This window comes from Acinetobacter sp. F9, assembly GCF_019195275.1.
Lineage (GTDB): Bacteria > Pseudomonadota > Gammaproteobacteria > Pseudomonadales > Moraxellaceae > Acinetobacter > Acinetobacter pseudolwoffii.
The window spans coordinates 420814-478064 of record NZ_CP078068.1; the positions used below are offsets into that span (position 1 = coordinate 420814).

General features: G+C 43.1%; 51 protein-coding genes and 1 pseudogene. 25 read left to right on the forward strand and 27 right to left on the reverse strand.

Annotated elements, in window-relative coordinates; all coding sequences use genetic code 11:
• Positions 1–17: 17 nt before the first annotated feature.
• The 6 genes from gltS to KT990_RS01940 form a co-directional block, all read right to left on the reverse strand.
• A complete protein-coding gene (gene gltS, locus KT990_RS01915) occupies positions 18–1247 on the reverse strand; it encodes a sodium/glutamate symporter (RefSeq protein WP_218209037.1) in 1230 nt (409 codons plus the stop codon).
• Between the two features lie 184 nt (positions 1248–1431).
• Positions 1432–1650 (reverse strand): hypothetical protein, encoded by a 219-nt coding sequence (locus KT990_RS01920; protein WP_218209038.1) that lies wholly within the window; start codon positions 1648–1650, stop codon positions 1432–1434.
• Positions 1651–2112: 462 nt separating this feature from the next.
• Positions 2113–4752 (reverse strand): bifunctional aconitate hydratase 2/2-methylisocitrate dehydratase, encoded by a 2640-nt coding sequence (locus tag KT990_RS01925; RefSeq protein WP_159138306.1) that lies wholly within the window; start codon positions 4750–4752, stop codon positions 2113–2115.
• 297 nt (positions 4753–5049) lie between these two features.
• A complete protein-coding gene (locus KT990_RS01930; RefSeq protein WP_005097192.1) occupies positions 5050–5319 on the reverse strand; it encodes a hypothetical protein in 270 nt (89 codons plus the stop codon).
• A gap of 216 nt (positions 5320–5535) precedes the next feature.
• Complete coding sequence (locus tag KT990_RS01935) at positions 5536–5895, reverse strand: hypothetical protein (protein ID WP_005097193.1); 360 nt, start codon at positions 5893–5895, stop codon at positions 5536–5538.
• A gap of 114 nt (positions 5896–6009) precedes the next feature.
• Complete coding sequence (locus KT990_RS01940) at positions 6010–6444, reverse strand: I78 family peptidase inhibitor (protein ID WP_074383210.1); 435 nt, start codon at positions 6442–6444, stop codon at positions 6010–6012.
• Positions 6445–6794: 350 nt separating this feature from the next.
• Between KT990_RS01940 and xseA the strand changes: the two are divergent.
• A pseudogene (xseA, locus tag KT990_RS01945) lies at positions 6795–8074 on the forward strand (exodeoxyribonuclease VII large subunit).
• A complete protein-coding gene (gene xseB / locus KT990_RS01950; RefSeq protein ID WP_005170556.1) occupies positions 8064–8258 on the forward strand; it encodes an exodeoxyribonuclease VII small subunit in 195 nt (64 codons plus the stop codon). The pseudogene xseA and the gene xseB overlap by 11 nt, the downstream one beginning before the upstream one ends.
• An 88-nt stretch (positions 8259–8346) precedes the next feature.
• Here the strand turns inward: xseB and KT990_RS01955 are convergent, their stop codons facing one another.
• From KT990_RS01955 to KT990_RS01970, 4 genes are all read right to left on the reverse strand, one after another.
• Entirely contained in the window at positions 8347–8550 is a 204-nt protein-coding gene (locus KT990_RS01955) for a hypothetical protein (protein ID WP_005097198.1), read from the reverse strand.
• A 313-nt stretch (positions 8551–8863) separates the two neighbouring features.
• Positions 8864–9064 carry a hypothetical protein gene (locus KT990_RS01960; RefSeq protein WP_005097200.1) on the reverse strand — a complete coding sequence of 67 codons (201 nt, stop codon included), beginning with the start codon at positions 9062–9064 and terminating at the stop codon, positions 8864–8866.
• Positions 9065–9399: 335 nt separating this feature from the next.
• Positions 9400–13923, reverse strand: coding sequence for a translocation/assembly module TamB domain-containing protein (locus KT990_RS01965; RefSeq protein WP_218209039.1), 4524 nt, complete (start codon positions 13921–13923; stop codon positions 9400–9402).
• A gap of 36 nt (positions 13924–13959) precedes the next feature.
• Positions 13960–16716, reverse strand: coding sequence for an autotransporter assembly complex protein TamA (locus tag KT990_RS01970; RefSeq protein ID WP_218209040.1), 2757 nt, complete (start codon positions 16714–16716; stop codon positions 13960–13962).
• 174 nt (positions 16717–16890) lie between these two features.
• Here KT990_RS01970 and KT990_RS01975 point away from each other — a divergent pair, with 174 nt between their 5' ends.
• Positions 16891–18210 carry an MFS transporter gene (locus KT990_RS01975; RefSeq protein ID WP_218209041.1) on the forward strand — a complete coding sequence of 440 codons (1320 nt, stop codon included), beginning with the start codon at positions 16891–16893 and terminating at the stop codon, positions 18208–18210.
• Between the two features lie 3 nt (positions 18211–18213).
• Complete coding sequence (gene coq7 / locus KT990_RS01980) at positions 18214–18849, forward strand: 2-polyprenyl-3-methyl-6-methoxy-1,4-benzoquinone monooxygenase (protein WP_218209042.1); 636 nt, start codon at positions 18214–18216, stop codon at positions 18847–18849.
• Between the two features lie 143 nt (positions 18850–18992).
• Here the strand turns inward: coq7 and KT990_RS01985 are convergent, their stop codons facing one another.
• A complete protein-coding gene (locus KT990_RS01985) occupies positions 18993–19694 on the reverse strand; it encodes a DUF1003 domain-containing protein (RefSeq protein WP_218209043.1) in 702 nt (233 codons plus the stop codon).
• A 278-nt stretch (positions 19695–19972) separates the two neighbouring features.
• Between KT990_RS01985 and KT990_RS01990 the strand changes: the two genes are divergently transcribed.
• Positions 19973–20674 (forward strand): VIT1/CCC1 transporter family protein, encoded by a 702-nt coding sequence (locus KT990_RS01990; RefSeq protein WP_218209044.1) that lies wholly within the window; start codon positions 19973–19975, stop codon positions 20672–20674.
• Positions 20675–21440: 766 nt separating this feature from the next.
• Here the strand turns inward: KT990_RS01990 and KT990_RS01995 are convergent.
• From KT990_RS01995 to KT990_RS02015, 5 genes are all read right to left on the reverse strand, one after another.
• The gene (locus tag KT990_RS01995) at positions 21441–21878 is read right to left on the reverse strand and encodes a 2-amino-4-hydroxy-6-hydroxymethyldihydropteridine diphosphokinase (RefSeq protein ID WP_218209045.1); all 438 of its coding nucleotides are present in this window, start codon (positions 21876–21878) and stop codon (positions 21441–21443) included.
• A complete protein-coding gene (folB, locus tag KT990_RS02000; RefSeq protein ID WP_100357046.1) occupies positions 21835–22215 on the reverse strand; it encodes a dihydroneopterin aldolase in 381 nt (126 codons plus the stop codon). Before folB ends, KT990_RS01995 begins: the two co-directional genes overlap by 44 nt.
• A 144-nt stretch (positions 22216–22359) precedes the next feature.
• Complete coding sequence (locus KT990_RS02005; protein WP_218209046.1) at positions 22360–23658, reverse strand: ABC1 kinase family protein; 1299 nt, start codon at positions 23656–23658, stop codon at positions 22360–22362.
• Positions 23659–23716: 58 nt separating this feature from the next.
• A complete protein-coding gene (locus KT990_RS02010) occupies positions 23717–24487 on the reverse strand; it encodes a HesA/MoeB/ThiF family protein (RefSeq protein WP_218209368.1) in 771 nt (256 codons plus the stop codon).
• A gap of 224 nt (positions 24488–24711) precedes the next feature.
• Complete coding sequence (locus KT990_RS02015; protein ID WP_218209047.1) at positions 24712–24909, reverse strand: hypothetical protein; 198 nt, start codon at positions 24907–24909, stop codon at positions 24712–24714.
• Positions 24910–25142: 233 nt separating this feature from the next.
• Here KT990_RS02015 and KT990_RS02020 point away from each other — a divergent pair, with 233 nt between their 5' ends.
• A complete protein-coding gene (locus KT990_RS02020) occupies positions 25143–25673 on the forward strand; it encodes a pyridoxamine 5'-phosphate oxidase family protein (protein WP_218209048.1) in 531 nt (176 codons plus the stop codon).
• A 242-nt stretch (positions 25674–25915) separates the two neighbouring features.
• On the opposite strand, the gene KT990_RS02025 is transcribed toward KT990_RS02020, so the two are convergent.
• The 3 genes from KT990_RS02025 to KT990_RS02035 form a co-directional block, all read right to left on the reverse strand.
• Complete coding sequence (locus tag KT990_RS02025) at positions 25916–27562, reverse strand: AMP-binding protein (RefSeq protein WP_218209049.1); 1647 nt, start codon at positions 27560–27562, stop codon at positions 25916–25918.
• Between the two features lie 267 nt (positions 27563–27829).
• Positions 27830–28966, reverse strand: a complete 1137-nt coding sequence (locus tag KT990_RS02030; RefSeq protein ID WP_100355343.1) for an acyl-CoA dehydrogenase family protein — start codon at positions 28964–28966, stop codon at positions 27830–27832.
• A 247-nt stretch (positions 28967–29213) separates the two neighbouring features.
• On the reverse strand, positions 29214–29984 hold the full coding sequence (locus KT990_RS02035) for a 3-hydroxyacyl-CoA dehydrogenase (RefSeq protein ID WP_005097220.1): 771 nt from the start codon (positions 29982–29984) through the stop codon (positions 29214–29216).
• Between the two features lie 137 nt (positions 29985–30121).
• Here KT990_RS02035 and KT990_RS02040 point away from each other — a divergent pair, with 137 nt between their 5' ends.
• Both KT990_RS02040 and KT990_RS02045 read left to right on the forward strand, forming a co-directional pair.
• Positions 30122–31144 carry an AraC family transcriptional regulator gene (locus KT990_RS02040; RefSeq protein ID WP_180085866.1) on the forward strand — a complete coding sequence of 341 codons (1023 nt, stop codon included), beginning with the start codon at positions 30122–30124 and terminating at the stop codon, positions 31142–31144.
• A 227-nt stretch (positions 31145–31371) separates the two neighbouring features.
• Positions 31372–31725, forward strand: coding sequence for a hypothetical protein (locus KT990_RS02045; protein ID WP_005170516.1), 354 nt, complete (start codon positions 31372–31374; stop codon positions 31723–31725).
• Positions 31726–31897: 172 nt separating this feature from the next.
• Here KT990_RS02045 and prmC read toward each other — a convergent pair whose 3' ends face one another.
• On the reverse strand, positions 31898–32716 hold the full coding sequence (gene prmC, locus KT990_RS02050; RefSeq protein WP_005097223.1) for a peptide chain release factor N(5)-glutamine methyltransferase: 819 nt from the start codon (positions 32714–32716) through the stop codon (positions 31898–31900).
• Positions 32716–33804 (reverse strand): peptide chain release factor 1, encoded by a 1089-nt coding sequence (gene prfA, locus KT990_RS02055; protein ID WP_005097224.1) that lies wholly within the window; start codon positions 33802–33804, stop codon positions 32716–32718. The genes prmC and prfA overlap by 1 nt, the downstream gene beginning before the upstream one ends.
• A gap of 346 nt (positions 33805–34150) precedes the next feature.
• Between prfA and KT990_RS02060 the strand changes: the two genes are divergently transcribed.
• The 4 genes from KT990_RS02060 (at position 34151) to KT990_RS02075 (ending at position 37289) form a co-directional block, all read left to right on the forward strand.
• Positions 34151–34582, forward strand: coding sequence for a glycine zipper 2TM domain-containing protein (locus KT990_RS02060; RefSeq protein ID WP_005097225.1), 432 nt, complete (start codon positions 34151–34153; stop codon positions 34580–34582).
• Positions 34583–34815: 233 nt separating this feature from the next.
• A complete protein-coding gene (locus KT990_RS02065; RefSeq protein ID WP_005097226.1) occupies positions 34816–35268 on the forward strand; it encodes a hypothetical protein in 453 nt (150 codons plus the stop codon).
• 155 nt (positions 35269–35423) lie between these two features.
• Positions 35424–36428 carry an LLM class flavin-dependent oxidoreductase gene (locus KT990_RS02070; protein WP_005097228.1) on the forward strand — a complete coding sequence of 335 codons (1005 nt, stop codon included), beginning with the start codon at positions 35424–35426 and terminating at the stop codon, positions 36426–36428.
• Between the two features lie 297 nt (positions 36429–36725).
• A complete protein-coding gene (locus tag KT990_RS02075) occupies positions 36726–37289 on the forward strand; it encodes a hypothetical protein (RefSeq protein WP_005170508.1) in 564 nt (187 codons plus the stop codon).
• 233 nt (positions 37290–37522) lie between these two features.
• On the opposite strand, the gene KT990_RS02080 is transcribed toward KT990_RS02075, so the two are convergent.
• Positions 37523–38359, reverse strand: coding sequence for a pyruvate, water dikinase regulatory protein (locus KT990_RS02080; protein WP_005097231.1), 837 nt, complete (start codon positions 38357–38359; stop codon positions 37523–37525).
• Positions 38360–38513: 154 nt separating this feature from the next.
• Between KT990_RS02080 and ppsA the strand changes: the two genes are divergently transcribed.
• The 12 genes from ppsA to alr all read left to right on the forward strand — a co-directional run bounded on the left by ppsA (position 38514) and on the right by alr (position 51614).
• Positions 38514–40892 (forward strand): phosphoenolpyruvate synthase, encoded by a 2379-nt coding sequence (ppsA, locus tag KT990_RS02085; protein WP_005097232.1) that lies wholly within the window; start codon positions 38514–38516, stop codon positions 40890–40892.
• A gap of 400 nt (positions 40893–41292) precedes the next feature.
• Positions 41293–42087, forward strand: coding sequence for an RDD family protein (locus tag KT990_RS02090; protein ID WP_218209050.1), 795 nt, complete (start codon positions 41293–41295; stop codon positions 42085–42087).
• A 300-nt stretch (positions 42088–42387) separates the two neighbouring features.
• The gene (cyoA, locus tag KT990_RS02095) at positions 42388–43491 is read left to right on the forward strand and encodes a ubiquinol oxidase subunit II (protein ID WP_005097235.1); all 1104 of its coding nucleotides are present in this window, start codon (positions 42388–42390) and stop codon (positions 43489–43491) included.
• A gap of 3 nt (positions 43492–43494) precedes the next feature.
• Positions 43495–45483, forward strand: a complete 1989-nt coding sequence (gene cyoB, locus KT990_RS02100; RefSeq protein WP_005097237.1) for a cytochrome o ubiquinol oxidase subunit I — start codon at positions 43495–43497, stop codon at positions 45481–45483.
• A gap of 4 nt (positions 45484–45487) precedes the next feature.
• Entirely contained in the window at positions 45488–46105 is a 618-nt protein-coding gene (gene cyoC, locus KT990_RS02105) for a cytochrome o ubiquinol oxidase subunit III (protein ID WP_005097238.1), read from the forward strand.
• Positions 46105–46431, forward strand: coding sequence for a cytochrome o ubiquinol oxidase subunit IV (locus tag KT990_RS02110; RefSeq protein ID WP_005097239.1), 327 nt, complete (start codon positions 46105–46107; stop codon positions 46429–46431). Before cyoC ends, KT990_RS02110 begins: the two co-directional genes overlap by 1 nt.
• A gap of 10 nt (positions 46432–46441) precedes the next feature.
• The gene (cyoE, locus tag KT990_RS02115; RefSeq protein ID WP_218209051.1) at positions 46442–47320 is read left to right on the forward strand and encodes a heme o synthase; all 879 of its coding nucleotides are present in this window, start codon (positions 46442–46444) and stop codon (positions 47318–47320) included.
• A 433-nt stretch (positions 47321–47753) separates the two neighbouring features.
• Positions 47754–48140, forward strand: a complete 387-nt coding sequence (rpsF, locus tag KT990_RS02120; RefSeq protein WP_004278789.1) for a 30S ribosomal protein S6 — start codon at positions 47754–47756, stop codon at positions 48138–48140.
• A 12-nt stretch (positions 48141–48152) separates the two neighbouring features.
• A complete protein-coding gene (gene rpsR / locus KT990_RS02125; RefSeq protein WP_005097242.1) occupies positions 48153–48380 on the forward strand; it encodes a 30S ribosomal protein S18 in 228 nt (75 codons plus the stop codon).
• A 9-nt stretch (positions 48381–48389) separates the two neighbouring features.
• A complete protein-coding gene (gene rplI / locus KT990_RS02130; protein ID WP_004645413.1) occupies positions 48390–48836 on the forward strand; it encodes a 50S ribosomal protein L9 in 447 nt (148 codons plus the stop codon).
• Between the two features lie 216 nt (positions 48837–49052).
• The gene (dnaB, locus tag KT990_RS02135) at positions 49053–50495 is read left to right on the forward strand and encodes a replicative DNA helicase (protein WP_100329595.1); all 1443 of its coding nucleotides are present in this window, start codon (positions 49053–49055) and stop codon (positions 50493–50495) included.
• A 48-nt stretch (positions 50496–50543) separates the two neighbouring features.
• Complete coding sequence (alr, locus tag KT990_RS02140; protein WP_218209052.1) at positions 50544–51614, forward strand: alanine racemase; 1071 nt, start codon at positions 50544–50546, stop codon at positions 51612–51614.
• 45 nt (positions 51615–51659) lie between these two features.
• Here the strand turns inward: alr and KT990_RS02145 are convergent, their stop codons facing one another.
• The 5 genes from KT990_RS02145 to KT990_RS02165 form a co-directional block, all read right to left on the reverse strand.
• Positions 51660–52091, reverse strand: a complete 432-nt coding sequence (locus KT990_RS02145; RefSeq protein ID WP_218209053.1) for a BLUF domain-containing protein — start codon at positions 52089–52091, stop codon at positions 51660–51662.
• A gap of 78 nt (positions 52092–52169) precedes the next feature.
• Entirely contained in the window at positions 52170–52904 is a 735-nt protein-coding gene (locus KT990_RS02150; protein ID WP_218209054.1) for a proteasome-type protease, read from the reverse strand.
• A 13-nt stretch (positions 52905–52917) separates the two neighbouring features.
• The gene (locus tag KT990_RS02155) at positions 52918–53697 is read right to left on the reverse strand and encodes a transglutaminase family protein (protein WP_218209055.1); all 780 of its coding nucleotides are present in this window, start codon (positions 53695–53697) and stop codon (positions 52918–52920) included.
• Entirely contained in the window at positions 53694–54296 is a 603-nt protein-coding gene (locus KT990_RS02160) for an alpha-E domain-containing protein (RefSeq protein ID WP_005097250.1), read from the reverse strand. Before KT990_RS02160 ends, KT990_RS02155 begins: the two co-directional genes overlap by 4 nt.
• Before the next feature lie 22 nt (positions 54297–54318).
• Positions 54319–55878 (reverse strand): circularly permuted type 2 ATP-grasp protein, encoded by a 1560-nt coding sequence (locus tag KT990_RS02165; RefSeq protein ID WP_100535296.1) that lies wholly within the window; start codon positions 55876–55878, stop codon positions 54319–54321.
• Between the two features lie 239 nt (positions 55879–56117).
• Between KT990_RS02165 and KT990_RS02170 the strand changes: the two genes are divergently transcribed.
• Positions 56118–57125 carry a helix-turn-helix transcriptional regulator gene (locus tag KT990_RS02170; RefSeq protein WP_005097252.1) on the forward strand — a complete coding sequence of 336 codons (1008 nt, stop codon included), beginning with the start codon at positions 56118–56120 and terminating at the stop codon, positions 57123–57125.
• Positions 57126–57251: the final 126 nt, after the last annotated feature.

Below are 57251 nucleotides of genomic sequence, written 5' to 3' on the forward strand. Positions count from 1 at the left end.
CAGTTTTACTGCAATGATTATCCAAAGAATCCTAGCATCCCTTGAATCACCACGGCATTGACAATATCAACAAAGAAAGCCCCTGTCAGAGGAATAATCAGGAAAGCTTTATGCGATGGCCCGTAAGTATTGGTTACTGCCTGAATATTCGCAATTGCGGTGGGTGTTGCGCCTAAGTTCACGCCACACTGACCCGCGCATAATACTGCGGCATCGTAGCTTTTACCCATAATTCTAAACGTCACAAAGTATAAATAAAGCGCCAATACCAGCGTTTGTACCAATAAAATAATCACTAAAGGACCTGCCAAATCAGCCAGTAACCAGAGTTGTAGAGACATCAGTGCCATGGATAAAAACAGTGCCAATGACGCATTACCAAAGACATCGATACAACGGTCGAATAATTCAACTTTGAAAATCAGTTCCAGGCTATTACGCAGCACCACGCCACATCCGAGTGCCCATACAAAGGTAGGTAACTCAAACCATTGGCCTCGTGCAAATTCAGTCATGAAATAGGCAAAGCTGATACAGATCGCAAACATACCCGTGGTTTTTACAGCATCATCAGCAGTAATCAATCGGGTTTTTTCTGGATATTCGAATGGCGCTGTTTCAGATGAAGGCGGCGCTTCATTACGACCTGAGCGTGAAGTAGGTGCCAATTCTTCTGCCAGCTGAAAACGACGGATCAGAAACTTGGCCACTGGCCCGCCCATCATCCCACCAATGACCAAACCAAAAGTCGCACTGGCCATCCCTAAAACAATCGCGCCTTGAATACCGTGATTTTGTTCAAATACTGTTCCCCACGCAGCTGCCGTACCATGTCCACCTGTGAGCGTCACTGAGCCGGTAATAAGACCGATAAGCGGATCGAGCCCTAAAGCTTTAGCCAGACTGATGCCGACCACGTTTTGAAGTAATACAAAGACGATGACACAGCCCAGGAATAGAATGAGCGATTTTCCACCTTCTTTGAGTTTACCCAAACTCGCGCTCAGGCCCACTGAGGTAAAGAACATCAACATAAAAATTTGCTGAATATTGGTGTCAAAATTTACGGTAATGTTTGAGCTTTTAAATAGAATAAAGGTGACAATGGCAGCCACTAAACCACCTGCCACAGGCTCTGGAATATTGTATTTTTTTAAAATGGAAATTTTGTTCACCACAAAGTAACCAATAAATAAGACAAGTACCGCGATGACAATCGTCAAAAAAGCATCTAGCTCATAATTCATTCAATCTATATCCCCTTTATTTTGTTCATTTTTTAACAAAAATAGGGGGAATTTTCAGCTATAAAAATGTAATTCTGTTCAACTTTGACTTTACTTAACTCTTCATTTTTCTGAAGTTTAAAATAAAAAACGAATAACCCACTTTGAAATGAATTATTCGATTTTTAAAATTAAAGCCATAAAATTAGTGCTTTATATCATATACCCAGTTTTTTGCCTGCTGATCCGTGGTCGTCTCACACACATAATAATCATGATCCCATGCGTCTTGATGGAAGATTTCTTTCTTCGCATAAATGACTTTCTTTGAGTTTTCGACACACTCAAAGTTGTCACCTTGGTCTTTGACTTGAGTTCCATTAAGAAAACCGCCAATACAGAGGAATCGGGATTGTTTAGGCATGTTTTAGGTCAACTTGCTAAATCATTTTTCAATGTGGGGATTAAACGATTTATTGGATAAAGTGTAAAGCATTACCAATAAAAGTTTTTCAATATTGGACATACTCAAAAATTTAATTCTGAAGTTGTGAAAAGATACAGAATTTCATGCTGCAAAATTTAAATTAGATGTCAACTCCCACCCTTTCTGTGTCAATTCAAATATTTCCCCCTTATTACCAATATCACGTATTAATTTTTTATTTATTAATGACTCTAAGGCCTCATCATATTTAAAAAATTCTCTATTATTTTCCATACCTAATTTTTGAGTTCTAATTTTAATTTCTTATTTTCATAAAAAAAATAAGGGCTGACAAATCAGCCCTTATTTTATACCGCTTATTACTTAATTAACAAAGCAAATCATAGATTTGCTCTTGGGCTAGGGAAAAGCCTTTCGGCTTTTCTTAATCCTAGCTCATTAAGTCAATTGAGCAGCAGCAATTTTCTTCGTATCAACATTCGCAGCAGCGTTAGTATATTCGCTCATCTTGTCGAAGCTTAAGTATTGATAGATGTCAGCTGACATGCTGTCAATTTGAGCTGCGTACTGTTGGTATTCTTCTGGAGAAGGTAATTTACCCAATACAGCAGCAACAGAAGCAAGTTCAGCAGAAGCCAAGTAAACGTTAGCACCCTGACCTAGACGGTTCGGGAAGTTACGTGTAGACGTCGATACACAAGTTGTGTTCGGAGCTACACGTGCCTGGTTACCCATACATAATGAACAACCTGGCATTTCAGTACGCGCGCCAGCTTTACCATAAATGTTATAGAAACCTTCTTCCATCAACTGATGTTCGTCCATACGCGTTGGCGGAGCAATCCACAAACGAGTTGACAATGCACCACCTGGAACTTTCTCTAACAATTTACCAGTCGCACGGAAGTGACCGATGTTTGTCATACAAGAACCAACGAATACTTCGTCAATTTTCACGCCTTGAACGTCAGAAAGAAGTTTTGCATCATCTGGATCGTTCGGGCAGCAAAGAACAGGTTCTTTAATGTCAGCTAGATCGATTTCATACACTTTCGTGTATTCAGCATCCGCATCAGCTTTAAGAAGTGATGGATTCGCTAACCATTTTTCCATGTTCTCAACACGACGAGCCATTGTACGCGCATCGCCATAACCTTCAGAAATCATCCACTTAAGCATAGTGATGTTTGAACGAAGGTATTCAGCAACTTTCTCTTCAGAAAGCGTGATCGAACAACCAGCAGCTGAACGTTCAGCAGAAGCATCAGACAATTCGAATGCTTGCTCAACAGTCAGGTCAGTTTCCATTTCTGTCAAATCGATCTCAAGGATACGACCAGAGAAGATGTTTTTCTTACCTTTCTTCTCTACAGTTAAGTCACCCGCTTGAATTGCGTAGTAAGGAATTGCATGTACCAGGTCACGTAGTGTGATACCAGGCTGCATTTTACCTTTGAACTTCACAAGTACAGATTCAGGCATATCAAGTGGCATAACACCAGTTGCTGCAGCAAAAGCTACTAGACCAGAACCCGCCGGGAACGAAATACCGATTGGGAAACGAGTATGCGAGTCACCACCAGTACCCACAGTATCCGGAAGAAGCATACGGTTTAACCAAGAGTGGATAATACCGTCACCTGGACGTAAAGACACACCACCACGGTTCATGATGAAATCAGGAAGCGAGTGTTGCATTTGAACGTCAACTGGCTTTGGATACGCAGCGGTATGACAGAAAGACTGCATAACAAGGTCAGCAGAGAAACCTAGGCAAGCCAAGTCTTTCAATTCGTCACGCGTCATTGGACCAGTGGTATCTTGCGAACCAACAGTGGTCATCTTAGGTTCACAGTAAGTACCTGGAAGTACGCCTTGACCTTCAGGAAGACCACAAGCGCGACCAACCATTTTCTGTGCTTGAGTGAAGCCTTTGCCAGTTGCAGCAGGTTGAACCGGAGTACGGAACAACGTAGATACTGGAAGACCTAAAGCTTCACGTGCTTTAGTGGTCAAACCACGACCAACGATCAGGTTAATACGACCGCCAGCACGAACTTCGTCTAGAAGTACAGGTGTTTTAAGATCAGCTTCAGCAATTACAGCACCGTCTTTAGATGCAGAAACTTTCGCAGCAGCATGATCGATTTTAAGAACGATTTCATCGCCCATGTTCATGTTGCCAACATCGATCTCGATCGGTAATGCACCCGCATCTTCCATCGTGTTGAAGAAAATTGGCGCAATTTTAGAACCTAGGCAGTAACCACCGTCTTTTTTGTTCGGGATATGAGCAATGTCATCACCAAAGAACCAAAGCACAGAGTTGGTTGCAGATTTACGAGATGAACCTGTACCAACAACGTCACCTACGTAAGCAACTTGGTTGCCTTTCGCGATCAATTCTTTGATTTGGTTTAATGGACCAACTTCACCAGGAACTTCCGGGTTGATTCCGTCACGTACGTTTTTCAACATTGCATTTGCGTGCAATGGAATGTCCGGGCGGCTCCAAGCATCTTGTGCAGGTGACAAGTCATCAGTGTTGGTTTCGCCAGTGACTTTGAAAACTGTCAGTTTGATTTCTTCAGGAACGTCTGGACGTGAAGTAAACCATTCAGCATCAGCCCAAGACTGCATAACAGCTTGTGCATTTGCATTACCCGCTTTTGCTTTATCAGCGACATCGTGGAATGCATCAAATACAAGAAGCGTTTTCTTAAGCGCTTCAGCAGCAAGCTCAGAAAGTTCAGCGTTGTCTAAAAGTTCAACTAAAGGCGCTACGTTATAACCACCAAGCATAGTACCTAGCAAGTAAACCGCACGTTCTTTAGAAATAAGTGGAGAGGTTGCTTCGCCTTTTGCCAATGCAGCCAAGAACGCAGCTTTTACATATGCAGCTTGGTCAACACCTGCTGGTACACGGTTTTCAAGCAAATCTACCAAGTATGCTTCTTCACCAGCTGGCGGGTTAACTAGTAGTTCAACTAATGCAGCGGTTTGGGCATCGTCAAGTGGCTTCGGTGGGACTCCGAGTGCGGCACGTTCTTCAACGTGTTGGCGGTAAGCTTCTAGCACAGTGTTATTCCTCTTTTTTAAAAAATTACTTATGAATTCCTGCTTATTCCAAGCTTCACAAATAATATGGACTCCGAAATTTTACTAAATTTCCAGTTAAAAGTTAATGCAACTCAAGTGTTTCTTTGTGATGCTCGTTATTTTATAACTAAATGATGCTCTTAATGATTATTCAATAATCACTTTTAGATCAGATCTCAAGAAACAAGCCTATGAGCAGGCCCTTTTAACTGAATTTAATGCATAAAAAAGGCAACCATGATGTTGCCTGATTTGAAGTTAAAAAGATACTCCACCTTAGTGTACAGTGGTCGAGTTTAAATATTGCTGATATGAATCCCGGCAGCCTTTGAATTTCACCACGCATTCATCTTCACACATCGTGCTGTGATTATTGCTGGCAAAGGAAATATCCACCTGATACAGCTTTTTTTCTTGTTCTAGCACCTTCTTTAAAAATACTTTGTCGCCTACGCTCAGGACATAGCGACTACCAGCAATAATGACTACACCATGTTCATCTTCTAAGAGCAGATCAGAATGATGTAAATATCTGACGACTTGCATATTGTGTTACTCCTCGGGTAATTGGAGTTAAATTCATTATTCAATATAAAGATAAGTATTTCTATATTTTAGATTTAGAAATTGTCACAAAGTGTACATTTCGCTTAGGCTATTTTTATTATTCATTAGATGTTTTTTTGTCTTTTATTCGGGTTGATAGTTTTTTTTAAAGAGATGCTGCATTATGCCCGATTCAGCCATTAAAAAAACCGTTCCCTAGAACGGTTTGTAATCTGGTAATTCATCATGCGGCGTGGCAATACATTTTTCAGTAAACTCAGCGCGGACTTTTTCACGGGCTGCTTTTACATCTGCCTTAATCTCTTCGGCTGGAAGTGCGTAGACTTCATCAATAATGTTCAGAATAAAACCTTTGGTGGTTTCATCATCGATCTTGAGGGCATGCTCGATTGCTTTCTCTTTCTCAATCGCATTCTGACGATCCAGCATAATGGTCCGCGCGGCATTCCCCACACTTCGACAATAACCTTGCCACTGCTCTTCAGGGGTTAAGGGTTTCTTCTCGGCACAACCGGCCAGAGCCAGCATAAACGATAAAGCCAATAACTTTTTCATGAGTTTCTCCTTCCGAGGGGCAATATAAAAGATCGGGGAAGATTTGTCATTTAAAATGCCAGTATGACTCTAAATTTAAAAAAGCCCATCAATGGGCTTTTGTTTTTTAAATACTTAACCGCATGAAGCCTGAATAATTTTTTTGCTGGCAGGATCTACGGTTACTGTCACACGCTCTTCACGATAATCCATGGTGACTGCTTGACCCGGCTCGACCATACGTACAATCTGCGCCTGGGTTTTCTGTTTGATTTGCGCTTCAGTCAGGTTGGACTGACCAACCAATGTCATCGCCTGATCGGCAATACATTTAGGCTGGTTCATATGCAGCAACTCCCACTCTTCTACCACCTGTCCATTCTTTAAATGACAATATCCAACCTGGCCATTACTTTCATTACGTATTTCAAGCTTGCCACCCTGATTGACACAATAAGTGCTCGCCGGATTTGGCATACCTATTTTGGGCGCTTCCGTTTCTGATTGTGGTGTAGTGGTACAGGCGCTTAAAGCAACCGCCAGCAAACCGAACAGCATTGTTTTTTTCATGAGCGTGTATTCTTCTTCAATAATTCTGCACTAATTTAGCATATTTCCATACCTTTTCTAGGCACAAGTCTGTGTACATTGTTAATCAAATACCTTCAATAAGGTTTAATAATAAAAGTATTGCTAAATTCAGTATTGCTATCTTGCCAACTATTTGATTGATGAAGATAGAGATGCAGGGAATCTGTTTAAATTGAAACGAATACGAATTTAACGTTCTCAATGAAGTGATTCTTCATTCCATCATCAACACAATGTCATTACATAAAGTTTAAGTGACTGCATTTTTAGATTTGTGATCTTTGCCAGATTGATTTACTATTTGATTGAATTTTAAACTTTATACTGGCATGACAGACGATCTCCAACTCTCCCTCAAGGAATATCTTGCGACAGTTCAGGAAGCGGTCAAACTCACTTTCGATACGCCGGTATGGGTCAAAGCTGAGATTCGCAACCTTAGTACCAAAGCAGGTCATTATTATCTGGAACTGGCAGAAAAAGAGGCTGATAGCGATCAGGTCATTGCCAGTTGCCGAGCCACCATCTGGAAATTTAGCGCCCAGAAAATTGTCACTCAATTTGAACGTGAAAGCGGGATTGAATTAAGTCGTGATCTCAAAGTTCTGATTAAAGTCAAAGCCAATTTTGATCCACAATATGGTTTTTCTTTAAATATCGTCGAGATTGACTCGGGTTATACCTTGGGTGATATTGCCCGGCGTTATCAGCAGATTATTGACAGGCTAAGCGCTGAAGGGCTGAAGGGCTGATTCAGCGTAATAGAAACCTGCCCAGCCCTTTTGATTTGAACCGAATTTTAGTGATTGCTCCCGAAAACGCAGCAGGTCTCGGAGATTTCAGAAAAGATGCCGATGCACTACATCGTGCGCAAGTTTGCGAGTTTATCTATCACACTGCGACTTTTCAGGGAAATTCTGCCCCGCAAAGCATTATGCAGAGTCTGGCACAAGCTCTGAAACAATGGGCGAAAACCTATGACACTGCGCCAGATTTAATCGTCATTATTCGGGGTGGCGGAGCAGTCAATGATCTGGCTTATTTAAATGATTATGATCTGGCTGCCCTGCTCTGTAAACGCTCGGTTCCGATTTGGGTGGGCATCGGACATGAAAAAGACCACACCATTCTGGATGAGGTTGCGCATCGCTCCTTTGATACTCCGAGTAAAGTCATCGCCGGAATTCGCAATCATATAGTCGAACTCACACAAGATGTCTTGAATTATTTACAGCGGATTCAGCGTTTATCTCAACAGCAAATTCAGGCCTACCAAAATCAGAATGATCAATTCTTAAAACTCATTCAAAGTCTGGCCAACAGCCAAATTATGGATGCCCTGCAACGTCTGCAACAGATCAAGGCCAATACCTCCAGTCTGGCTCAGCAACATACCCAACTAATCAATCAGCAGCTAGATGCCCTGATGCGGGAAACGCTATTGCAAAACCCACGACATGTTTTATCGAAAGGTTATGCCATCGTACGTCAGCAAGAACATGTGGTGGGTTCTATCAACCAGATTCAGCCCAGCGATCCGGTTCAGGTAGAACTGCAGGATGGCATTTTTTCAGCACAACTTATACAGGTACTTCCCCATGACTCATGATACTTTAAGCTTCCAGCAAGGCTATGACATCTTGAAAAAGAATGCGGAATTGCTCGAATCTCAGCAAGAACCGGACATTGATAATCTGATGAAAATCGTGGAAGAATCCATGAGCGCCTATAAAGCCTGCAAGGCACGTGTTGAAGCGGTGCAAAGTGCGCTAAATGACACATTTAAAGATTAGTGATTGAATGACTCTAGTTGAGTAGCTTAGGCTATTTAAGCATCTTTATATCATAAAAAACCCTCAAAAAATGAGGGCTTTTTTCAATTTAATTTACGCTATGAATATCCAGTTCCTCATTACTTGCCAATACGACAGAGGCTAAAATTGGCACCCCCAGAATAAAGGGTACAGCGAAGATCCATAAAACCACAGTCACTTCTGGATCAAAGAAAAATTGAATCGAAAGCGCAGTCAAAATAAGTACAGCGAATAGAATCATTGCAAAACGGATTATAAATTTAGTCGCCATGCGAACATACTCTGATGAGTGAAATTGTACTTTCAATATACACCTAATTTTATTAAGGCTTTATTGATTTTCAATTTATTATGATCTGATTTGATTGATTTTTTATATTTTAGCGCTGATTTATTGCTTCATTCATTTTTCTTAAGGATGTAACAGAAACATAATTTCAGCCATATTTCACAACTTTTTTGCAGCCCATTGCGCTTAAATTCTGATATTCATTGCTTCTACAGGTGTATACCCAAAGCACTGTACTTCATGACAAAGAAAATCACGAACATAAAAAGCCCAATATTGAATTGGACTTTTTTCTTTACTCTTCAACTTCTATGGGATTACCATCTTCAGGGCGAATATGCCGCGTGCCATCATCTGCAGGATCAACACTTGAACCATCTTTGGTAATCGTGTTGTACAGCTCATCCTCTTTCTTATCATCGATAAACTCTTCATCTTCGAAATCTTGAGGCTCATTGTCATCATCGAAGTTTAACGGCTTTTCTTCATCTATCATGGCGATCCATCACTTCTATAACCCAGAAAATATCATGCTCAAACATTTGATCGTTTCATTCAAGGGTCAAGCATGATCATTTGTGTAACCGGGTCTATATTGCGGTTTTCAAGCCAGATACATATCAATAGATACTAGCGTTCTTTGATAAGTCATTTTTTAATCATTATAAATAAAATACCCTCATCCTCTTGCGAAGCAGTGCTTCTCATCCCAGAAGGATGAGGGTATTTTCAGCATCTATTTAAATATGAATAAATTGAACATTTTTTGATCAATTAAAGATATCTAATGAAATCTAGCAATCATTTAAAAATATTTATCTGTCCTTATGATTAGAAACGCCAGTTATAGAACAAGTCAATTGCACGTTCTAAGGACTGACTCGCTTCCAAGTAAAGACGCTGATTCACCTGATAACGTAAAGTCAGCTTGTTCACCGGGGTAAACACCCCAACACCATAACGAAGATATAAATCAGGGGTAATATAGCCGGTCACCGACACCTGGGTATCATCCCCTGTCCCTTGTGCATCTAGTGCCAAACCACTCAAGCCAAAAGTCCGTCCAATCTGGTTGGTGAGCGCGCGGGTTCCACCCAGGCCCAGACTGATACCTGCTGCGGCAATGGTATTATTCACATCAGATCTGAATCCTTCAGCCTGACTTAAACCGGATGCACCTTCGTTGATACGACCAGTAATCAAGGCATTTAAAGCTTCCTGCTCTGACAAGCCAGCATCATTATAAATCTGAATATTTGGACTTGAAGCAGTGCCCGTCACCCGTACCCCGACCGTACTTCCCTGAACCGACTTATTGGCATCAACATCCAGCGTCGGATTGGTCAACTCACCATTAAAACGGGCAATGGCACGGTTCAGATCCAGACTCTGACCATAAGCTTCGATTTTCACCCGCTGTGATACCCCGATCGCACCATTGGCACGCATCGCAGTTTCCAGACCCCGCTGTGACAGATTGACCCGGCCCAATAGCGGAATACGGCTATCAAAGCCCTGGAATATCACTTGATTACCCAGAGAAACCGCCACATCAGCCCGAATATCCCAAGGACGGGCCGATTTGAGAATAGCCAGCTGGTCATCACCTTCACGCACCACACGTACATCTGAAGAAAGTCCAACCACAGGTTCTGAGGCTTCAGGCATAGAAATTAGTGCACGTGGCACATCAACCGTACCACTTAGACTCAGCTTTTTATTGAATGGATACATGTCCAAAGTTAAATCGGGCGTAACCACGGCAGTAATTAAAGGTGCCTGACGAATCAGCAGATTTTCACCTTGCAGTTTTAACTGCACTCGCGGATCACCTTTCCAGTCGACTGAACCGGTCAATTTACCCACGCCACGACCACTGTTAAATGCACCATTAATACTGGCAGAATTCTGACGTATCGATGAATACAACTGCACATTGGTCAGATTCACCGGCAAGGAGATCATGCTGATCGAAGCATCTTTGACTCGAACCTCACCTTCCAGCAAAGGATCAGTTAAGGTTCCACTCACTTTTCCGGCATAGGACAAGGTGCCATCCAGATTACGGATGTCCTGAATAAAGGGTTTAAAGACTTTAAGCTGTACCTGATTAAAGGCAATTTCGCCACGCATCGGTTTACTGTCCCGATATGGATCAATAATGACATTGGCATACCCTGTCCCGATATCCGGAGTTTTTACATCCAGTCGAACTTGTAAGCCTTCTGCGACACTTTTTGCCACCAGACCCACTTCATCATATTTTAGGGTAGAACCTAAATAATCCGGGTCTTCCGAAGATAAGCCGACCACACCACTTCGGGTGACCAGACGCGCATCGATTTTTGGTTTAGCACCTTGCGCCCAGGCTGCCTTGGCATAACCGTTCACTTTACCGGTCAATGCCAGCCCTTCAGGCAGGAATGCACTGAAATCATCCAGATCCAGGTTTTGGGTCACAAAGGATACGCTGCCACGGGTTTTATTGACCCGAATCGGTTGATCAAAACACAACTGGCTTTGCTGACTCATCCAGCAATGTGCACCGACAAACAGATCAGACTGGGCCGCATTATAAATCACTGCCGCATTTTGACGCTGTACTAAATGAGCACGCAAAGAGTCAAAATCACCTTTTTGAATCTGACCCAGCCAGTTATTTTGTGCATTAAAGCCACCGGCCAGCTGCACAAAGAATTTTGACAGTTTATTTTCTGCCTGAACTTTAAGGATATGCGCCGCACGAGTACCGGCAAGTGATATTTCCCCGCGTACAATTTCCCGTGAACCGCTACGCAAGCGATCCATTGTGGCAGTTAATAAGGTTGCTGTGGTCTGCGAGGTCGGCAACTGCCCGCGGACACGAATTTTTTGCACACTCATCAGGTTTTTAAAGGCAAAATTATCAATCGAAAGATTTGCCGAAGCCTGCAAACGTGGCTGCGCCTGCATATTGATATAGCCCTGCGCACGACCTCTTAAGCCCGGATATAACTCATACAATACTGGTGCGTTGACTTTGAGTTGCAGATTCTGCGCATTGCCGGTGGCCTGAATCTGGTTGCTGGCATAAGACAGGAACAGGTTATTGGCTTCAAACTGCTCTGGAACAAAACCACGCTGATTTGAATTAATAATGACTGATAAATTACCTGTGCCTCGTACCGGCTTGTTATTTAACATACCGGCCAGATTCAAACGCTGGATCTGAATGCGTTTTAAGGCATCTGACCAAACCCCTTGGGTTTTTACATTGCCCGACAACTCGCCTTTCAGGTTGGCATTAAAATATTGCGGCTTAAAGCGGATTAATGAAGCGTTAATATCCCAGTCAATACCATTTGCCAGATTCACCAGACCATTGGCATTAATCTTGCCAGCGATACCATCATGACGCAATTCATTGACTCTCAATACTTCTGGTGTACCTGAAACACGCAGTTTCAGGATTCCCTGACTGGCTTGCAACTGACTGGCATTTAAAGCCCCATCATAATTGACTGCATAGCCTCTAAAACCACCGCCGGCTTTTTCATTATGGAATAATAAAGCAATGGTACTGTTACCGGTCAGACGTACTGTTTCGTTCTGTTCTGCCAGGCGCCCAGTCAGGTCTACATTAGACAGTTTAATAATCTGCTGATTGGGTTGTGCATAGCCATTGGCCTTGATCTGGCCATTTAAACGGTCTATCGGTGAAGCCGCAGCCAGACTTCGGGTATTTAAGTCCTTGGCGTTTAATAATGCAGTCCATTTCAACTGGCGTTTTTCTTGTGGCAGTTCAATTCGCGCATGACCGCTTAAGCTACCTGCCTGTGCATTGGCGCTATAATTGAAGCTCGGCACATTTAGAATATTATTTTTCAGATCCAGTTTGGCCTGATACATGCCTGCTGGCAGAAGACCTTGTTCGTGCTGTTCGACTTTGGTTGCCACATGAATATTCTGCTGGCCTTCGACCAGTGCCAGTTTCACATCGCCAGACTGACTGCTGAGCCAGCCGACATAGGGTACGGCGCGGTCGATATTTTGCCAGGCAACATCCAGAAGCATCGGTTGTGCTTTATTGTCTTTAACCGGATTCTGATCCAGCTTGATATTCCAAGTTTCATAACGGTCAAAATCTACCAGCGCCGTCAGATGCAGGCCATTTTCCAGATTGCCTTTTGAGGCAATATTGCCATCCAGGCTTGGTGGTAAAAAGTCTTGTACGACTTGCGGGATACGTTCATGCTTAGGATCAATTCCGTTTAATCGTCCGTTCAGATCCCAGCTTACCTGTTCGTTCCAGCCCACTGTCCCGGCAAGGCTAACCGCACCTTTCATCAGCTGGCCATTCAGATCGGTAATGTTGAGCTGATTGACCAGATCGGTATACATCACCGCGTTATACTGGCCTTGTGGAATATTTTCACCGCTCAGGTCGGTACGGACGTTCAAGTCCAGACGATCGATATCTCCATTGAACTCGGCAATCCCGTCTTTCGTAAACAGTTTCTGCTCAGTCAGAATCGGCCAGTTATAATCTTTAAATTTTAACTCGCCACGCATCGGCACCTGGGGCCGCATTGGATGTACGATGGCCCAACCGGTTAATAAATCAGGTGTATTGGTCGCTACGCCTGCCTGAATCGTATCCAGCGTGCCACGCGCCCGAACCTGAATATCATGAATATTCAAGCTGTCTCTTAAAGAAGGCAGATTGACGATTGCGCGGGCATCCAGTGGATATTTGCCTTCAAACTGCATTTTACCCGTCGCTTCACGCACCGAGAGATAACCCATATCCATGCGGGAATCTTCAAAGTTTAATTCGGTACCAGACCAGAGCGCATCATTTAATTCGATATTATAAAAATCAACTGCCGTGGTTTGGGTTTTAATCACCAGATGATCAAGCAGCAGATGATCGACGCGCAGCACAAAAGGCAAACGGATGGCATTGAACTTGAAAGGTTCGCTGCTAGACGGAGTTTTATTAATAATTTGCAGGTTACGGACATCTGCTTCATTCAGATGAATTTCTTTTTTGATGATCGCCCGCCAGCCCAGTTTTACATCAGCACGATCAATTTTGACATCGACCGGTTTCAGGCTGACCAGCACATTTTTAAGAATAATTCCACGCCATAAATTTCCGCCTTCATATTCATAATGAATAATTTGCTGGCGTTGTAATACCTGATCTAGCAGGAACTTACTGCCCTGATTGGTCGAAAACAGCAGCGCCAGCACAGAGAGCAGGAAAATGAGTGAGAAAAGTACCGACAACAGGATACTTCTCAATATACGGCGCTTTTTCGGCACAACGCTATCTTGTGGTTGTTGTTCTGGCTGTGGTTGGTTCTCGACCATGATGTACCCAAATAACTATTTTTAAAAAATGATGTTTTATAACTGCGAACCAATAAAGAAATGCAGACGAATTGGGTGATTGTCATCAGACAATCCAGTCGCCACATCGATACGAATCGGTCCAATCGGTGAGGCCCAACGTATCCCCACACCCGCACCATATTCGGTCGGATTACTGAACTCTTTATTATAAGCATTTCCGGCATCTGCAAAAACCGCAGCACGCCAGCCTTCCCTAAACTGATAGTTATACTCTAAGGAAGCAACCCCTAAGGCCTGACCACCGACTTTAAAGCCTTCAATTTCCGGAGAAAGACTCTTGTAATCAAAACCACGAATGCTCTGGTCACCACCGGTGAAATATCTCAGGTTATACGGCACTTTGGCAAAATCTTCAGTGAAGATATAACCGGCATCGGCACGTCCAACAAACTGATGATCTGCATTTTCACCCAATGAATAGATAAAATGCCAGCCTGCATTTACAATCGCCATATCTGCATCAGACAATAACGCCTCACTACCCAGCTCGACTTTGTAGGTCTGCTTGAAACCCTTGGTCGGATTGACCCGACGATCGGTATCGGTACGTGAAACTTCATAACCGACCAGTAACGACTGCTGTTCATCTTCGGTATTAAAGCGAAACGCTTCCGGAATCTGGTTAAAATCAACAGAACCATTCTGCTTCAAGCGATCCAGACGGTAACGCGCTCCAAAAGTACGCTGCCAGTTACCCAGCGGGTTTTTAATAATCCGGTCTACACCCAGCACTGCCGATTCAATTTGCAGACCTTCACCTTGAGCCACGCCATCACGTTCTTCGCGCTCATAACCACCGACAATACTGACATAATCATTCAGCGGATGGTGATAAGGAATGTTATAACGACCATCGATGGACTGCCGGATACTGGACAACTCGAGGTTGGCATCAAAAGAATGTCCGCGCTTATTTACAATGGCGCGGCGGTACTGACCACGTAGACGGATATTGGTATCTGTTCCATAACCCAGACCCAGTTCAGCACTGTTTAAACGGTCTGCATTTAAAGTCACAATCACTGGAACTTTCTTCTCTTCCCGCGCTTGTGCCTTTAAACGCTCCTGCTCATTTTCTTTGGTCTGCTGCTCGACCCGCAAGCTTCTTAAATTTGGATTTTCCTGATCGCGGCTACCGGCAAACTGGTCTTCATCGACGACATTTTGAGTGACTTCTTTAGCAGATGCCACTGAGCGATCAGGCTGTGTCGCAGTCGCCTGATCTTCAGAAAGTTTCTGTTCTTCTATCAGGCTTTGAATATCCGGTGCCAGCTCCAGCTCCCTGTCAACCGGATCAGGGCGAATTGCGTCCACCAGGGTATAGTTAAAATAGCGCGAGTTGGTCAGGTTATTGGCCAGGCTATTCACTCGCCAGAAGGTATAGTCTGCACCATCTTTCCAGGTGACCAGACTTTCGAGTACATCACGATCCAGCGGAAATTCCTTTTCAGGATCACTCATTCTAAACTCGACATTGCCCAGCTTGTAACGCTCGCCTGTCTCGAAACGTAGATTTACATCGGCCGTATTTTGTGGCTGTGCAATCTTGACATCATGCAAGCGCCAGTATGAATCAAAATAACCGTTGTTATTGGCGGCAGTATTAATCCGTTGTTTGGTCTGTTCATAATTGCCGTGATTGAAAATATCGCCCTCTTCCTGCTCAGGCAAAAGACTGATGACCTGGAATTGCGGCTGTTCCGCACCCGCTCCGCTAAATTCCAGATTTTGTGTAGTGATCAGCACAGGTTCATTCGGGGTGACAAAAACCCGAACGCGACTATCAGAGATTTTTTCAAACCTGAACTGGGCATTGTAATAACCGACTGCCTGTGCCGCCTGTCGGGACAAGGTTCGCAGTTGTGGCAAAGCGGAATTAAAGTCGCCAAAAGACTCCTGGGTAAAACTGGACAGTTTGGCTTTGACATTATTTCTTAAATTCAGATAGCCTTCAGGCTCAGCTCTACGATTCAGCATACCATTGCTTTGCGCAATACCTTCGCCGTTCATAATCACCACATCCGCACTAATTCGCGGAACTCTCGCGGTCATGATCTGACGTGGCGGACGGATTTTATAAAACAGTCTTTTGAAAATATTCGGACGTTTCTCGTCTTCAGCAACAAGCTGGCCCGGGATTTCTGGCAAAGTCATGCCAGCTTCATTATTTTGGACAATAATCTGGCTGTCTGCCTGAATCGACTGCATCAGCTGATCGACATTTACCGGTGCCTGATTAATTTCAAGCAGTTCCTGCTGGCTAATATCTGCCACTACTGTTTCAGTGGTCTGGCTATTTCGATAATTTTGTGCTTCCTGCTTGGCTTGCTCGGCGTCACGGTAAATTTCATTGGCCATGTTCTGATCAATGGCCTGGATCGGCAACTCTTCCAGATCTTCAAACTGGATCGGAGTAAATACGTCTAGACCAGATCCTGCATTCTGCTGCTGTTCCAGCATGAGCATGCTATCGACAGGGACGTCCGGCTGTATCGCTTCTTCTATTTTTTCGCTGGCTTCATTTTCGGATGTGACCAGTCCCTGACGCATCGCTTCTTTGGACAGTTCATCCACCATCTCTGCCTGGGAAATGGCCACAGGTGTTTCAGTCTGTTCGGTCTGCGCCATGCTCTGATGGGATAACATCATAAAAAAAATGCTCATACATAGCTGTGCCCCACTATGACGTGGTATGAGCGACCCCATACTGCGATGAAGCATCGTTTTTTTAAATTTTTTCTTTGCAGGCATAGCAAACTCTAAACGAATACATTCTTTAATTGATTATTTGACCGAAAAATATAAGCTAAAGAACTTAATTAATTGGTTTTTACCTTTACATGGCTGAAAGTATCTTACATGATTTTTCTCAATGTTTATGCATAACTGACATTTCTTAATAAAACTTAATGTAGCACGCTCTATATGGACAAAAATGAACATTTGTTAGCTTCTCGGCGCTTTTTACCGATGTTTCTGACGCAGTTTTTTGGTGCATTAAACGATAATGTATTTAAACAGGCATTGCTGCTGGTGATCACTTATGGCTGGATTCAGCAGCAGTCAGCCAGCATCAGTACCTTAAATAATCTGGCGGCTTTACTGTTTATTCTGCCCTATTTTATTTTTTCAGCTACGGCGGGACAGATTGCCGATAAATACGAACGTTCACAGCTGATCCGCTATTTAAAGATTCTGGAAATTGTCATCATGCTGTTGGGAACGATTGGTTTCCTGCTCGGCAATTTATGGATTCTGTTATTTGCCTTGTTCCTGATGGGAACCCAGTCCACGTTCTTCGGCCCGATCAAATATGCCATTCTGCCGGAAGTGTTGAAACCGAATGAGCTGATGTCTGGTAATGCCCTGTTTCAGTCAGGAACATCGTTGGCAATTTTGTTCGGTATGATTCTAGGGGGTGCAGTCATTGCAGCCTCATCCGGCAACCTGATCTGGATCAGTTTGACGGTGGTGATCATTGCTCTGATTGGTTATACATCCAGCCGTTATATTCTCAAACAAAGTATTCCGGCGCCGGAGCTGCAAGTGGACTGGAATTTTTTCCGGACCAGTTTACAAACGCTCAAATATGCCAAAGGCCTGCCTTTGGTCTTTACCATTTTATTGGGTAATTCATGGTACTGGTTTTATGGCGCCACCTATCTGACCCAAATTCCTCAGCTGACCCTGCAAAATCTGCATGCCTCGGAAAATGTCGCCAGTCTATTACTGACGTTCTTCTCTGTCGGAATCGGACTGGGGTCATATTTATGCCGAAAAATTGGTGGCAGCGAAGTCAATATCAAGATGGTGCCTTTTGGTGCGATTGGTCTGGTGGTCTTTGCCCTGTATCTGGCCGCAAGTCTGGCCTTTGTACCAGAACGTAGCGGCGAGTTAATCGGTCTGGCCGAAGTGTTTCAGCAAGGCTGGAGTTATTATCATGTAATGCTGGCAGTCATCTTACTCGGAATAAGTGGTGGTTTTTATATTGTTCCGCTGTATGCCATGATGCAGGCGCATTCGCCCCGCTCACATCGTGCGCGGGTGGTTGCAGCAAATAACATTCTGAATGCCGTTTTCATGGTATCTTCTGCTATATTTTCGATTATTATTTTGAGTGTTTTAGAGCTTGATCTTAAAATACTTTTTTGTATTACTGCAGTGTTGAGTGGCCTGTTTACCCTATGGCTGCTTTTCCGACTCAAACCCATGATCAAAACCGCGAAAGCACCCTTGGAGGATTAATTCATGCGTCAATATACAGGTGTCGATAAGCTGATTCATTCTTTTGACCAGGCATTACGCAGTCTCGTCCCGGGCACGACATCGGCACAACGTGAAAATCCAGCCCAACCGGTAGAAACGCAATTGACCGTGAGCGATGCCCGTCATGTGGCAGGCTTGATGCGGGTCAATCATAGTGGTGAAGTCTGTGCACAAGCGCTCTATCATGGTCAGGCCATGACAGCAAAACTTCCGAATGTACGCCGTGAAATGGAACAGGCAGCGATTGAAGAGCAGGATCATCTGGCCTGGTGTGAAGACCGCTTAAAAGAACTGGATAGCCATACCAGTCTGCTTAATCCGGTCTGGTACGGCCTGTCTTTTGGGATGGGTGCACTTGCCGGAATCGCCGGTGATAAATACAGTCTGGGTTTTGTCGCAGAAACAGAACGTCAGGTGAGCATGCATTTGCAGCATTATATTAGTCAGTTGCCCGCGCAAGATGAGCGTTCCCGTCGAATTCTGGAGCAGATGAATGAAGATGAGCTGCATCACCGCGATACAGCCTTAAACGCAGGTGGTGTAGATCTGCCTGCTCCGGTGAAAATGACCATGACTGCCATTTCCAAACTCATGACCAAGACCAGTTATTTTATTTAAATAAGAGCTGTCCAGTTTTAGCCCGCTTATTGCGGGCTTTTTCATGTCTCTCGCATTTCAAGCTTGATTTATCAGCTAAAGACAAATCAGCATGCCGTAATTGTCATCCAGCTAAAATATCAGAAAACCCTCACCATTTTATATCAATACTTTTTGCTCATTTCCGAAAGCAAATCCAGCTGAATTTCCTGTATTTGTGCCAGCCGCTCCCATTGATGCATCAGCAAATGATCCAGCTTTTCATGTAAATGCTGGATTTCCAGTTCGGCTTTTAAATTGATCTGATAATCATTTTGCGAACGTAAGCGGTCTTTTGCCTCCTGTCTATTCTGACTCATCATAATGACCGGTGCCTGAATCGCCGCGATACAGGATAGAATTAAATTCAACAAAATAAAGGGATAAGGATCTGCCGGCTGCTTTACCAGAACCACAGTATTTACTGTAATCCAAATAAACAGGAAAATTGCAAAGCACACCAGAAATGTCCAGCTCCCGCCAAAAGTTGCAATTTTATCGGCCAGCCTTTCCCCCAAAGTCCACTTTTGTTCCAATGCCGTTTCCACATTTTTGGTGATCAGTTCATGCTGATGCATACTATTAATAACTTCAAACTCAAGATCGGTCACTTCACCCTTTTCCGATCTTAATAATGAATGAACATACTGCATGCGATAGCGGGTCAAATCTGCCTGGCAAATATAATTTTGCGCTGACCAGTCTGGAATATCCTTAGCAATCTCTTCGGTGATGACCTTCCTCACCGTTCCCATTGGTGTGAGATTCTTAAGCAGATAATTCTTGCCACACACCAGACACTTATACATCTCATTTTTTTCTTTCATGATAGTTCTCTTTTTTAAATGCTTGCTCAGCCCTTATTATTATCTGCGTTATCTGTTTGCGTCATTTTTATAATATGAGTATCTGCTAAAATCCAGAATCTTGGCGCATCTTTCCAGATCAAGAAATCAGATCGGTTTTACCCTGAAATGAATAAACGATTGGACTCAAAATTTATTATCTTATTCCCCAATATAATTTTCGCAATTATTCAATCATGATATAAATAGATGACTTAAATCTACTATAATGATTAAGATAATAAAAAAGAGGCTTTCTTGTGCGCCACTCATATCATTTTGAAAAACATTATATTGAACGAGCGGGCTGGTTGCGTGCAGCTGTGCTGGGAGCAAATGACGGGATTATTTCAGTAACCAGTCTGGTGGTCGGAATAGCAGCCAGTGGGGCCTCGACGCAAATTTTATTGGTGACCTGTGTTGCCGGCTTAATCTCTGGCGCCGCATCAATGGCAGCGGGTGAATACATTTCGGTTAAATCCCAGCAAGACATTGAAACCAATGATCTACTCATGGAAGAACGTGAACTGCAACGCCATCCTGTTCATGAATTAAACGAGCTTAAGACGATTTATATACAGCGTGGCCTGGAACCGGCTCTGGCGCAGCAGGTCGCCGAGCAATTGACCGAGCATAATGCTCTGGATGCTCATGCCCGGGATGAAATTGGTATCTCGGATCATACCTCGGCCCGCCCCTTTCTGGCTGCATTTTCTTCGGCTCTGGCATTTACGGTAGGCTCATTATTTCCTTTAATTTCCATTATGATTTTACCGGAACAATATTTGAGTAATGGTGTCATGCTGATTGGTGTTTTAAGTCTGGGGATGATGGGAGCACTGGCCAGCTATGCAGGTGGTGTCAGTATCTGGAGAGGTGCGGTTCGGGTCATGCTCTGGGGAATTATCGCCATGCTATTTAGTGCCTGGATTGGCTCATTATTTAATGTTGCAGTCGCTTAATTGTTCTGCATTCTTAAAAAAATTATCAATATATTCAGCAATGAGCAGATCTCTTTCATAAAGCAAAAAATAATCGTTATATTCATATTTAAATGGCTATTGAAAGTTCCTCCTCCCTCTGGGATGAGAAGTATTGCTTCGCAAGAGCATGAGGGGATTTCCTAAAAAAACCTCTCTTCCTTGCGCAGCAGTGCTGTGTAGTGATTCAAAAATGATTTATGCAAGAACCCGAATAGATTAGATTTTTTGATTTGGCTTCTTTCAACCAACAGATAAGGATCACAAAACTTGAGTTTAATTTAATAAGCATACTATTCTGATGTAAGGGCTTAAAACTAAAATATATGCCTGAGAGGTATAATGATGGAAACTGTAATCACTCTTGCGATTTTGGCAATCATTGCAGTCTTGCTGATCATTTTTTATAACAAGAAAAAGTGAAATGCTGGATTTTTATTATGTTAAGTTTTTAGCGAACTTGAAACGGAATTTATAATGGCCTGTACATTTCATTTTAATGGCCAGCAGGAAAACCATAAAATCCTTACTGGATAACATAAAGAATCACAAGAATTAAAATAACCGAAACCAGGATTTGTAATATTTTCATGTTTAAATTTTTTCTAGTACCTATCCGATCTTAACGGATTTATATTCATCTAAAGATAAAAAACTGAATCAGAAAAAAGCCTGATCTGGTTTGATCAGGCTGGTTGACCATCCGCACAACATAAATTGCATCAGCAAAAAAATCATATGATTTGGTTTAAGTGAACTGTTCGACTGTGGGGAAGCTATGTGATCCGTGCTCGAACATGGCATCATTCCAGATATCAAACATGGGAACTTTCACATCCAGGGCCAAGGGCAATTTTTTTTCATTAAACTGCATATGCTTGAGATCAGCTCCCCAGGCAATCAGATCTACATCCAGAGTAATCTGATGCGATGGACGTATCCGTCCTGACGCCTGTTCCAGCTGTTTAAGCAAATCAATTATCTCTGCACTGGACATCGAACTCTGCAATAAACATGCTGCATTCCAGTAATCGGCGCCGATGCTGTCGCGGCACGGAATCATATAAATAGGAGAAAACTGAACTTTCCCCCAGGCAGAAATACGTTGCTGTGCAGCTTGAAAATGTTGCTGAGGATGACAATTACTCGCTAATGCTAGGGCGAAAATCGTTTCGGTGGCGTTCAAGACGTATCCCTACAGAATTGGCTTGCGCGATAATGGCAGGCTTACGGATCGTAATATTAATCGATTCAATTGCTGTAAAGGTAGTAAAAAGTGCATTCAACACCAACTTTGCTGCATGTTCAATCAATTCAGGCTTGGCCTCTTGAATGACTTGAGTTGAAATCTCACAAATTTCCGCATAATTCAGCGTATCTGCAAGTGCATCTGAGTTTGATGCCTGTTCCAAATCGGTTTGAATGGTCAAATCCAGCATCAAGGGCTGAATAATTTGACGCTCCCAGTTAAAGCAGCCCACGACTGTCTCAACCTTTAAACCTTCAATAATAATGGCGTCCATATTTTGCTCTGGGATTTAAAATTGCTTCAATAATCTCCCTAAATCCCTCTTTTAAAAGAGGGACTTTTCACATCTCAACGTATTTCTATGAGCATGTCGCTCCTCCCTTTTTTAAAGGGAGATTGGGAGGGATTTTTATCTAAGTTAATGCTTTAACAGCAGATTCGGATCCATGCTTTGCACCATTTGCAAACGCTGGTCGGCATAGATGTCGGTATACGGCGCAAGAATTCGCATAAAACGGTCAAAATACAGCATTTGCTTGAACAGCAAGGCAAAGTCGCGCGGGAAACGGATACCGTGACGCTCACCCACCGCCACCATATCCATCATGATATCGTTCAGGTCGGCAGGATTTGAAGTTAACAGTTGTTGAGGATCGGCCATCAATACGCCACTAAACAAACGCTCAAGATCCGCTGCAAGAACTTTGGTATCAATCTCTACTGCGGTCATACCCATTTTCAGCATGTTTTCTGCCATCAGCTCATAATTGGTATGTTGCAATGAGTCCATGAATGCCATGCATGCGGTCCATACTTCTGGTTTAAGCTGACCGACAATCCCGAAGTCAATAAAACCAATACGACCATCTTCGAGTAGCATCAGGTTGCCTGCGTGCAGGTCGGCATGGAAGCTGTTACACATCATCAGGCTACCAAACCAGGTATTCATTGCAGTAATCAGTACCTGAGATGGATCTTTAGATACTTTCTTGACCACTTCAAAATCGGTCAAGGGCACACCATACAAGCGCTGCATGGTCAGTACACGACGGGTCGAATACTGATGATAAACCTTCGGTGCCGTGGCTGCTTTATTATTGGTGATATTCAGATAATTGACGAAATCATCCAGATTCTGTGCTTCTTCGATAAAATCGACTTCACGTACCATCCGGGTTTTGATTTCATCGACAATATCAGCCAGTGAAGCGAATTTGACTTTGGGCACGGCTTTTTCCAGCACTTTGGTTGCCCAGTGCAGTACATTTAAATCGGTGTATAGAATGGTTTCCACACCCGGCTTTTGTACTTTAATGACCACATCTTCACCCGACACCAGCTTGGCAGCATGCACCTGTGCAATAGATGCAGAGGCTAATGGCGTTTCATCAATCGAGGCAAAAATTTCATCCAGATTGCGTCCTTCAAATTCGGAAGCCAACACCTGCTGGATATAGCTAAACGGCAAACGTGGGGTCTGATCCAGACAGCCCTGAAATTCTTCAACGTATTCACGTGGAAATAAAGACGGTGTACTGGCAATAAACTGCCCCAGCTTGATATAGGTCGAACCCAAGGATTCGAAAGTTTCACGCATGAGTTTGGCATTGCTCGGCTTTTCAGTGGCATATTTAATGCCCGCCTTTGCCGCAACGACTGCTGTTTCTCCCATACGGGCAACTGAACGTATTCCATCTAACCAGATATTGTTTTTCATAATGTCTTAGGAAAAATTAATTACACGCAGTGTAGCAAAAAAAAATTAATTTGCAGGCTTATCTTGCCTGACAGATTGGGCAATCTGTATCTTTTTCGAAAGCGAGAATCCGCTGCTTAAAACTCATACCATCCCACAACAGCAGCTTTTGTCGAAGTGGCATCTGACCTAGACCCAGATATAACAAGGCATGATGTGCCTGCAAACTGGCCATTACATTGGGTGTGGTGGCCAATACACCGGAGTCAGCACAGCGCAAACTTTCATCGGTCTGGTTTTCGGGTGGAAATAAGCAGGCATAACAGGCCGAATCACCTTCCATCATAAACAGCTGGCCTTGCAAGCCAATTGCAGAAGCACTAAGTAATGGCACATTTAGCTGTACACAGGTCTGATTGACCAGATAGCGTGTGGAAAATTGATCACATCCATCCAGTACCAGATCCTGATGTTCAATCACATGGACTGCATTTTCAGCGCTTAAGGCCTGATTGATATATTCAACCTGGACATTCGGATTAATTTGGCCCAGTCGTTTCGCCAGCATTTCTGCCTTGAAAAAGCCCAGATCCTGCGGCGTAAATGCCAGTTGTCGCTGTAAATTACTCATCTCGATCGTATCCGGATCAATCAGGGTAATTTTCCCTACACCGGCACGCGCCAAAAGTTCTGCCAGCGCACAACCAATCCCGCCACAACCGACAATACAGATATTCGAAAATTTCAGTCGCTCCTGCGCTTCAATATCCCAACCATCCAAGAGAATCTGGCGGCTATACAAATGCAATTCAGCATCGGTGAGTTCAAATTCCGGGGATAACGCATCCATATTGAATGTAGACAAAATCTTTCCTTGTATCAAAAGTTTTAAGAAGCCATGACCACAAAAGCATCTTCACCAAAATTTCAATCTGCTCATAAAGCTTTGGCAGCGTGATTTCAGCATACATAAATCTATAATGGCTTGGCCAGACTGGCGCCAAATAGCATAGCAGCTAAATGTCCGCTATCAAGCCATAGCCACTGTGCTATAGCAGGGTTTTTTGAATGACTTCAATTCAGGAATTCCTGCATATAGTTTCTGGTTAAAAGATATGTCAGCTCAAGCTCATCAAGCTCATCAAGCTCATCAAGCTCATCAAGCTCATCAAGCTCATCAAGCTCATCAAGCTCATCAAGCTCATCAAGCTCATCAAGCTCATCAAGCTCATCAAGCTCATCAAGCTCATGATAATCAGATGGTACGGCCATTGCTGTGTCCACAAATAATGCCGATCGAGAATTTTCCCTGTAGGTAAAATCTGTTCTAGTTATGCGCTGTGTAAATATTGCGGGCGTGTTTAGCGCTTTTGTAGTCTCTCCCTGTATTTGAGTATGAAAATGTATGAGTTCAGTGAGAGCCAAAGTATCTGTGCCTAAATATGATTAATCTGAAAATACCAAGCGATCTTTTCCGCTTTCATAAAATCGTATGGAGAACATACATGACCGAACATAACAATACCCCACATGACAATCGTGAAACCTTATGGGAATTAATTAAGGATGTGCGTTATACCATGATCAGCCATTTGACTGACACGCATGAAATACATTCCCAGCCAATGACCATGCTCAATTCCGAGCAGATGAATGAACGCCAAAACTTATATTTTATTCTGCGTAATACTAATGATCTGGTCAAAGCAGCAGAAAGCGGACGCGGTCAGATTGGTCTGTCTTTTGCAAAACCGTCAGATGGTATTTATGTTTCGATCAGTGCCCATGCCCAGATCAGTACCGATCGTATTCTGATTGAACAGTTGTGGAATCCGTGGGCAGAAAACTGGTTTGATGGCAAGGATGATCCAACTGTACGGGTCCTGATTGCCGAAGCGGTCAGCGCAGAATACTGGAATGTGACCGACAATAAAGTCACCCAGCTTTTTAAAGCCTTAAAAGGCGGCGTTACCGGTGAAGCGGGCGAGCCGCATGCTGATCATCAAAAAGTGAATTTACAGGGTAATATCTGGTAAATAACAACATTTAGCCTTTTAAAATCAAGAGGCTAAATTTTTGATATATTTCATTTAAAAATTAGATGTAATTTTACTGTAATGACATAAAATATTAGTTTAATTTACTATGTTAGAAATATAATTCTGGATAAAGCAGTTTAATACCTGACTCAACTTTAACCCGAACAAGATGATTCCTCAAAAACCAAAGGCTGCATTCACAGCCTTTTAGTATTCAATTAAAAGATTCATTTTGAAAATTAACTGACCTGCTTCATCTGTTGGAGTTTGGCAATTTCCTGCTGTTTAAGTAAATTACGCTGAATCTTGCCACTCGATGTTTTAGGCAAAGATGTCACAAACTCGATCTCTTTGGGATATGCATGTTTGGATAAACGGGAACGTACATAGCTTTGCAGTTTCAACATCAAATCCTCGGTCGCAGGATAAGCCGATTTAAGCACCACAAAGGCTTTCACAATTTCTGTTCGTTCCGGATCAGGTTTGCCTACCACGGCGGACTCAAGCACTTCTTCACATTCAAGCAAGGTACTTTCCACATCAAACGGCCCAACCCGATAGCCCGAAGTTGTAATGACATCGTCTGCACGCCCGATAAAATCAATACCGCCATATTCATTCAGCTTCACGGTATCGCCAGTTAAATAATACTGCCCGACAAATGACTTGCGGTTGTGTCCGGCATAGCCTTCAAACCACATTAAAGGTGAAGCTGAACAGTCTATTGCCAAGGTTCCAATCCCGCCTTTTGCGACTTCTTGATGTTCTTTGTTCAATACCGCAAAGCGATGCCCAGGAATGGCAAAACCAGCTGAGCCGACTTTTTTATAATGCTCTAAAGCATGATGATTGGCAATCACCATACCCAGTTCAGTCTGTCCATACTGATCATAAATATTCACATTTAAATCATGATTGAACCACTGAATCACCTCGGGTGTAAGCGGCTCACCTGCACTGCTGACGACACGTAAATATGAGCTAATGGCTGCATCAAATTTTTCTTTAAAGCCAAAGAACATGCGAAATGCAGTGGGTGAACCGGTCAGATTACTGACCTGATATTTTTGAATGATGTGCACAGCGTTATCGACACTAAAACCGCGCTCATCCATGATGATGCTATGCCCTAAACTGAGCGGCCCTGCAATGCCGTAATACAATCCATAGGCCCAACCCGGGTCTGCCAGATTCCAGAAAGAATCTTCATCTCGCAGATCTACAGCATGCAACATATAGCCTTTAAAGGCCAATAACGCTTTTAAAGGTACAGGAACCGATTTTGCCAGACCTGTGGTACCTGAAGTAAACATCATCAGAAAGATATCATTAAAGTGGCCACTCACTGGCTCAAACTCTTCTGACTGCTGCTTTAACTCGGTCCAAAAGTCAGCATCCGGATAATGATCTGCCACTGCCTGATGTACGGTCAGAATATTTGGAATATTCAGATCATGCAGTTTCAAGCGCTGCTCTTGATCGGTGACAATCAGTTGAGTAGCGGCTGTACTCATACGATGCTCAATTGCTTTACTTTCAAAGGCAGTGAACAAAGGCTGATAGATAGCACCGATCCGCCAGGTGGCCAAAATAGTAATTAAGAGTGCAGGTGTTCTTGGCAGTAGTCCAGCTATACAATCTCCTGCTTTTAAACCCAGAGAATGCATATAATTGGCCAGCTGTCCTGAAGCAGTTGCCAATTGTTCAAATGTCCACTGCTCTGTTTGACCATTTTTGCCTTCCCAGATCAGTGCGGTTCGGTTTTGGCCAAGGTAACGTCCACAACATTCAGTATAGGCATTGATGGACTCTGCATTTCCAGCCAGATGTTCCTGAACCATATTTTCAAAATTGAAATCAACATATGCTTGTTCTAGTGTCTTCATGACGACAACCTCTATCCTGTTGTATTTTTCAGGCGACCTTGCCTGAGTGTGTCCACTTATCGTTGTTGTTCCTGCTGATTCCATCAGCATAGTTTCTTCACATCTAATTCATGCCTGATGACTAAGACATGAATCATGCTGCTTTATTTATCTTCTGCGTACTGTCTGTCTTTAGCTAATCAGGGTTGCTTGATCCTGGCAATTTCCATATCCATCAACCGAAATGCCAGATTTGAATATCGACCAAAATCTATTTTTTAATCAAAATCAACGTTGACAGACTTCACGCGCAATCACCAAACGTTGAATATCCGATGCACCTTCATAAATTTGGCTCACGCGCACATCACGGTAAATACGCTCTACTGGAAAATCAGAGACATAACCGTAGCCACCATGAATCTGAATCGCATCGGAACAGACCCGTTCTGCAATGGTTGATGCAAACAGTTTTGCCATTGAGGCTTCTTTTAAGCAGGCTAAACCAGCATCTTTTAAAGTTGCCGCATGCAAGGTCAGCTGACGTGCCGCTTCAATTTGTGTCGCCATATCTGCCAGCCTGAAAGCCACTGCCTGATGCTGCACAATTTCTACACCAAAGGCTTTACGTTCATTGGCATATTCCACCGCTGCATCCAGCGCAGCCCGAGCCATCCCGACTGATTGTGCTGCAATACCAATACGACCAGATTCAAGATTGGACAAGGCAATTTTGTAGCCTTCACCTTCCTGACCCAGCAGGTTTTCCACCGGAATCCGGCAGTTATCCAGAACAATCGTCGCGGTATCGGAACAATGCTGACCCATTTTCTCCTCTAGGCGTGACACGATATAACCCGGTGCATCGGTCGGTACCAGAAAACATGAAATGCCTTTTTTCCCTGCCAATTTATCTGTCACAGCAAAGACTAATGCGATCTGTGCATGTTTGCCCGTGGTAATAAACTGCTTGGTGCCATTAAGTACCCATTCATCGCCATCACGTTCGGCCCTACATTCTAAAGAACTGGCATCTGAACCGGCCTGAGGTTCTGTCAAGCAGAAACAACCCAGCCATTCACCGGTGGCCAGTTTAGTTAAATACTGCTGTTTCTGTGCTTCGGTGCCATAACGCTGGGTAATCCCACAAGGCAAAGAATTCTGCACACTAATAATAGTCGAAATTGCCCCATCTCCTGCGGCAATTTCCTCAAGTGCCAAAACCAGAGAAACATAATCCAGACCTGCACCGCCCCATTCTTCAGCAACGGTCATACCCAGTGCGCCAAGCTCACCCAGTTCTTTGAGTTCTTGTGCAGGAAATTGTGCTGTTTTATCGCGTAAGGCCGCTGTTGGTTTCAGTTTCTGCTGCGAATAATTGCGCATCATGTCCTGAATCATTTTTTGTTCATCATTTAAAATCATTGAACTTCCCTTTCTATATCTATTTTATTTACTTCAAGCTTTTTACTATTGAGATCGTTGGAACGTCAGTTAAGGCGGCATGGATGTCGCCTGCGAAACTGAGATACAGGGATGTATCTTCAGTTTCGCAAAGGATTTTTGTTTCTTTTGATCCTTCAAAAGAAAATGCATGCTTAAACAAAGTCATTTAAATTCAATGAGAAACTGGCAGCTGTGCAAATCATCATGTCCTATATAAATCGAAGACTTATTTAGGCTGCATGCGAATCGCGCCATCCAGACGAATCACTTCACCATTTAAATAGCTATTTTCAAAAATATGCCCCACCAGCTGGGCAAATTCCTGAGGTTTAGCCAAACGTGATGGGAATGGCACCATTTGTCCCAAAGCATCCTGAACATTTTGCGGCATACCTTTTAGCATCGGGGTTTCCATAATGCCCGGGGCGATGGTCATCACTCGAATGGCTTCACGTGCCAGTTCACGAGCCAAAGGTAAAGTCATCGCCACCACTGCACCTTTGGAAGCAGCATAAGCGGTCTGGCCAATTTGACCATCATAAGCGGCGACCGAAGCGGTATTTACAATCACGCCACGCTCTTCTTCACCAGATTGCAGTTCATATTTTGCAATTAACGCCGCTGCATGACGTAGCATATTAAATGTGCCATTCACGTTAATATTCAGCACTTTTTGGAACATCGCCAATTCATGAATACCGTTACGCCCCAGCACTTTGGCAGAAGGTGCAATACCTGCGCAGTTGATCAAACCATTCAGTTGAGCATACGCATTTTCGACATGTGCAAAGAACGTTTCTACGGCCTGCTCATCGGTGACATCTAGCTGTACAAATTCAGCCTGCTCACCCAGTTGTTGCTGTAATGCCTCACCCTGCTCTTGATTCATATCGACCAGAATCACTTTGGCACCGTGTGCAACCAGATGCGTGGCTGTCGCTGCACCCAAACCCGATGCTCCCCCGGTAATCACAACGACTTTTCCCTGAATTTTCATATTTCTTCCCTGATAATTTTCTATTTGAGATACGACTTAATATGCAGAGTAAACAGAGTTTTTATTCTGTACAATTTCCAAATATTGCATCTTGCCTGAGGTATTTGGACAATAAAAATGAGGATGTCACACTGAACATGCATAAGCCTGCACTGGAATATAGCAAAGGGACTATTTCGATCGACTTGGTCAAGGAAGCCTTGCTCGATGCCAAACGATTAGAATTTGATATCTCTACTATTCTGAAAAAAGCCAATATTCCAGCCGAAGTACTCAATGCACCTCAAGCGCGCGTGTCGGTAAGCCAGTTTGCCCAATTATGGACAGTGCTTGCAGACAGCATGAATGACGAATTTTTTGGCATGGACAGTCATGCCATGCGCCGTGGCAGCTTTAAATTGCTTTCAAAAATGCTTATGCAGGCAGATACACTAGAAAGGGCGCTACAACACATTTTGCAATTTCTCAACTTGATTCTGGACGATCTGCAAAGCACGCTTCTCGTTGAGGAACACTATGCCTATATCGTGATTTATGATTTAAAATCTACAAAACGCATGTTTAGTTATGCGACCTATCTGATGCTGATTCATACCTTGATCTGCTGGTTAAGTGGACAACGGATTTTGCTGAATCAGATTCAATTAAAATGTCCTGCACCACTCGATGATTTTGATTATAAAGTCCGTTTTTGTGAACAGATTGAATATCAGGCCAATGAAAACTATGTGCAGTTTGATGCAAGCTATCTGCAACTGCCGATTAAGCAGGATGCTCAATCCTGGTATCAGTTTATTCAACAAACGCCTCACAATTTATTGGTGCGTTTTAAAAATCCTTATGCACTCAGCACCCAGATTCGCAGACAGCTTCTGCAAGTTTCACCGTCAGAATGGCTAGAACTGAATGATCTTGCCTCAAAAATGAATATGTCCGAGGCGACCATGCAACGGCGTTTAAAAAGCGAAGGGGTCAGCTACCAGCAATTAAAAAATGAAATACGCCGGGATACCGCAATCGAATTATTGACGCGTACTGAGCAAAGCTTGCAAGACATCAGTGACCAGCTCAACTTTCAGGAATCCAGCGCCTTTCATCGTGCCTTTAAGAAATGGACTGGAGTCAGTCCGGGAGCTTATCGTCAAAACAATATTAGATAATTTATATAAAATAATACTTAAAAAATATTAATAAAATTTTATTGAAACTTAAGTTCATATTTTTACTGTGATTATAAATTTCAAGCCCTGCAGCATATGTTAGCAGGACTACACAGTCATCCAGAAAGCTTTGCAATTCATCTGAAAATAGCTTACTTTTCACTCAATTTATAGCACTTTGCTATTAGCTGTACTCCCAAATTTTCTCCTAAGTTGAAGGTATTTTCATGTTAAAGATGACTGATGTTCTTGAACAGAATCTTGTTCAAAACTTCGCCAATGCTTTAGTTCATTCAGCTGATCAAATCTCTGAACAGCTTAATCAAGCTATTTTAAGTGCCTCTGACTCAGCGCTTAAAGATGTTGTGGTTCAGTTCTTTAACCGTGTTGATGCAACTGAAACTGCGGCAGCCTTAGAAATTCCGGCAGATCGCATTGTCGCCCTGCAACAAGGTATTGCGCTCAAAGATGAACAATACTTGGCAGATACCGTGAAAGTTGTAGCGCTTTGTCTGGCAATGGAAACCGGTGGCTTAGATCAAGTCGAAGTCTATGACTGCCTGCAAGACTATCCGATGTAATTCTTTTAAAGAATTTAACAAAAGTGATGCTCTGGCATCACTTTTTTCTTTATAGGATAGTAATAGAATGTCATTAAAAATACTGGATATTTCAGATGTTAATCTAAGAATTTAAAAAACCAAAAAAAAAGCGACCAAATCGGTCGCTCTTTTCATAAAGAAGGATTAAAAATTAATGCGGCCACTGACCCAAAGTCACCCGATCATTACCGCCATAATCTTTTACGGTACGGACCTTTTTATAACCGGCCTGCTTAAATAGATGCTGCACGGCATCAGCCTGATCATAACCATGCTCAAGCACCACCCAGCCATTGACGGTTAAATGCTTTTTGGCCTGAATAATAATGTCTTCCAAATCAGCCAAGCCCTTTTTATCCGCAACCAGTGCACGTTGCGGCTCGGTCGCCAGATGCTGCATATGTGCATCATCCGGATCGATATACGGCGGATTTGAAGCAATCACATCAAAGAACTGACGGCCAAATGGTTTCAACCACGAACCCAGAACGAATTCTACATTCTCAATATCATGTTGTTCTGCATTATATTTGGCTACTTCAAGCGTAGGCGCATAAATATCTGATGCAACAATCACCCATTCAGGACGCTCCGATGCAAGCGATAAGGCAATTGCACCTGTGCCTGTACCCAAATCCACCACACGGGCATCTTCAGGCAAATCTAACTTTAACACGGTTTCAACCAGCACTTCAGTATCAGGACGCGGCACCAACGTATCTTTGCTGACTTTCAGATCCAAAGTCCAGAATGGTTGTGAACCGGTGACATAAGCCAAAGGTTCACCGGCAGCAATTCGTGCCAGACCATCCTTATAAGCTTGTTCCTGCTCAGGCGTCAATTCCTGATCTTTTTTCATCAACAGATCAAATGAATCAATCTTGGTGATGTGTTCCAGCAACCAGGCATTTTCCTGACGCTCATAACTTTCAGCTTCACCGCGTAAAGCCAGCGCTTGTAAAATATTCATTATCCACCATTCTGCTGTGCAAGCATGGCCAACTGATCGGCCTGATATTCGCGATGCAGGCTGTCCAGCAATTCGGTCAAATCACCTTCCATGACCGCATCCAGCTTGTATAAAGTCAGGTTAATGCGGTGGTCGGTCATACGACCTTGAGGGTAATTATAGGTACGAATACGTTCTGAACGATCCCCTGAACCAACCAGATCACGACGCATTTCAGAGGTTGCAGCATCGGCAGCAGCCCGTTTGGCATTTTCTAAACGAGACACCAAAAGTGCCATCGCTTTGGCTTTGTTTTTGTGTTGCGAACGTTCATCCTGACACTCCACTACCGTGCCTGTCGGTAAATGGGTAATACGTACCGCAGAATCAGTTTTGTTAATATGCTGACCACCAGCACCTGAGGCACGGTAAGTATCAATCCGCAAATCCGAGGAATTGATTTCTACCGAAGTATCGACATCGACTTCCGGTAAGATCGCAACGGTACAAGCAGACGTATGTACACGACCTTGCGATTCGGTTGCTGGCACACGTTGTACACGATGCGCACCACTCTCAAACTTCAAGCGACCATATACACCGTCACCATTGATCAGGCAAATCACTTCTTTATAACCGCCGTGTTCACCTTCATTTTCTGACAGGATTTCAATACGCCAGCCTTGATTTTCTGCATATTTACTATACATGCGATACAGATCACCCGAGAAAATCGCTGCTTCATCGCCGCCGGTTCCGGCACGAATTTCCAGATAAGCAGAGTTGGCATCATTTGGATCTTTTGGAATCATCAGAATATTCAGGTCTGATTCAAGCGCTTCAATCAAAGCTTTATTTTCTTTGATTTCCTCTTGTGCCATTTCCTTAAAGTCCGGGTCCGACAACATGGCCTGAGCTGTTTCAATATCTTCTTCAGCCTGTCTGTACTTGCTCCAAACGCTGGTGATTTCTGTCAGGTCATTATGCTCACGCGACAGCTGACGAAAACGTTTATTGTCTGAAATTACTTCTATATCAGCCAATAATGCTGTCAGCTCTTCGTGGCGGTCAGAGAGTTGGTCTAATCGTAAACGTAACGATTCTTTCATTTTTTAAAAAATCTCAAAACATAGGCTGCAACTAAAAACCGATTTAGCACAGCGAAATCAAAAAATTGCGCCTAGTTTAACGATTCTGGCTTCTAATGAACATCATTATTGAGTAAGTCCACGCCGCTATCATTCTCTCTCGGCAGCATTTGTTAACAAATAAGATTAAAAATAGTGGAATTGCCTTTTTTATAATCGATCTTATGCTTATTTCTTGCAGATTTTACAATTCATCAAATAAAGCAGTAAATTATGGAGAAACATCTTCATATTATTCTGGGCATGATTTGTTACATTTTCCACATCGAAATAAATACAGTCCTGTTAATGGACACGGAGTGATGACATGAAACTCAACGCACTTTTAATGAGTACAGTTTTAGCTGCTGGTTCAATGATGGCGGTAAATGCACATGCAGACAGTACAGCACGTGTTGCAGCAGCAAGTGCCTTAGGTAGTGTTGCAGGTACAGCCCTAGGTAAAAACATGGGCGGCAATACTGGCGCTACACTTGGCGCAGCCTTAGGTGGTGCAGGCGGCGCAGCAGTGGCAAGTAGCAAAAAGAACCGTACTGAATCTGCAATCGGTGGTGCTTTGGGTGGCGGTGCAGGTTATACCGTAGGTAAAAACATGGGCGGCAGCAATGGCGGTTATATCGGTTCAGCCTTGGGTGCTGCCGGTGGTGCTGCATTAGGTAACAAGATTTCCAAAGACAAAACTGCAGAAAAAGCCAAATCACGCCACTACAAGAAAAAACGTCATTACCGTTATAACTGATCAATGCGTTAGACCTCAGACATTCGTCATTAAGAGCACCTTCGGGTGCTTTTTTTATGCTTTTCAAACACAGTCAAATTCATGTAATACATAAAATTATTCACTCAAAATCATGAATAAATTAAGGAGATAAAAATCACAATTCGTCAACACGGCCTTCATGCTGTTTGACGCTTGCTAGATTAAATTGATCTTATCAACAAATACAGCTAGATATACGAAAAGGTGTACTCATGAACTATAAATCTCTAATGATCGCTGTTGTAGCAACCTCAGCCATGGGTATGACAGCAGCCAATGCCGGTAATACCACCAATACAGCTTTAGCTTCAGCACTTGGTGGTGTGGTTGGTGCAGCCGTGGGTAATAAAATGGGTGGTACAACCGGTGCAACCATCGGTTCTGCGATTGGTGGTGGTGCTGGTGCAGCTGTTGCGGCAAACAAACGTGACCGTAATGGTGCGATTATCGGTGGTGCCCTCGGTGGTGGTGCGGGTTATGCAGTCGGCCGAAACATGGCGGGTACCAATGGCGGTTATATCGGTGCAGCACTAGGTTCTGCGGGTGGTTCAGCACTGGGTAAAAAAGTCAGTGAGGATCGCCGTTATGATGACCGCTATGACCGTCGCTACAGTTCAAAAAACTACCGCACGAATGACTATCGTTACAACAACCGTCGTCGTTAAGGCTGCACTCTCTAAGCTTCCCTCCTTAAATAAGCATCTTCGGATGCTTATTTTTTTGCCTGTTATTTTCGTTTACACTTATATCGATTTTTTTCGATATACAAATACAATGCAAAGTCGTATGCTTTTAGTCATGTCTATTTAAGAGTAATACGATGCGTACACTTAACGATACCCGGTTCTCTATCCTCGAACTGGTTCCTGTTCGTGACGATAAGACTATTCAATTCGCGCTGAACCACGCGCTGGAGCTTGCCCAGGCAGCAGAACAACTGGGTTATAGCCGAATGTGGCTGGCAGAACATCACAATATGGATGGCATTGCCAGTTCAGCCACAGCCGTTCTTTTAGGCTATTTACTGGCGAACACCAAAAGCTTAACTTTAGGCTCAGGCGGGATTATGCTCCCGAATCATGCGCCGCTGGTGGTGGCTGAGCAATTCGGAACTTTAGCGACCTTATATCCAGATCGTGTTGAACTCGGTCTGGGCCGTGCTCCTGGAACTGACCAGATGACCATGCGTGCCCTGCGCCGTGGCCGTCAGGAAACTGAAGATCAGTTCCCGCAAGATATTCTGGAAATTTTGCAATATTTTAAAGATCCAGAGCCGAATCAGCGTATTGTTGCGACTCCCGGTCAAAGCACGCATGTTCCGGTCTGGCTACTCGGATCGAGTCTGTTCAGTGCACAACTTGCAGCAAAACTTGGCCTGCCTTATTCTTTTGCTTCACATTTTGCCCCGCGTATGCTCGGTCAGGCGATTCAGCTGTATCGTGAAAACTTCGAGCCTTCCGAATACTTGGATCGACCTTATGTTTCAATGGGTGTACCGACCTGTGTGGCAGATAGCGATGAAGAAGCAGAATATCTGGCGACCAGTGCCTATCAGCGGGTTTTGTCATTGATTCGTGGTCAGACCTTAAAACTGAAAGCGCCGATAGATTCAATGGACGGTCTATGGTCACCTGCGGAAAAAATGTCAGTCGATAATTTCTTTGCCATGGCACAGGTCGGCTCCAAAGCAACTGTGAAAGCTGGGCTGGAATCACTTTTAGCCAGATATGATGTTGATGAGTTTATCTTCACTTGTGACATCTATGACACTGACAAGCGTCTGCATAACTTTGAGCTGTTGATGCAGCTTAAAAACGGGCAATAAATGAAAGCGACATCTACCTATTCTCAGCAATGGGTAGATGTTGTATAACTTTCAAATAAAATAGCAACAACCTGTTTAACGCCTTCATCCAAACTTTTTCTATTCATTCTTCTCTCTTACTTAACACCACCGCTTTTTAATCATATTTATCTCCCCTGACTTAGAAAAAAATAAGCCGCTGTATTTCTGTCAAATAGATGACTGTCTAAGTTAAATTTTCTCCTTTACCCTGCTTCTGGTTTTTGTTTATATCTAGGACAAAGAAAATCAATTATTAAATAAATTCAAGGAAGTCTAATGGCCACCAAGCAAGATCTACACGCTGGCATTTTTGAAAATCATCCCGAACATTTCCAGCTGTTTACCGGAATAAATATCGCTTCTTCCGAGCTTATGCAGCTGGATTATTCAAACAAAGATATTGCAATTATTGGCACAGACCAGTTTACCGTTACCCAGCTGGATAAAATTAGTCAACATGCCGGTTCGGTGAAAGTTTTTCAGATTAATCCTGCTTTTGTGCTGCCAGGGTCAGACCGCATTCTGCAACGCATTATTAATCATCCATTGATTGGTAAAAATCGCCGTCTATTTAACAACCGGATTAAGAGTCTGCTTTCCCTCAGATTTCTGGAAAATCAGGTACAAAACCTGTGGCTAAGACGCCAGTTAATGCCAAATCTTGCATCTTCTCCTAACACCTATCTCAAGTCAGATCATTATTATGCCGCGCTACAGCGGGAAAATTGTCAGCTGATTACCTGGCCAATCCTAAAAATTACTGAAAACAGTATTTGCTGTATCAATGGAGATCAGCATCAGGTCGATATTATTATTCATACTTATTTAGCAGAAGAATAAGCTACGTTGGCAACTCAACATGAAAAATTGATGAAATCTAGAACTCTACATCTAGGATTAATAGTGTACTTATTCAACAAATTGATTAAATAACGCTCTTTTGTATTTTTAATTATGATACTTGATATTTTTTAAATTTATAAAAATCATATATTATTTCTATAAATAAGCACTTATTGGTATTTTTTAGCTATAAAACAGAGCCAAATCAAAGTTTGGCTCTGTTTGGCTTTTTAGCCAATTCGACGTTTTAAACCCGTCATTTGCAAGACACGTGTCGAGATTTCTTCAATCGACATTTCAGAGACATTCAGGTACTTGATTCCTTCCGAAATGTAGATTCCTTCAATGGCACGCAGCTCCATCTGGCACTGGCTAAAGCTGGCATAACGACTATTGGCCTTACGTTCAGTGCGAATCGCGACGAGACGGTCTGCATCAATCATCAGACCAAACAGCTTGTTTTTATGCGGACGCAGTACCGCTGGCAAGCGATTATCGTCCAGATCTTCTTCTGTTAGTGGATAGTTGGCCACCCGAATACCAAATTGCAAAGACAAATAAATAGAGGTAGGTGTTTTACCCGAACGCGACACCCCAATCAGAATCAGATCGGCTTTATCATAATGACGCGTACGCGCGCCATCATCATTGTCCAAGGCAAAATGTACCGCATCGATACGGGCTTTATAGGAGGCAGTATCAGTCACCGCATGGGTTTGACCGACTAAAGTTGTAGGCAACACCTGCAACTCATCCGACAACTTGCTAATAAGCCCTTCAAATACATCAAGATTTACGGCATTTGCGGTATTAATAATCTCCCGCACATAAGGGTCGACTAAAGTATCAAAAACCAGTGGTTTTTCACCGTCTTGCAGAGCACGCGCATTGATCTCTGCAACCACACTGGTTGCGGCTTCTTCAGAGCTAATATAAGGGATAATATGAATGTCAAACTTTACATTTGGAAACTGCGCTAATAGTGAGTGTCCAAGCGTTTCAGCGGTAATTGCCGTGCCATCCGAGATAAAGAAAACACTACGCTGAATTTGTTTACCTTCTGACATTAAAATTCTCCTCCACCATTTGTCTTAGTGCTATATAATCTTTATAGTAAACCGATCTTACATGACTGTCGCTTAGTAAAATCAAAAACCTAGATGATTTGCTATACTCTCATGCCAAGATAGTGATTAATACTGCAAAAGTGGAGTAACAACTTTGGAAGCGCGCGTAATTGGTCTGGAAAAATTAGGGAAGCACGACGTTGAACTCGTGGGTGGGAAAAACTCATCCTTGGGCGAAATGATCAGCCACTTATCCAATGCTGGTGTATCGGTGCCAGGTGGCTTTGCAACTACAGCTGAAGCATATCGTGAATTTCTCGAGCAAAGTGGCCTAAACGCTAAAATTAATGCAGAGCTTGCAGCACTAAATGTGGATGATGTGAATGCTCTTGCTGAAACCGGTGCAAAAATCCGCCAATGGATTGTGGATACTCCACTTACCTCTGAATTAGAACAAGAAGTTCGTACAGCATTTGCAGAACTTTCTAACGGCAACCCTGATATCGCGGTTGCCGTTCGTTCATCAGCGACAGCAGAAGATTTACCAGATGCTTCTTTTGCTGGACAGCAAGAAACTTTCTTGAATATTCGCGGTATTGATAACGTGCTTATCGCGATCAAAGAAGTTTTTGCATCTTTATATAATGACCGCGCAATTTCTTATCGTGTCCATCAAAACTTCGCGCATGACGTGGTTGCCCTTTCAGCAGGGATCCAACGTATGGTTCGCTCTGAAACGGGTGCTGCAGGTGTGATGTTTACCCTGGACACTGAATCAGGCTTCCGTGATGCAGTGTTTATTACCGCGTCTTATGGTTTGGGTGAAATGGTCGTTCAAGGTGCAGTCAACCCTGACGAATTCTATATTTCTAAACCGCTGTTAAATGCAGGCCGACACGCGATTTTACGCCGCAACTTGGGTTCTAAACACCAGAAGATGATTTATGGTGAAGAAGCTTCTGCAGGTAAATCAGTGGTTGTCGTAGATGTAGAAAAAGCTGAGCGTCAACAGTTCGCTCTAAACGACCAAGAACTCCAAGAACTTGCCAAACAAGCGCTGATCATTGAAAACCACTACGGTTCTCCAATGGACATCGAGTGGGCAAAAGATGGCGATGATGGAAAAATCTACATCGTTCAGGCACGCCCTGAAACAGTAAAAAGCCGTGAAAATGTCGGCACCATGGAGCGCTATCTGCTCAAACAACGTGGTACTGTGATCTGTGAAGGTCGCTCAATCGGTCAACGTATCGGTTCTGGTAAAGTCCGTATCGTGACTTCAATCAAAGAAATGGACAAAGTACAAGACGGTGACGTGCTGGTATCTGACATGACTGACCCGGATTGGGAACCAGTGATGAAACGTGCTGCTGCGATTATTACCAACCGTGGTGGTCGTACCTGTCATGCTGCAATCATTGCACGTGAACTTGGTGTTCCTGCGATTGTAGGCTGTGGTAATGCCACTGAAGTACTGGTTGACGGTCAGGAAGTGACTGTGTCTTGCGCTGAAGGTGATACGGGCTTCATCTATGAAGGTGCGCTGGATTTCGAAATCCAAACCAACTCGATCGAATCAATGCCTGCTCTTCCGTTCAAAGTCATGATGAACGTCGGTAACCCGGATCGTGCATTCGACTTCGCGCAAATTCCAAACGAAGGGATTGGTCTTGCACGTTTAGAATTCATCATCAACCGTATGATCGGTGTGCATCCTAAAGCATTGTTGAATATTGACAGCTTGCCACGTGAAACACGTGCTGCTGTGATGGCGCGTACTGCTGGTTATGCTTCTCCAATCGAGTTCTATGTAGAAAAACTGGTTGAAGGTATCTCTACTCTTGCTGCTGCATTTGCAGATAAACCAGTGATCGTGCGTATGTCTGACTTTAAGTCAAATGAATACGCAAACTTGATCGGCGGTAAGTTGTACGAGCCAGAAGAAGAGAACCCGATGCTGGGCTTCCGTGGTGCAAGCCGCTACGTGTCTGACAACTTCCGTGACTGCTTCGAGCTTGAATGCCGTGCATTGAAAAAAGTTCGTGATGAAATGGGCTTAACCAACGTACAGATCATGATTCCATTTGTGCGTACTGTGGCTGAAGCAAAACGTGTGATCGAGTTATTGGAATTGAACGGTCTTAAACGTGGTGAAAATGGTCTTAAAGTGATCATGATGTGTGAATTACCAACCAACGCATTGTTGGCCGATCAATTCCTTGAACACTTCGATGGTTTCTCTATCGGTTCAAACGACCTGACCCAGCTAACGCTTGGTCTAGACCGTGACTCTGGTATCGTATCGCACTTGTTCGACGAACGTGACCCTGCTGTAAAAGCGCTTCTTGCTCTTGCAATCCAGGCATGTCACCGTGCAGGCAAATACGTGGGTATTTGTGGTCAAGGTCCTTCAGACCATCCTGATCTTGCGAAATGGCTCATGGAACAAGGCATTGAGTCTGTATCTTTAAACCCGGATTCAGTCCTGGATACCTGGTTCTTCCTGGCTAAAGAAAAAGTGGCAACTGCATAATAGATTTTAAATAAAAAAAGACCCTTTCGCAGGGTCTTTTTTTTATGGGATGAATATTCTTTTATATTTCAAAACGCTCTTCTGAAAGTTTTAAAAATATAAGTTTTTGTATTTTGTTTCTCCACATTCAAATTGTAATGACAAACAAATGCCAACAGTAAAATCATTTTTAAAGGGCAATAATTAAAGCGAATCGGATATGTTGAATGATGCACTCAAACCACCCGATCCTTGTTACACTGTTTTTGATTTGAAGCATTTTCTTCATAAATAGGATTGAAAATACTCAATTTATCTATAATCTTAACGATAAGATGGTGTTTGTTTTCAAAATAGAATTCAATACAATCTTAATTCAACCTATTATCAGTTCAAATTTATATATTGAGATTCAGTCTATATGCAGATTTACTTGGCACGAAACAATCAACAAGCTGGTCCATATACGCTCGAGCAATTAAATCAAATGCTTGCCAATCAGCAAGTCATGCTAACTGATTTGGCATGGCATCAAGGCATGGCAGAGTGGAAAGCTTTAGGTGAGCTTACCCAGGGAAAATCGGTATATCAACCTGAGGGTTATGTCGCACCAACCGCAACACCTGACACGCCTTTCCAGAACAACCCGCCTATAACAGTGTCTGGTACGCAACCACGCACCCAAGTAACTACGCAAAAAAATACACTTGCCAGTATTCCCAGCCGTATTCTGGCCAAAATTGTAGACGTGTTACTCTGGTTACCAGCGACTTTTATTCTGACTGGATTCTTCACCCCTGAACAGGAAGTCCGCTTTGCAGAATTGAACCAAGAGTTCATGAATGTGATACTCAACAGTGATGCTGATCCTACCATGGCGCAGCAACTGCAAACCCAGATGTTTGAGATGTTTTCTCAACAAGCCTGGATTGCAACTGCGGTCTATTTACTGATCATGCTGGTGATTCAAGCCTACCTTATTGCCAAATCTGGGCAAAGTATTGGCAAAAAAATGACGAAAATCAAAATTGTAGATGCTGAATCTGGTGAGAAAGTTAGCTTATTACGTGCCTTCACCATTCGTAGCGTATTCTTTATATTTCTGAATATCATCTTCATGCCCTTGAGTTTAATGATTGACTGGGCCTTCGGATTGGGTAAAAAACGTCAGACCCTGCACGATAAACTGGCAAAAACTCAAGTGGTAAAACAATAATTTTGAATCACTTAAAATGGGATGATATTCATCCCATTCTTTCTTACATAACTTTGAAATTGAAATAAAATTCCTATAAATATTCCTAAATCCCGAGCAACAAAATCGGTTTTTATTACAGGCATTTAAAGCGGCTTTAGATATAGCTTAGTTCGTCAATCTCAGGCATAATGCCCTACAACGTAGCGGTGTATTATGATTAATAGGATGTTTTGTAAAAATCAGCCTTTTTCGTCATGTGCACTTTAATCGCTATCCCATATTAAATTAGGGAATGGGACTCTTCACCGAGGTTGTAAAATGAGACAAACGATTTTAGCTGTATTGTCTTTATCTGCGATGACTGCACTCTTGACCGGGTGTGGTGGTGATATGGTACTTCTGAACTCTAAAGGTCCAGTTGCAGCAGGTCAAAGTAACCTGATGATGACTGCGATTTACTTAATGCTGTTGGTGGTTATTCCATCAATCATCATGGCATTATGGTTCGGTTGGAAATATCGTGCATCGAATAAAGACGCAGACTATAAACCTACATGGACACACTCTACTGCAATTGAAATTGTAGTATGGGGTATTCCTGTCATTATTATTGGTATTTTAGCTTGGTTAACTTGGTGGGGTTCCCACAAGTATGACCCATACCGTCCAATTGAAGCAGATAAAGCACCATTAACTGTTCAAGTTATTGCTGAACAATTTAAATGGATCTTCATCTATCCTGAGCAAAACATTGCAACAATTAACGAATTGCGTTTCCCAGAGAAAACTCCGGTAAGCCTTCGTATCACGTCTAACTTCACGATGAACTCTTTCTTCATCCCGGCGTTAAGTGGTCAGATTTATGCAATGGCAGGCATGCAAACTCACCTTAACTTCTTAGCTGATGAAACGAGTCCAGCTGAAGGTTATCGTGGTTTCTCTTCAAACTATTCAGGCTATGGCTTCTCACAAATGCGCTTCCGTGCACATTCTGTGACTGATGCTCAATTCGCTGAATGGGTTGCTGCAGTTCAATCAGGTAATGGTACTTCAGTAAATCCTGTTGCAGTTCAAAAAACTGTTTTAGACCAAGCTGAATTTGCGACCTTACGTGACGGCAACCGTTCACAAAAACAAATTGATGCAATGGTTCGTAATGCAAGAACAGATTTAGAGAAACGACTTGCTGAAACTGCACAAGCAGAAGGCCCATATAAGACTCAGCCACATCCTGTGACTTATTATTCTTCTGTCGAGTCTGGTTTGTTTGAATCTGTGATTCACAACTATATGAGTAACTACCACGGTGCTGATCATACAGCTCCTGTAGAAGCTGCAGCGACTGATGCTGTTGCTCAGGAAGCATCTGCTTCTGAAGCTCATGTAGCAGGTGAACATGCGACTGCTTCTCAAGGAGAATAAGACATGAGCTTCTTAGGTAAGTTAGGTCCAGATGCAATTCCTTACGATCCAATCGTATTGGCAACTGTTGCAATGATGATCTTGGGTGCTATCGCAGTTGTTGCTGGTATTACCTACTTCAAAAAATGGGGCTACTTGTGGAACGAATGGTTCACATCTGTAGACCATAAAAAAATTGGTATCATGTATATCTTCGTATCTGTGATCATGCTGGTGCGTGGTTTCGCCGATGCGATCATGATGCGTCTTCAGCAGTTCCTTGCAAAAGGTGGCGGCGAAGGTTATTTACACCCTGAGCATTACGACCAGATCTTTACCGCGCATGGCGTGATCATGATCTTCTTCGTGGCAATGGGTCTTGTAGTTGGTTTAATGAACATCTCTGTACCGCTTCAAATCGGTGCACGTGACGTTGCATTCCCATTATTGAACTCACTCAGCTTCTGGTTATTTGCCGGCGCTGCGGGTCTGATGATGGTTTCACTTGCGTTAGGTGAATTCGCTGCAACAGGCTGGATGGCATACCCTCCACTGTCAGGTATCGAATATTCTCCAGGCGTAGGTATGGACTACTACATCTGGGCACTGCAAATTTCAGGTCTAGGTACGCTATTAACGGGTGTTAACTTCTTTGTTACCATCATCAAAATGCGTGCGCCTGGCATGAAACTCATGGAAATGCCAATCTTTACCTGGACATCTTTATGTACAGCGGTATTGATTATTGCTGCTTTCCCGGTGTTGACTGCAACAATTGCAATGCTAACGCTTGACCGTTACTTCGATTTCCACTTCTTTACAAATGACCTGGGTGGTAGCCCAATGTTGTATGTAAACCTGATTTGGACTTGGGGTCACCCAGAAGTGTATATCTTGGTATTACCAGCATTTGGTATTTACTCAGAAGTTGTTGCGACTTACTCGCGCAAAGCATTGTTCGGTTACAAATCCATGGTGTATGCAACAGTAGCAATCACAGTATTGTCATTCGTTGTATGGGTTCACCACTTCTTTACTATGGGTGCAGGTGCCAACGTTAACGCGTTCTTCGGTATCATGACCATGATTATTGCGATTCCTACAGGTGTGAAGATCTTCTCTTGGTTGTTCACCATGTACAAGGGTCGTATTGTTTACACTACCCCAATGCTATGGACACTTGGTTTCCTTGTGACTTTCGGTATCGGTGGTTTAACAGGTGTATTGATGGCAGTTCCACCAGCGGACTTCCTGGTACACAACTCTTTATTCCTGATTGCTCACTTCCATAACGTAATTATTGGTGGTGTAGTATTCGCGATGTTCGCAGGTATCATCTTCTACTGGCCGAAAATGTTCGGTTGGAGACTGAATGAAACTTGGGGTAAAGCAGCATTCTGGTTCTGGTTCTTCGGTTTCTACTTTGCATTCATGCCACTTTATATCCTTGGTTTCATGGGTATGACTCGTCGTTTGAATACATTTGACAACCCAGACTGGGATCCGTATGTAAATATTGCAATGTTTGGTGCAGTTCTGATTGCACTTGGTATTGTATGTTTCGTGATGCAAATTGTGGTTGGTTTCCTACAACGTGACCAACGTCTAGATTTGACTGGCGATCCATGGGATGGTCGTACGCTTGAATGGTCGACATCTTCTCCTGCTCCGTTCTATAACTTTGCTCATCTTCCAAAGATCAATGGTATTGATACTTTCTGGGTTGAGAAAGAAAATGGTGTTGCATATGCAAAACCAACGAAGTATGAAGATATCCATATGCCAACGAATCGTGCTGCTGGTTTCGTTATCGCGATGTTCATCACTGTAATGGGCTTCGGTTTAATCTGGCACATCTGGTGGTTAGTAGTTGTTACGTTCATTGCTTCTATCATTAGCTTCATCGTGTCTTCTTTCACCAAGAAAGTGGATTACTATGTTCCTGCTGCTGAAGTTGAGCGTATTGAAAACGAACGCTATGCGATTCTTGAAAAACACTTGAAGAAGGACTAAGACAATGGCTGAAGTACTTCATCACGATAACCACGGACACGATGAGCATCATCACGATGATACTGACATCACCGTCTTTGGTTTCTGGACTTACTTGATGAGTGACCTTGTCCTGTTCGGTACACTCTTCATTGCGTTCGCTGTTTTAAGTAGCCACATTCCTGTGGGTACTCCAAGTGCGAGAGACCTGTTTGGCGACTCTTTAGGTTTCGTTCTGACTGAAACCTTCGCTCTCTTGATCTCTTCTGTAACCTTTGGTTTTGCAGTTCTTGCTGCATACAAAAAAGACGTTGCAAAAGTACTGACTTGGTTAGCGATTACTTGGGTATTCGGTGCTATCTTCATCGGCATGGAACTATATGAGTTCAATCACTTAGTTCATGCGGGTCACGGTCCAAGCACAAGTGCGTTCTTATCTGCGTTCTTTACCTTGGTAGGTACGCACGGTATTCACGTAACTTCTGGTCTAGTCTGGATGATCGTGTTAATGGTTCAAATCAAGAAATATGGTTTGACTCTTGCAAACACGCGTCGTCTAGCTTGCCTAAGCTTGTTCTGGCACTTCCTTGACATCGTTTGGATCTGTGTATTCAGCGTAGTTTACTTGATGGGAGTTCTGTAATGAGTCACGATCACAACTCAGCTGGTGCATCACACGGTAACGTTAAGCAATATACAATTGGCTTCGTACTTTCTGTCATCCTTACCGTAATTCCATTCGGTATGGTGATGGCAGGCGGTTTTGAACGCGGTATCTTGATTGCAGTAATTGCGATTACTGCGGTTGCTCAGATTCTTGTGCAGTTAATTTACTTCCTGCATATGAACTCTTCTTCAGAGCAACGCTGGAACGTGATTGCGTTCGTGTATACCATCTTAACCATCGCTATTCTTTTAGTAGGTTCTGTATGGATCATGAATTACCTACACTACAACATGATGATCTAAACTGGTCGTCATGTTGAAAAAGTATTTATTCCTGACTAAGCCAGGAATTCTCTTCGGTAACTTTGTTACCACTTTGGGTGGCTACTTCGTAGCCACTCAAGGTTCTGTAGATTTCCTTCTCCTGCTTATTACCCTTCTCGGTACTACGCTTGTCGTAGCATCAGGATGTGTGGTCAACAACGTGATTGACCAGGACATCGACAAAAAAATGCAGCGCACACAAAATCGTGCTCTGGTCATCAAAACCATCTCTGAACCTGTTGCCCTGGCTTTTGCTCTGGTCTTAGGCCTCATTGGTTTTAGCATTTTATGGTTCTGGGTAAATGCGTACGCTTTTCTTTTCGCGGTGATTGGTTTTGTTGTATATGTTGGTTTCTACAGCCTATGGACAAAACGAACCACAATTCATCAAACTGTAGTCGGCAGTATTTCTGGTGCAGCTCCGCCTGTCATTGGTTATACCGCTGTGGCCAATCAATTTGACCTGGGTGCATTACTGATCTTTTTAGGTTATGCGTTGTGGCAAATGCCTCACTCATGGGCAATTGCGGTTTACCGCTTTGATGATTACAAAAATGCAGGCATTCCCATTTTGCCTGTGGCGCGCTCGATTCATCGTACCAAGATCGAATCACTTTTGTATGTGGTGTTATTCACCCTGACCATGAATGCATTATTTGTATATGGCTATGCCAATTGGTTGTATGCAGTCATTTTAAATCTATTGTGCATTTACTGGTTGTATATCGGTGTCATTGGATTTAAAGCTGAAAATGATCAGCTTTGGGCAAAGAAATATTTTCTGTTCTCTGTCATCCTGATTACCGTGATCAGTATTGTATTTAGCTTTACTTCAACTGCGCCATCTACACAGATAGTATTTTTTTAAAAAGATAGAGAGTTCGCCTCTATCTTTTTTTATTTTGATTTTATCCCCCCGCTCCGAGCATCTGTTTGCAGAATCAAAATTTCAGCTTTAAGCGCTCGTCCCCTCCTTTCTTATCTTCTGTGAAATTCACTCATTTTTGTTTTAGAGTCACATTCATAGGTTTAGGCCAATTCCTGCCTAGAAAGAGTCGGTTGATATGATCAACAGTATATTTAATAAATTTAAGCAGTTTAAGCCTGATTAAAAATATAACGATTTTTTGATAAGAGAATCTGGCAATAGATATAATTTCACAAAAATGGCTTATCTGGTTGAAATTATCCTCGAAAATCTCTACAATTCACCCTTCGCAAACACTGCGACACAACCTTGGTTGTGACTCCTTGCTTCAATTTACTTAAATTGGGGCTGTCCAAACCGTAAGGAGCTGACAATGCGTCATTACGAAATCGTACTTTTAGTACACCCTGATCAAAGCGATCAAGTCGTTGGTATGGTAGAACGCTACCTAACTCACATCAAAGAAGCTGAAGGTCAAATCCACCGTCTTGAAGACTGGGGCCGTCGTCAATTGGCTTACCCAATCAACAAGATCCACAAAGCTCACTACATTCTTATGAATGTTGAGTGTGGTCAGACTACTCTTGATGAGCTTGAAGAATTGTTCCGTTATAACGATGCAATCATTCGTAGCCTTATCATCCGTCGTGAAAACGCAATCACTGAAGAGTCACTATTGGCGAAAAGTGCTGAAGAAAAACGTGCGCGTAAAGCTCAACGTGAAGAAGCACAACACGCTCAAGACTCTGCTGAAGCTTAAGGAGAACATAACATGGCACGTTTTTACCGTCGTCGCAAGTTCTGCCGCTTTACAGCTGAGAACGTTACGTACATCGACTACAAAGATATCGACACTTTAAAACAGTACATCACTGAAAACGGCAAGATTGTTCCTAGCCGTATTACAGGTACTAAAGCTCGTTACCAACGTCAATTGGCGCTAGCTATTAAACAAGCTCGCTTCTTGTCTTTGATCCCTTACACTGACAATCATAAGTGAGGTTGAGCTGTGGATATTATCTTATTACAACGCATTAAAAACCTAGGTAAACTAGGCGATAAAGTATCAGTTAAAGCTGGTTATGGCCGTAACTTCCTTATCCCACAAGGTATGGCAGTTGCTGCAACAGAATCAAACACTGCTGCTTTTGAAGCTCGTCGTGCTGAACTTGAGAAAGCTGAAGCTGATGTTTTAGCTGCTGCTCAAGCACGTGCTGACCAATTGAACGAAGTAAATATCGTAATCACTGCGAAAGCTGGTGACGAAGGTAAACTATTCGGTTCTATCGGTACTCGTGACATCGCTGACGCGTTGACAAATGCTGGTCTAGAAGTAGACCGTGCAGAAGTACGTCTTCCAAATGGCGCACTTCGTCACACTGGCGAATTTAACATCGCAATCCAATTGCACCATGATGTTACTGCAGAAGTTCTGGTTACTATCGTAGCTGAGTAATTTCTCGCCTCAAAAAGAGCATGCGAAAGCATGCTCTTTTTTTATCTATAAAAAAATGACAGGTATCTCCTGCTTAAAAATTATTTTATTACCCATACAAATGAAAATTTACCCTTCGCATTTGATTTCAGAACGCGTATGATTTCATGTCGTAGTGAATAAAAGCTATTCATCTCCGATAATGTTTAACCATTGTATTTAAAATCAGGGATTTATATGTCACAGGCGAATGCCAGCAAAAAGCCGACCAGCGCTAATATCGAAATCAGTACTGAGAACAGCAATCTCAAGGAATTTCGTACTCCACCGCACAATTTAGCGATTGAACAAGCCGTACTTGCTGCATTAATGACCGTTGCCGAATCTTTTGAACAGGTCGGTGATGTGCTGACTGAAAATGATTTTTATGCGACCCGACATAAATATATTTTCCGCGCCATTGATCAACTCTCTAAAGAAAACTCACCTTATGATGCGGTACTGGTGCATGACTGGCTGATCAAGCAGAACTTGCTGGATGCCATTGGTGGTGAAGAATATCTGATGCAGCTCATGGCAGACTCGCCATCGAGTTTCTACAACCTGGAAACCTATGCAGGCAAAATTAAAGAATTCTCCACCCTGCGCAGCATGATTAAAGTCAGCTCTGAAATTTTACAAAATGCCTATGACACCAAAGGCCGTACCGTCAGTGAAATTCTGGACTTGGCTGAAACCAATATTTTCTCGATTGCAGAACAACATAATAACAATGCCAAGGCGCAAGGGCCTAAACCGATTAACTCTGTCGTTGCCGATGTTTTTGATAAATTGAATGAATTATCACAAATGGAAGGTAGCATTACCGGTCTAACCACAGGTTTTGTGGAGCTGGATAATAAAACCTCAGGCATGCAATCCGGCGACCTGATTATTGTCGCGGCGCGTCCGTCCATGGGTAAAACCACCTTTGCCATGAACCTGGTCGAAAGCGTTTTATTTAATAACAACCTGCCGGCGCTGGTCTATTCCATGGAGATGCCAGCGGATTCGATTGCCATGCGTTTGATTTCATCGTTTGGCCGTGTGCATCAGGGGCATTTACGTGCCGGTAAAATGGACAGTGATGAATGGTCTAAAGTGACCAGTACCATTGTGCATTTACAGGAAAAAAACCTGTATATCGATGATTCCTCTGCCCTGCCACCAACTGAATTACGTTCCCGTGCCCGTCGTATTGCCAAAATGCATGGTGGCAAACTCGGCTGTATCATGGTCGATTATCTTCAGTTGATGAAAGTACCCGGTATGGGCGACAACCGTGTCGGTGAGATTTCGGAAATTTCACGAAGCTTAAAAGCACTGGCTAAAGAAATGCAGTGCCCTGTCATTGCACTTTCCCAGTTAAACCGCGCCCTGGAAAACCGCCCCAATAAACGCCCGGTGATGTCCGATTTACGTGAATCCGGTGCAATCGAGCAGGATGCCGATTTGATCATGTTCATTTACCGCGACGAGGTTTATAACAAGGAATCAAAGGAAGCCGGCACTGCTGAAATTATTATTGGTAAGCAGCGTAACGGCCCGATTGGTACGGTACGTCTGGCTTTCGAAGGTCAATATACCCGTTTTAGTAATCTCTCACCTGAGTTTTATGCTCAGTATGATGATGAAGAGTAAACAAGCTCAATCATCAGATTTCCATCGTCCCTCCAGGAGTAATTTAGGGTGCGCCAAGCTACAGTTTATATTGACAGTGCAGCACTGCAATATAATTTAAACCGTGTCAAACAACTTGCCCCAACCGCTAAAATCGTCAGTATGGTCAAAGCCAATGCTTACGGACATGGAGTTAAAGACTGCCTGGCAGCCTTAAGTGCAAGCGATGCTTTTGGTGTCGCATGCTTACAAGAAGCCCTGGAAATTCGTGAACTGGGTTATCAACAGCCGATCACGCTCATCGAAGGTGTTTTTGTTGCAGACGAAATGCCAATCGTGATTGATCAGAATATTGAAGTGATTGTGCATCAGCAGGCACAGGTCGATTGGCTCTTGGCACATAAAGATGCTTATATCGCCAAAGACCTGAAAGTCTGGGTCAAGCTGAATAGCGGGATGAACCGTCTTGGCTTTAAAATTGATGTAATTAAAGACGTGATCAATCAACTCAAAGCTGAAGGTTTTACTTGTGTTTTGGCGATGCATTTTGCCAATGCCGATGCTGATCACCCGCTGAATGATGAACAAATCCGTCAATTCTTAGAAATTAAAAATGACTGCGCACCATTGATGGGTTCATGCTGTAATTCAGCAGCCATTTATAAATATCCAGAATTGCATTTTGATTTTGTCCGTCCCGGGATCATGCTTTATGGCGCGACTCCATTTGCAGATCGTGATGTACATGACCTGGATTTAAAACCGGTTATGACCTTTACAGCTGAAATTATTGCCTTGAATGATATTCAAGCGGGTGAGCATGTCGGTTATGGTTCGACGTTCACCGCAGATCAGGACATGACTTTGGCCATTGTTTCAATTGGCTATGGTGATGGCTATCCTCGTGCTTTCCCCAAACAGAACTATGTCGCAATCAATCGTCAGCAAACTCGCGTGATTGGCCGCGTAGCGATGGATATGATCGCTATTGATGTCACAGGATTAGAAGTGCAATTAGGTACAGAAGTCGAACTTTGGGGGGAAACCCGTCTGGTGGATGATGTAGCGACAGCCAATGGTACGATTGGTTATGAACTATTATGTCGATTAAGCAATCGGGCACGACGTAAAGTAATCTGATTTAATCTAAAGATCCAAAAAAGCCCAACCAGTGTTGGGCTTTATTTAGGCTGACTTTTGTTCTTCACCTTGCTCTACACATAATTGCAGCAATAGAGCATCAACATGACTTTGCTGAAATGCAAAAGGGTTAAAGTCATTAAATCCCATGTCCTGACAGAATTGCTGGATTTGACTGCGTTTAGAAATATATTTCATCGACCAGTCCGGGAAACTCGGATATTCGATTTCCTTGGTCTCAAACAATTTAATATCATGATGGCGAGGATCTTTATTGAGTCTCTCGAGCAGCAGACTTTTTAAGGTTAAACACTCACCTTCCAGACATTGAAAAAAATAACCATCGGCAAAATACAGCACGCCTGTGACTTGATAGCGATGATTAAAATCACGTGCTTCTTTCAGGATATTGGTCAGATCTTCAAGCAAATCAACTTTAGAAGACGTACTTTTACTGGCGTAACAAAATTGGTACATGCGCTAACTTATCTATTTTTATTATGCGGGTGCACAGAAGTTAATACTGTACGCGAAAAAACTGAACCAGAATACCTTTTACAGAAAATATTCATTCGATGGAACAGGTAGCGCTGCCAGTCCTTTTTTTAAGGTGTCTGACCATTGCCGGCTGATCGACGTGAAATATTCATCATCTTCAGCAATACGTTTACCCCTCGGCATCATTAAACTGTCTTTTTTATACACCAGCACATCGAGTGGCATGCCGACCGATACATTGGAACGTAGGGTCGATGCAAATGAAATCAGGGAACAGCGCAAAGCTTCATCCAGCGGCATATCATAAGTCAGCGCACGGTCCAGGATCGGCTTGCCATATTTACTTTCGCCAATCTGGAAATACGGCGTATCGCGTGTGGCACAGATAAAGTTTCCTTGCGGATAAACATGATAGAGCTGCATATCCTGATCTTTAAGCTGCCCCCCGACCAGCAGATTGCAATAATAATTACTTTGCTCCGAAATATCGCTCGTAACATTCGCAATCACTTTTTTCAGCATACTTCCAACCAGCTCAGCAACATCAAACATGGTGTGCAGACTCAAGATATTGGGTTCCTGCTTCAGTTCGAGCTGATTTTTGATATGCCCAATTACGGCTTGTGTTGTTGCCAGATTTCCGGATGCCTGTATCACGATCATACGTTCCCCAGGAATACCAAAGGTATACAACTTTCGAAATACAGAAATGTGATCTACTCCGGCATTGGTCCGGGTATCACTGATAAAAAGCATACCTTGCTCTAAACGTAGTGCACAACAATACGTCATTCATTCGTCCTTATTAACATCCTAGCACTTGAACGATGGAATGCATGGATTCCACACCGCCCTTTTCTCTAACACCACGTACTGGTGCCACATCCCAATAATCCCGTCCAATCGCCACATAAACATGCGAACTTGGAGTAAACAACAGATTACTGACATCAAAACAATACCATGTCTGGTCTACAAACACCTCTGCCCAAGCGTGACTGGCCAGATGCGAAGCATTTTGTGCATATAAATAACCAGAAACATAGCGGGCAGGTAAACCTAGATATTTGCACATGGCAATGAAAATATGACTATGGTCCTGACAGACGCCCTGTCTGGACTCAAAGGCATCTATTGCAGAGCCTTGCACTGAAGTACTGTTCGAAATATAAGGCACATGCTCCAGCAATGCTTGCGCCAGTCCAATCAGATGTTGACGGGTTAATGCAGGAACATGACGTTGTGCAAAATCTTTCATTGCTGAATTACATTGTGTCGATTCGGTCGGCTGTAGAAAAAGATTGGGATTGATTGAATCATTCAATCCACTCTGATGCGCAGGATTCAGCTCGACTATTCCTTGTGCCATGATAGTCAGGGAATGATAAGGCTCCCGCTGGCTACAGGTCATCCACAGATTATGAAATGCATCTTTCCGGATTTCTTTATTACCCGGTACACTGATATCCCAAGAATGCACCCGCTGATGCGCATTGCTCGAAGGCATCATTTTAATGTACTGAATACTGTTCCTCACCTCGGCCGTGTACATATAGTGCGTTTGGTGATTCACCATCAATTTCATACATCTGCCTCAAACAGTTGATGAATATGGTCGCTAAACTGATAGAACTGAATCCGGTTCGGCTCTGTACGCAACTGTTCCCAGTATTGCTCCAGATCACCCCAGCCCATTTCCACTAGAATTCTGACTACATCATCGATCTTGCACAGTGTCGTACTGGTTTCTTCACCGAGTCGTAACTGATGATCGAGCTGTTCGACACATTGTCCCAAACTAAAGAACAGAAAAATATCGGCAGATTCAGCTTCCAGAATATCTTCACATTCAGTCACCACTTCACAAATATAACCAGCATTTTTATCTGCAGTTTTGATCAGTTTCATCAGCTCTGCATAGCCTGATGCAGACAATACTCCGCGTAGTTCCTGAATATTATCTTTAGCCACTTTAAACTGCTGGCTAAAAGATGCGGTCTGAGTTGAATCTAGTACCAATTCATTTAAGGAACTGGCATCAAAAGCGGGTAAACAAAAAGCATGGGCATAGGCCACAGCTGCTTCGTCTTCTAAAAATGGAAAGCGCGCACATAAAAAATGAGTGCGAGATAAATAACGCCCTAACCAAAAAATATGTTGTGCATTGCTATTCAGCAAAACCATGACATTTTCCTTCTTTGGAATATTATGAATGTAAATTGTCGACTACCCAGGTATCTTTAATACCGCCACCCTGTGATGAATTCACCACCAGTGAACCGGGCTGCATCGCTACACGTGTCAAGCCACCCTGCACAATTTCAGTACGGTAAGGCGAGCTTAAGACAAATGGGCGCAAGTCAATATGACGTTCAGCAATACCAAAATTGGTCAAAGTCGGACTAACCGATAAGTCCAAAGTTGGCTGCGCAATATACAAATGCGGCGCAGCTAAAATTTTCTCCCTGAAAAATTCAATTTGCTGTTTCGAAGCCTGTGGCCCAATCAGCATGCCATAACCACCCGAACCCTGAGCTTCTTTTACCACCAGCTGGTCCAGATGGGCCAAAACATAGCTTAAATCTTGCTGATTACGACATTGATACGTCGGAACATTTTTTAGTATTGGCTGTTCACCCAAATAAAAATGAATCATTTTATCGACATATGGATAAATCGATTTGTCATCTGCGACACCTGTACCCGGTGCGTTGGCAATCAGGACATTATTTTGTAAATAAGCTGACATTAAGCCAGGTACACCCAGGGTACTCTCCGGTTTAAAGCATAATGGATCGAGATAAGCATCATCGACCCGTCTATAAATAACATCGACTCTTTGGCGACCACGTATAGTTTTTACATAAACCTTCGAGTCATCAACAAAAAGATCACGTGATGTTACCAACGGTACATTCATTTCTCTTGCGAGAAAGGCGTGCTCATAGTAAGCACTATTAAAACGCCCTGGCGTCAGCACTACGACAAAGGGTTTGTCGACATGGGCATTTTCGATCAGGATTTCTTTTAAAAGCTGCGGGTATTGCTCAATTCCAGCAATCTTGGACTGTTCAAATATTTTCGGCATCAGCTTTTGGCTAATCTTACGGCATTCCAGCATATAAGAGACACCCGATGGCGTTCTAAGATTGTCCTCCAAGACATAAAATTCGCCCTTGGAATCACGTATTACATCAATGCCACTAATCTGGCTATAAATCCTGCCTTTCAGGCTATGTTGATACATATGCGGCTGATAAGCCTCATGCGTCAAAATCTGGAGTTCAGGAATGATATTGGCTTTTAAAATATCCTGTTGATGATAAATGTCATGTAAAAACAGATTCAGTGCGCGCACGCGTTGTGCCGACCCCAGAGCCACCATATTCCACTGTTTGCGGTCAATCACTCGTGGAATGATATCGAAAGGAATGCTTCGCTCTACCCCCTCTTTATCTTCGTAAACCGTAAAGCTAATGCCATGATGTAAAAAATGTTCTTTTGCCACCTGATTCAGAGCATTCAATTCATCCAGCGTGTGTTGGGATAACCATTCTTCCAGTCTTTGACTTGCCTGACTGGACATGACTTGCTCATCCTGCATTTCATTAAAGAATTTTGAAGACAACTGTTGAAATAAAAGTTGTGGATTTGCTGTAGTCGATACCGTTGCTGTTTTAGCCTCTATAAAATTTTTCCCAAGATTTTGGGAACTAAAATTATCAATTTTTTCAATTACATTTGTATCCCGATTTCCTTTAAGCATACAAACCTCGTCTTATCATCTATTATAATTAAATCAAAGCAATATCCATGCCATTGAACCTATATTGCGACTACCATTAATCTAATAAATGCGCCCTGAACTCAATGCCATTTCTTACCAAGTTGTTTTTAGTTTGTAGGACAATTGTTGCGCAGAAAGACTTGCGAAAAAATGAGAGTTTTTTTATTGTGTTAGTCTAAGCCTAAATCCCATCCTCTTTATCGCCAGCAAAATAAATTATGTCAGCACAAGAAAAAGAAACCTCGAATAGCCTGTATCGCCAATGGCAAATCTTGTCGCGTCTTTCTACCGGCAAATGGATGGGAACACGTGAATTACAGGAAATCTTGAATCGCGAAGGAATTGATATCAGCCTGCGTACCATTCAGCGTGACCTGAACCAGATTGCGCAGCGCTTTCCAATCGAAAGCAGCAAGACCACACCACAAGGCTGGCGTTGGCGCTCAGATGCACCGCTGCAAAGCTTGCCGCATATGACCAGCTCACAGGCGGTCACCTTTATGATGGTCGAAGAACATTTAAAACATTTGCTGCCACCGAGCCTGATCGAAGAAATGAATCCCTGGTTTGATCTGGCACGCCGCAGTCTGTCCTCGCAAAACAATGTCCGCCAATGGATTAATCGGGTACGGATTGTGCCAGCCACCCAACCGCTCATTCCACCTTTCGTGGATAAGACTGCACAGCAGGCGGTATATGAAGGCTTGTTGCAGGACAAACAGCTGGAATGTGTCTATCAGGGCCGCGGTCACAACAGCGAAGAAAAGACTTATATCCTCAATCCACTGGCTTTGGTGCAAAAAGGCTCCATCATTTATCTGGTCTGTACCCGTCATGACAAATCTGATATTCAGACCTTTGCCCTGCACCGTTTTAAATCGGCAGTAGTTCTCAATTCACGTGCCCTGCATCCGGTGAATTTTGATATTGATGACTATATCGATTCTGGTGCATTGGGCTTCCGGGTGGATTTCAATCACCCTACTGAAAATGTCATGCTAAAACTGAGCATGTCGGAATCGGATGCACATTATTTTGAGGAAAGTCAGCTCAGTAAAGATCAGAAGATTGAAAAACTGGACAATGGTATGTCGCTGATTAGTGCAACGGTTCCTTTTACTTCACAACTGGTGTGGTGGCTGCGCAGCTTTGGTAAAAAGATTAAACATATTGAACCCAGTATGGTGTCCAATGCAGTTAGCCAGATGGATGAGGAAAACCCTTAACCAAATGGATTTCATTCAGCTTTAATAATTCCAGAATAAAAAAATCCCCAGATTGGGGATTGGAGAATTATGCTTGTATTTTTATGATTGTTCTGGTGGTCTACCGCTGTACCAACCTGCTTTTCT

Coding starts and splice junctions, on each gene's coding strand:
- gltS (WP_218209037.1), bottom strand. CDS start 1,247: ATGAATTATGAGCTAGATGCTTTTTTGACGATTGTCATCGCGGTACTT.
- KT990_RS01920 (WP_218209038.1), bottom strand. CDS start 1,650: ATGCCTAAACAATCCCGATTCCTCTGTATTGGCGGTTTTCTTAATGGA.
- KT990_RS01930 (WP_005097192.1), bottom strand. CDS start 5,319: ATGCAAGTCGTCAGATATTTACATCATTCTGATCTGCTCTTAGAAGAT.
- KT990_RS01935 (WP_005097193.1), bottom strand. CDS start 5,895: ATGAAAAAGTTATTGGCTTTATCGTTTATGCTGGCTCTGGCCGGTTGT.
- KT990_RS01940 (WP_074383210.1), bottom strand. CDS start 6,444: ATGAAAAAAACAATGCTGTTCGGTTTGCTGGCGGTTGCTTTAAGCGCC.
- xseB (WP_005170556.1), top strand. CDS start 8,064: ATGACTCATGATACTTTAAGCTTCCAGCAAGGCTATGACATCTTGAAA.
- KT990_RS01955 (WP_005097198.1), bottom strand. CDS start 8,550: ATGGCGACTAAATTTATAATCCGTTTTGCAATGATTCTATTCGCTGTA.
- KT990_RS01960 (WP_005097200.1), bottom strand. CDS start 9,064: ATGATAGATGAAGAAAAGCCGTTAAACTTCGATGATGACAATGAGCCT.
- KT990_RS01965 (WP_218209039.1), bottom strand. CDS start 13,923: ATGGTCGAGAACCAACCACAGCCAGAACAACAACCACAAGATAGCGTT.
- KT990_RS01970 (WP_218209040.1), bottom strand. CDS start 16,716: ATGCCTGCAAAGAAAAAATTTAAAAAAACGATGCTTCATCGCAGTATG.
- KT990_RS01975 (WP_218209041.1), top strand. CDS start 16,891: ATGGACAAAAATGAACATTTGTTAGCTTCTCGGCGCTTTTTACCGATG.
- coq7 (WP_218209042.1), top strand. CDS start 18,214: ATGCGTCAATATACAGGTGTCGATAAGCTGATTCATTCTTTTGACCAG.
- KT990_RS01985 (WP_218209043.1), bottom strand. CDS start 19,694: ATGAAAGAAAAAAATGAGATGTATAAGTGTCTGGTGTGTGGCAAGAAT.
- folB (WP_100357046.1), bottom strand. CDS start 22,215: ATGGACGCCATTATTATTGAAGGTTTAAAGGTTGAGACAGTCGTGGGC.
- KT990_RS02005 (WP_218209046.1), bottom strand. CDS start 23,658: ATGAAAAACAATATCTGGTTAGATGGAATACGTTCAGTTGCCCGTATG.
- KT990_RS02010 (WP_218209368.1), bottom strand. CDS start 24,487: ATGGATGCGTTATCCCCGGAATTTGAACTCACCGATGCTGAATTGCAT.
- KT990_RS02015 (WP_218209047.1), bottom strand. CDS start 24,909: ATGGCCGTACCATCTGATTATCATGAGCTTGATGAGCTTGATGAGCTT.
- KT990_RS02020 (WP_218209048.1), top strand. CDS start 25,143: ATGACCGAACATAACAATACCCCACATGACAATCGTGAAACCTTATGG.
- KT990_RS02025 (WP_218209049.1), bottom strand. CDS start 27,562: ATGAAGACACTAGAACAAGCATATGTTGATTTCAATTTTGAAAATATG.
- KT990_RS02030 (WP_100355343.1), bottom strand. CDS start 28,966: ATGATTTTAAATGATGAACAAAAAATGATTCAGGACATGATGCGCAAT.
- KT990_RS02035 (WP_005097220.1), bottom strand. CDS start 29,984: ATGAAAATTCAGGGAAAAGTCGTTGTGATTACCGGGGGAGCATCGGGT.
- KT990_RS02040 (WP_180085866.1), top strand. CDS start 30,122: ATGCATAAGCCTGCACTGGAATATAGCAAAGGGACTATTTCGATCGAC.
- KT990_RS02045 (WP_005170516.1), top strand. CDS start 31,372: ATGTTAAAGATGACTGATGTTCTTGAACAGAATCTTGTTCAAAACTTC.
- prmC (WP_005097223.1), bottom strand. CDS start 32,716: ATGAATATTTTACAAGCGCTGGCTTTACGCGGTGAAGCTGAAAGTTAT.
- prfA (WP_005097224.1), bottom strand. CDS start 33,804: ATGAAAGAATCGTTACGTTTACGATTAGACCAACTCTCTGACCGCCAC.
- KT990_RS02060 (WP_005097225.1), top strand. CDS start 34,151: ATGAAACTCAACGCACTTTTAATGAGTACAGTTTTAGCTGCTGGTTCA.
- KT990_RS02065 (WP_005097226.1), top strand. CDS start 34,816: ATGAACTATAAATCTCTAATGATCGCTGTTGTAGCAACCTCAGCCATG.
- KT990_RS02070 (WP_005097228.1), top strand. CDS start 35,424: ATGCGTACACTTAACGATACCCGGTTCTCTATCCTCGAACTGGTTCCT.
- KT990_RS02075 (WP_005170508.1), top strand. CDS start 36,726: ATGGCCACCAAGCAAGATCTACACGCTGGCATTTTTGAAAATCATCCC.
- KT990_RS02080 (WP_005097231.1), bottom strand. CDS start 38,359: ATGTCAGAAGGTAAACAAATTCAGCGTAGTGTTTTCTTTATCTCGGAT.
- KT990_RS02090 (WP_218209050.1), top strand. CDS start 41,293: ATGCAGATTTACTTGGCACGAAACAATCAACAAGCTGGTCCATATACG.
- cyoA (WP_005097235.1), top strand. CDS start 42,388: ATGAGACAAACGATTTTAGCTGTATTGTCTTTATCTGCGATGACTGCA.
- cyoB (WP_005097237.1), top strand. CDS start 43,495: ATGAGCTTCTTAGGTAAGTTAGGTCCAGATGCAATTCCTTACGATCCA.
- cyoC (WP_005097238.1), top strand. CDS start 45,488: ATGGCTGAAGTACTTCATCACGATAACCACGGACACGATGAGCATCAT.
- KT990_RS02110 (WP_005097239.1), top strand. CDS start 46,105: ATGAGTCACGATCACAACTCAGCTGGTGCATCACACGGTAACGTTAAG.
- cyoE (WP_218209051.1), top strand. CDS start 46,442: ATGTTGAAAAAGTATTTATTCCTGACTAAGCCAGGAATTCTCTTCGGT.
- rpsF (WP_004278789.1), top strand. CDS start 47,754: ATGCGTCATTACGAAATCGTACTTTTAGTACACCCTGATCAAAGCGAT.
- rpsR (WP_005097242.1), top strand. CDS start 48,153: ATGGCACGTTTTTACCGTCGTCGCAAGTTCTGCCGCTTTACAGCTGAG.
- dnaB (WP_100329595.1), top strand. CDS start 49,053: ATGTCACAGGCGAATGCCAGCAAAAAGCCGACCAGCGCTAATATCGAA.
- KT990_RS02145 (WP_218209053.1), bottom strand. CDS start 52,091: ATGTACCAATTTTGTTACGCCAGTAAAAGTACGTCTTCTAAAGTTGAT.
- KT990_RS02150 (WP_218209054.1), bottom strand. CDS start 52,904: ATGACGTATTGTTGTGCACTACGTTTAGAGCAAGGTATGCTTTTTATC.
- KT990_RS02155 (WP_218209055.1), bottom strand. CDS start 53,697: ATGAAATTGATGGTGAATCACCAAACGCACTATATGTACACGGCCGAG.
- KT990_RS02160 (WP_005097250.1), bottom strand. CDS start 54,296: ATGGTTTTGCTGAATAGCAATGCACAACATATTTTTTGGTTAGGGCGT.
- KT990_RS02165 (WP_100535296.1), bottom strand. CDS start 55,878: ATGCTTAAAGGAAATCGGGATACAAATGTAATTGAAAAAATTGATAAT.
- KT990_RS02170 (WP_005097252.1), top strand. CDS start 56,118: ATGTCAGCACAAGAAAAAGAAACCTCGAATAGCCTGTATCGCCAATGG.